Source organism: Streptomyces sp. NPDC056296 (genome assembly GCF_042268605.1).
Classification (GTDB): domain Bacteria; phylum Actinomycetota; class Actinomycetes; order Streptomycetales; family Streptomycetaceae; genus Streptomyces.
In genome coordinates this window covers 16,491-58,748 of record NZ_JBHJRX010000027.1, presented here as the reverse complement: position 1 = coordinate 58,748, position 42,258 = coordinate 16,491, and the positions used below count along the sequence as shown (strand labels likewise).

28 protein-coding genes and 1 pseudogene are annotated in these 42,258 nt (G+C 70.9%); 20 read left to right on the top strand and 9 right to left on the bottom strand.

The annotated features are described in order from the left end of the window. Positions 1-133: 133 nt before the first annotated feature. The 4 genes and pseudogenes from ACFCZF_RS20930 to ACFCZF_RS20915 form a co-directional block, all read left to right on the top strand. Positions 134-325 (top strand): annotated as a pseudogene (locus tag ACFCZF_RS20930) (3-hydroxyacyl-CoA dehydrogenase family protein); the annotation flags it as partial. Positions 326-347: 22 nt separating this feature from the next. Then, complete coding sequence (locus ACFCZF_RS20925; protein WP_376672920.1) at positions 348-1,346, top strand: aldo/keto reductase; 999 nt, start codon at positions 348-350, stop codon at positions 1,344-1,346. Then, the gene (locus ACFCZF_RS20920) at positions 1,343-1,942 is read left to right on the top strand and encodes a TetR family transcriptional regulator (protein WP_376672962.1); all 600 of its coding nucleotides are present in this window, start codon (positions 1,343-1,345) and stop codon (positions 1,940-1,942) included. Before ACFCZF_RS20925 ends, ACFCZF_RS20920 begins: the two co-directional genes overlap by 4 nt. A gap of 28 nt (positions 1,943-1,970) precedes the next feature. Beyond that, positions 1,971-2,282 (top strand): DUF2316 family protein, encoded by a 312-nt coding sequence (locus ACFCZF_RS20915; RefSeq protein WP_376672919.1) that lies wholly within the window; start codon positions 1,971-1,973, stop codon positions 2,280-2,282. Positions 2,283-2,333: 51 nt separating this feature from the next. On the opposite strand, the gene ACFCZF_RS20910 is transcribed toward ACFCZF_RS20915, so the two are convergent. From ACFCZF_RS20910 to ACFCZF_RS20895, 4 genes are all read right to left on the bottom strand, one after another. Continuing rightward, positions 2,334-3,275 (bottom strand): hypothetical protein, encoded by a 942-nt coding sequence (locus ACFCZF_RS20910; protein WP_376672918.1) that lies wholly within the window; start codon positions 3,273-3,275, stop codon positions 2,334-2,336. Positions 3,276-3,411: 136 nt separating this feature from the next. Continuing rightward, positions 3,412-4,800: an FAD-binding oxidoreductase gene (locus ACFCZF_RS20905; RefSeq protein WP_376672917.1), complete on the bottom strand. Its 1,389-nt coding sequence runs from the start codon at positions 4,798-4,800 to the stop codon at positions 3,412-3,414. 346 nt (positions 4,801-5,146) lie between these two features. Next, positions 5,147-6,301, bottom strand: a complete 1,155-nt coding sequence (alr, locus tag ACFCZF_RS20900) for an alanine racemase (RefSeq protein WP_376672916.1) — start codon at positions 6,299-6,301, stop codon at positions 5,147-5,149. A 169-nt stretch (positions 6,302-6,470) separates the two neighbouring features. Continuing rightward, the gene (locus ACFCZF_RS20895) at positions 6,471-7,703 is read right to left on the bottom strand and encodes an amidohydrolase family protein (protein WP_376672915.1); all 1,233 of its coding nucleotides are present in this window, start codon (positions 7,701-7,703) and stop codon (positions 6,471-6,473) included. 219 nt (positions 7,704-7,922) lie between these two features. Here ACFCZF_RS20895 and ACFCZF_RS20890 point away from each other — a divergent pair, with 219 nt between their 5' ends. From ACFCZF_RS20890 to ACFCZF_RS20855, 8 genes are all read left to right on the top strand, one after another. Next, positions 7,923-9,752: a helix-turn-helix domain-containing protein gene (locus ACFCZF_RS20890; protein ID WP_376672914.1), complete on the top strand. Its 1,830-nt coding sequence runs from the start codon at positions 7,923-7,925 to the stop codon at positions 9,750-9,752. 210 nt (positions 9,753-9,962) lie between these two features. Then, the gene (locus ACFCZF_RS20885; RefSeq protein ID WP_376672913.1) at positions 9,963-13,334 is read left to right on the top strand and encodes a serine hydrolase; all 3,372 of its coding nucleotides are present in this window, start codon (positions 9,963-9,965) and stop codon (positions 13,332-13,334) included. Between the two features lie 264 nt (positions 13,335-13,598). Then, on the top strand, positions 13,599-15,587 hold the full coding sequence (locus tag ACFCZF_RS20880) for a prolyl oligopeptidase family serine peptidase (protein ID WP_376672912.1): 1,989 nt from the start codon (positions 13,599-13,601) through the stop codon (positions 15,585-15,587). Between the two features lie 257 nt (positions 15,588-15,844). Next, positions 15,845-17,485 (top strand): alpha/beta hydrolase, encoded by a 1,641-nt coding sequence (locus ACFCZF_RS20875; RefSeq protein WP_376672911.1) that lies wholly within the window; start codon positions 15,845-15,847, stop codon positions 17,483-17,485. A gap of 343 nt (positions 17,486-17,828) precedes the next feature. Further along, complete coding sequence (locus ACFCZF_RS20870; RefSeq protein ID WP_376672910.1) at positions 17,829-19,424, top strand: ABC transporter substrate-binding protein; 1,596 nt, start codon at positions 17,829-17,831, stop codon at positions 19,422-19,424. Further along, positions 19,421-20,464: an ABC transporter permease gene (locus ACFCZF_RS20865; RefSeq protein WP_376672909.1), complete on the top strand. Its 1,044-nt coding sequence runs from the start codon at positions 19,421-19,423 to the stop codon at positions 20,462-20,464. The genes ACFCZF_RS20870 and ACFCZF_RS20865 overlap by 4 nt, the downstream gene beginning before the upstream one ends. After that, a complete protein-coding gene (locus ACFCZF_RS20860) occupies positions 20,464-22,422 on the top strand; it encodes a dipeptide/oligopeptide/nickel ABC transporter permease/ATP-binding protein (RefSeq protein WP_376672908.1) in 1,959 nt (652 codons plus the stop codon). The genes ACFCZF_RS20865 and ACFCZF_RS20860 overlap by 1 nt, the downstream gene beginning before the upstream one ends. Next, a complete protein-coding gene (locus tag ACFCZF_RS20855) occupies positions 22,419-23,402 on the top strand; it encodes an ABC transporter ATP-binding protein (protein WP_376672907.1) in 984 nt (327 codons plus the stop codon). The genes ACFCZF_RS20860 and ACFCZF_RS20855 overlap by 4 nt, the downstream gene beginning before the upstream one ends. Before the next feature lie 29 nt (positions 23,403-23,431). Here the strand turns inward: ACFCZF_RS20855 and ACFCZF_RS20850 are convergent, their stop codons facing one another. From ACFCZF_RS20850 to ACFCZF_RS20840, 3 genes are all read right to left on the bottom strand, one after another. Continuing rightward, positions 23,432-24,406, bottom strand: a complete 975-nt coding sequence (locus tag ACFCZF_RS20850) for an alpha/beta fold hydrolase (RefSeq protein WP_376672906.1) — start codon at positions 24,404-24,406, stop codon at positions 23,432-23,434. Between the two features lie 106 nt (positions 24,407-24,512). After that, on the bottom strand, positions 24,513-25,829 hold the full coding sequence (locus ACFCZF_RS20845) for an MFS transporter (RefSeq protein WP_376672905.1): 1,317 nt from the start codon (positions 25,827-25,829) through the stop codon (positions 24,513-24,515). Positions 25,830-26,083: 254 nt separating this feature from the next. Then, positions 26,084-26,869: a DeoR/GlpR family DNA-binding transcription regulator gene (locus tag ACFCZF_RS20840; protein WP_376672904.1), complete on the bottom strand. Its 786-nt coding sequence runs from the start codon at positions 26,867-26,869 to the stop codon at positions 26,084-26,086. Positions 26,870-26,994: 125 nt separating this feature from the next. On the opposite strand from ACFCZF_RS20840, the gene ACFCZF_RS20835 reads away from it, so the two are divergent. From ACFCZF_RS20835 to tkt, 7 genes are read left to right on the top strand one after another with little or no spacing between them, the layout of a single operon-like run. After that, entirely contained in the window at positions 26,995-27,666 is a 672-nt protein-coding gene (locus ACFCZF_RS20835; protein WP_376672903.1) for an HAD family hydrolase, read from the top strand. Beyond that, on the top strand, positions 27,663-28,715 hold the full coding sequence (locus ACFCZF_RS20830) for a 2-hydroxyacid dehydrogenase (RefSeq protein ID WP_376672902.1): 1,053 nt from the start codon (positions 27,663-27,665) through the stop codon (positions 28,713-28,715). The genes ACFCZF_RS20835 and ACFCZF_RS20830 overlap by 4 nt, the downstream gene beginning before the upstream one ends. Further along, positions 28,712-30,214, top strand: a complete 1,503-nt coding sequence (locus ACFCZF_RS20825; protein WP_376672901.1) for an FGGY family carbohydrate kinase — start codon at positions 28,712-28,714, stop codon at positions 30,212-30,214. The genes ACFCZF_RS20830 and ACFCZF_RS20825 overlap by 4 nt, the downstream gene beginning before the upstream one ends. 34 nt (positions 30,215-30,248) lie before the next feature. Then, positions 30,249-31,973 carry a dihydroxyacetone kinase family protein gene (locus ACFCZF_RS20820; RefSeq protein WP_376672900.1) on the top strand — a complete coding sequence of 575 codons (1,725 nt, stop codon included), beginning with the start codon at positions 30,249-30,251 and terminating at the stop codon, positions 31,971-31,973. A gap of 18 nt (positions 31,974-31,991) precedes the next feature. Then, the gene (locus ACFCZF_RS20815; protein ID WP_376672961.1) at positions 31,992-32,474 is read left to right on the top strand and encodes a ribose-5-phosphate isomerase; all 483 of its coding nucleotides are present in this window, start codon (positions 31,992-31,994) and stop codon (positions 32,472-32,474) included. After that, complete coding sequence (tal, locus tag ACFCZF_RS20810) at positions 32,471-33,607, top strand: transaldolase (protein ID WP_376672899.1); 1,137 nt, start codon at positions 32,471-32,473, stop codon at positions 33,605-33,607. The genes ACFCZF_RS20815 and tal overlap by 4 nt, the downstream gene beginning before the upstream one ends. Further along, a complete protein-coding gene (gene tkt, locus ACFCZF_RS20805) occupies positions 33,600-35,624 on the top strand; it encodes a transketolase (protein ID WP_376672898.1) in 2,025 nt (674 codons plus the stop codon). Before tal ends, tkt begins: the two co-directional genes overlap by 8 nt. 90 nt (positions 35,625-35,714) lie before the next feature. Here the strand turns inward: tkt and ACFCZF_RS20800 are convergent, their stop codons facing one another. Continuing rightward, positions 35,715-38,012, bottom strand: coding sequence for a SpoIIE family protein phosphatase (locus ACFCZF_RS20800; protein WP_376672897.1), 2,298 nt, complete (start codon positions 38,010-38,012; stop codon positions 35,715-35,717). 764 nt (positions 38,013-38,776) lie between these two features. Here ACFCZF_RS20800 and ACFCZF_RS20795 point away from each other — a divergent pair. Continuing rightward, complete coding sequence (locus tag ACFCZF_RS20795; RefSeq protein ID WP_376672896.1) at positions 38,777-40,411, top strand: cation acetate symporter; 1,635 nt, start codon at positions 38,777-38,779, stop codon at positions 40,409-40,411. A gap of 110 nt (positions 40,412-40,521) precedes the next feature. Here ACFCZF_RS20795 and ACFCZF_RS20790 read toward each other — a convergent pair whose 3' ends face one another. Further along, positions 40,522-42,093: a carboxylesterase/lipase family protein gene (locus tag ACFCZF_RS20790; protein WP_376672895.1), complete on the bottom strand. Its 1,572-nt coding sequence runs from the start codon at positions 42,091-42,093 to the stop codon at positions 40,522-40,524. Positions 42,094-42,258: the final 165 nt, after the last annotated feature.

The following is a 42,258-nucleotide window of genomic DNA, read 5'->3' as shown; positions in this document are numbered from 1 at the left end:
GGGGAGAGGGGGGGGGGGGGGGGGGGGGGGGGGGGGGGGGGTGGGGGTGGGGGGGGGGGGGGGGGGGGGGGTGTGGGTTCTGGGTGGGGGTGGGGGGGGGCCGCCACGCCTCCCCCCCCACGCCAACCCCCACATCGGCCTCGACACCACCCTGGCCATCGCCGAGTTGCTGTACGCCGAATACAGGGAGCCGTCGTACGCCCCTCCTCCGCAACTGTCCCGTATGGTGCAGGCCGGACACCTCGGCCGCAAGGGCGGCCAGGGCTTCGACTCCTACGCCACTTCCGATCGGATAACTACTACTTACAGTATTTGTAGCTTGTAACTTTCAGAGGTACGGTCGCAGTATGGAGATGCGACACCTGGGAACCAACGGCCCTCACGTACCGGCGGTGGGTCTGGGCTGCAGTGCGATGTCGGGTACCTACGGCCCGGCGGACGAGGCGGAGGCCGTCGCGACGGTCCGCGCCGCGATCGACGCCGGTCTGACCCTGCTCGACACGGCGGACTTCTACGGCATGGGCCACAACGAGTGGCTGATCCGGCAGGCCCTGCGTGCCGGGGACCGGGAGAAGATCACGCTGAGCGTGAAGTTCGGGCAGCTACGCGGCCCGGACGGCAGCTTCGGCGGCAGCGACGGCCGCCCCGCCGCGGTGAAGAACTTCCTGACCTACTCCCTGCAGCGCCTGGGGACCGACCACCTCGACATCTACCGCCCCGCCCGGCTGGACCCCGACGTGCCGATCGAGGAGACGGTCGGCGCCATCGCGGAGCTGGTCGAGGCCGGATACGTGGGGCACATCGGCCTGTCGGAAGTCGGCGCGGAGACGATCCGCCGGGCCCACGCCGTCCACCCCATCGCCGACGTCCAGCTCGAATACTCGCTCTTCAGCCGCAGCATCGAGGACGGCATCCTGGACACCTGCCGGGAGCTGGGCATCGGCATCACCGCCTACGGGGTGCTCTCCCACGGCCTGCTCTCGGGCAGCTACCGGCCCTCCACCGACGGCACCGACCCGCGCTCCCACCTGCCGCGCTTCAACGGAGAGAACGTGGAGGCCAACCTCGCGCTGGTCGACAACCTGCGCAAGGTCGCCGACGCGCGCGGCGTGACCGTGGCGCAGCTCGCCATCGCCTGGGTGATCGCCCAGGGCCGTGAGAGGAACGACATCGTGGCCCTGATCGGCGCCAGGAGGCCGCAGCGCGTGACTGAGGCGCTGCCCGCGGCCGAGCTGGACCTCACCGGCGAGGATCTGGCCGCGATCGAAGAAGCGGTGCCGGCCTCCGCGGTCGCCGGCGACCGCTACGCCGCGCCGCAGATGCAGCAGCTGGACAGTGAACGCTGATGCCCCGCACCGCCGTACTGGACGCCGAGACCATACTCGCGGCCACCGAGGACGTGCTGCGCCGCCACGGACCGGCCAAGGCCACCGTGGTCGACGTCGCCCGCGCCCTGGGGGTGAGTCATGCGGCTGTCTACCGGCACTTCTCCTCCAAAGCCGCACTCCGTGAGGCGGTCACCCGCCGCTGGATCGACCGCTCCTACGACCGCCTCGCGGCCATCGCCGACGACACGACACTGCCTCCGCCCGAGCGGCTGCGGACCTGGCTGACCGCACTGTTCACCGCCAAACGCGCGAAGGCGCTCGACGACCCCGAGCTCACCGCCACCTACGCGGTCCTGGCAGCCGAGCACAACAGCGTGGTCGCCGAACACGTGGCCGTACTCGTCGGCCAGGTACGCGCCATCGTCAGCGCCGGTGCCGCGACCGGTGACTTCGACGTCAAGGACCCGGGAGCGGTGGCCCAGGCCGTCTTCGACGCCACGTTGGCCTTCCACCACCCCGCCCACGCCCCCTCCTGGCAGACCGACGGCATCGACACCGCCTTCGACCACGTCTGCACCCTCCTCATCGACGGCCTGCGTGCCGCCCCCTGCTGACACCCCGCATGACCTGGGAAGGATCGAGATGTCCCTGAACGCCGATGAACGAGCCCGCACCAGCGCAGAACTGCATGCCAACCTCCGGCTCTCCGGCACGGACCCGGAAGAGGCGCGGGCCGCCCTGAGCCTCACACCCGACCGGTTCGAGACCGCTCTGAACTGCAGCGACGCCGCCAAGCCGGCGGATGTCTGGCTGCTGCGCGACCACTTTCACCAACTGGTCCAGGACCAGGGCGGTACCCCCGAGCCCTACACCGTCCTCACCGAGGAGGCCCGCTCGGCTGCCCGCCGATGGTTCCGGCTGCGGCGAGCTCCCCGCCGACCGCAGCAGAATTGAAGCACCATGCGCCGGAGCCCTTGACGGGACGTCAAGCAGCAGGGCGCGGCGTCACGAAGCCGCCGCGCCCGCCCTGCTCCTCGTTTCTGAGATCGTCTCCGCCTCCGCTCCGGCACCCGTGGACACCTGGGTCCACAGTCCGAGTCGGTCGCAGTCGGCGACGGTCGTCATCGGGTCGCTCGACGCGCAGCCGACCAGCAGCCGGCGTGTCGCCCGTGCCGCCTCGGGGCCCAGACGGCAGACCAGCTCCACGAGCTCGCTCGGATCGCAGCGGACCAGGTCTGCCGCCACCCGTTCGGCGTCGCCGCCGCAGGCCGCGCGCGCGGCGGCGACGAGCAGGTTCAGTACACCGAAGTGAGTGGGGTGTGCGGCCCGGAAGTTCCTGGTCGCCAGTTCCGCACAGCCCACCGCCTTCACCGGCAGTCGACCCGCAGCCGCACGGACCAGCGCACGGGCATAGGCGTCGGGCGGCGCGAAGGCGTGCGGGCCCGGACCCGCGCAACGGAGCCGCAGCCCGACCCTGCAGCCGGGCCGCAGGCCGTGTACCGCGTCGACGAGGCGGGGGACGTCGTCGAGCCGCGCGGGTTCTGCGAACAATCGGACCTCCGTCTCCTCGACCAGGCGCGCGATACGGGAGAGACCCGAGGCCGTGTCGGCCCTGCCGGAAAGGGCGAGCGGATACTCGACGGCCGTCAGGACGATGCGCGGGTCCGCCTGACACCGGGCCATCGCGGGCGCGAGCCCGGTGACGTCCACGTCGGCCACCACGGTCACGCGGATCAGGTCGTCGGGCGGCAGTGCCCGCCGGAGGTCGTCCAGGCGTGAGGCAGGGCACATGAGGCGATGCGTCATCTGACCGTGCCGTACGGCACGGTCGCGACGGTGCCGGGTCAGCGCCGTCGCCATCCCTCTGTCCGCCAGGGGGAGTCCGGTGGCGGAGAACAGGCAGCCGTCGTCGATGAGATCTGTGAGCAGAATGCGTCCCGCACCCATGTGATGGTCTCCGGTTCGTACTGTGGGCGCCCTTTGCGCCGTCCGAGGCCACTGCGCCGAACGGCGCCCTTCATGCCGGGCGTGTGCTTTGGTGCCTGCAACGGACCGGTGCTCGCCCGTCCCGGTCCCCGCGGTGTCAGTCCTGGGAGAAGACCTTGCCGGGGTTGAGAATCGCGTCCGGGTCGAGCGCGTTCTTCACGGCGGAGTGCATGTCGAGGACCGTGCCCCCGACCTCCTGGGCGAGACCGCGGCGTTTGAGCAGACCGACACCGTGCTCGCCGGTGACGGTGCCCCCGAGCTCCAGTGCCGCGTCGATGATGTCGTCGAAGGCCTCCTGGGCGCGGCGGCGGGCGTCGTCGTCGCCGGGCCTGGTGACGATCAGGGGGTGCAGGTTGCCGTCCCCGGCGTGCGCGATGTTCGCGATGAGAGTGTCGTGGGCGGCCGCGGCGGACTCGATGCGGGCGAGCATCTCGGGCACGCGGGCGCGGGGCACACACACGTCCTCGGTCAGTACCGGGCCGAGGCGCTCCAGCGCGGGGTAGGCCAGCCGCCTGGCCGCGAACAGGGCGTCGGCCTCCTCGGGATCGGTGGAGCGGGCGGCCCAGTCGGCTCCGCCACGCCGGAAGCACTCCACCATCGTGTCGGCGGCGGCTTCGCCCGCTGCACCGGGATCGTCGATCCGGCCCAGCAGCAGCACTTGCGCGTCGGCCGACAGGCCCATGTTCTTCCAGTCGTCGACTGCACGCAGACAGTGCCGGTCGACCAGCTCCAGTGCCGACGGCACGAGTCCGGCCCTGGTGACCTCGTGGACGGCGTGTCCGGCTGTGACCACCGAGTCGAAAGCGCCCACCACGGTCAGTTCCGCCGGACGGGTGGGCAGCAGCCGGACCGTGATCTCCGTGATGACGGCGAGAGTGCCCTCCGAGCCGACGAGCAGCCCGCACAGGTCGTAGCCGGCCACGCCTTTGGCGGTACTCCGTCCCAGGCGTACGACGCGGCCGTCCGCGAGTACTGCCTGGAGCCCGAGAACGTAGTCCCGGGTGACGCCGTACTTGACGCAGCACACGCCGCCCGCGTTGGTGGCCACGTTCCCGCCGATGGTCGACCACGGCGAGCTGGCCGGATCCGGCGGATACCACAGGCCGTGCTCCGCGCAGGCCGCCCGCAGGACGTCGTTGACCACGCCCGGCTGGACGACGGCGAGACGCTCCACGGGATCGATGGAAACGATGTCGGTCATCGCCTCGAAGGAGAGTATTACGCAACCGTCGACCGCGTTGGCGCCTCCGGACAGCCCGGTGCCCGCGCCCCGGGGCACGAGGGGGATCCGGTGCCGGCCACAGAGCCGTACGACCGTGGCGGTCTCCTCGGCGGTGCGCGGGCGTACGAGCAGCGCGGGCTTGCCATGCGGTGCCCACTCGGCCTCGTCGTGCGCGTATCCGGCCAGCAGTGCGGGGTCGGTCCGGACGCGTTCGGCGGGCAGTTCGGCGTTGAGGGCTGCGATCAGACTGGCGATGTCGGTCATGACGGTCTGCTCCTGGCGGGGGTGGCGGTGGACGACGTGAACGGGTCGGCGTGCGGGGGCCGCGGTCTTCCGTGGTGCGCGGGGGTGACCGGGGCAATCCGCGCTGCGCGCCGGGGCCGCGAGCCTCCGCCGTGTGAGGCGGCGTCCCGGGCGGGCCGTCGGCTCGGGCTGGGACCATCCGTTACTCGTGCTTCGGAAAGGTCCGGAGCGCTCTGCTCCCGGACCCGGAGGGACCGGTGACACATGCGCGGTGCCGGCTTCCGGCCCGTCGTCGTCCGACTGCTGACGGGCGCGCCCTCCACCGGCGGTCGGCGAGGCCCGGACCGAAGCGGCGTGTGCGGGTACATCAGCCCACTCCGTCCAGGTACCGGCGTGGGACGCGGGCGCCGATGCGGGTCACGATCTCGTAGGAGATCGTTCCCGCGGCCCGGGCCCATTCCTCGGCAGTCGGTCCGCCGTGCTCTCCGGCACCGAAAACCTCCACCGGGTCCCCGACCTCGACCTCGGCCGCGTCGGAGCCCAGGTCGACGACGAACTGGTCCATGGCGACACGACCTGCGACGGTCCGCCGTCTTCCGGCCACCTGGACGGGTCCGGTGGAGGAGGCGTGACGGGGGATGCCGTCGGCGTAACCGAGGGGGACGAGGGCGAGTCCGGTCTCGCCGGTGGTGCGGTAGGTGTGGCCGTAGGAGATCCCGTGGCCCTCCGACACGCGTTTGACGTGCGCGACGCGGGCGCGCAGTGTCATCACCGGCCGGAGGCCGAGCTCCGCGGGCGAGTACAGCTCCGGCACCGGGGACAGGCCGTACTGGGCGAGCCCGACCCGGACCATGTCGAAACGCGACTCGGGCAGGGTCAGCGTCGCTGCGGAGTTGGCGATGTGGCGCGAGCGTGGTCGCAGTCCGGCCTTCGAGGCAACGGCGACAGCCTCGCGGAACGCGTCGAGCTGGGCCACGATCGAGGCGTGGCCGGGCTCGTCCGCACGGGCGAGGTGGGACAGGACTCCGGTGACGGAGATCATGCCCTCCGCCTCCGCGGCCCGCGCCGCGGCCACCAGACCATGCCACTCGCGGGCCGAGGCGCCATTGCGGCCGAGCCCGGTGTCCACCTTCAGATGCACACGCGCCGGGCGGCCGGTCGCACGCACGGCGTCGAGCACGTGGGGCAGAGCCCACATGCCGCTGACGCAGATCTCGACGTCGGCGGTCACGGCTTCGCGCCAGGGGCTGCCGGGAGTCCAGAGCCAGCACAGCACGTCGGCCTGTGCCCGGCCGATTCCGGCGGCGCGCAGCGCCAGCGCTTCTTCGGGCGTGGCGGTGCCCAGCCGGCGCACGCCCGCCGCGACGGCAGCGCGGGCACACGGCACCGCGCCGTGTCCGTAGGCGTCCGCCTTGAGCACGGACATGAGTTCGGCGGAACCGGCGCGCTCGCGTAGCGCGGACAGGTTGTCACGCAGTGCTGCGAGGTCGATCAGGGCCTCGGCCCGTGGCGCGGTCTCCATCGCTCGACGGCTTCCTTCGTCTCTCGTGGGTACCGCGGGAGGGCGGTGAAAGGGGGGAGCGGAATCCATCGCGGCACACTCGCCACGGGCACGGCTGCCCGCCGTGCCCCTCGTGCCCGCTCGGCACCGGTCGGGCGGACGCGTCCTTACCGGCTGTGGAGTCCGCTGTTCAGAGGCTGCGGAGATTCTTGACGATCCGGCCGTCCTGGATGACCAGGCCGACCTTGTCTCGGTCGGCGAAGATCTCGGGGTCCTCCAGCGGATTCCCGAGAAAACCGACGAGGTCGGCCCGCTTGCCGGCCTCGATGGTGCCGGTGTCGGCGCCGATACCGAGGATGTCGGCGTTGACACTCGTGGCCGAGACGAGCGCCGCCATGGGGGACTCGATCCGGGCCCGGATGGACAACTCGGTTCCGCGTCCGCTCTGGTCCGGGCCGATCAGGTCCGAGCCGAGGCCGATCCGGACGCCGGCCCGACGGGCGGCGTGGATGGCCTCGATCTGTCCCAGCTCGGCGACGCCGACGCGTGCGGCGACGTCGGCGGTGAGACCGGACTTCGTGGCGTCGTCGAGCAGCGCGCGCACCACCGCGAGCGTCGGCACCAGCGCGACATCGTGCTCGGCCATGAGAGCGGCGGTGTCGTCGTCGATCTGCGAACCGTGTTCGACACCGCGCACCCCGGCCAGGACGGCTTGCCGGACTCCCTGGTTGTTGTGCGCGTGAACCGTCACATACGTCCCTCGCGCGTTCGCCTCCTGCACCGCGACCGCGATCTCCTCGGCCGAGAACTGGGTGTCGGTGAGACTGTCGTGGTGTGACACCACACCGCCGGTCACACACAGTTTCAGGAACCGTGCTCCCCGGCGGAAGGCCTCCCGGGCGTTCCTGCGCATCTCGTCGGGGCCGTCGCTCAGGAGCGACAGCGAACGCAGTCCCGGGATGTCGTGCCGGGACCAGTCGTGCGTCGGTTCCCACTCCGGAGCCAGGTAGCCGTGTCCGCCGGTCTGGCACAGCACGGGTCCGCAGGACAGGATGCGCGGCCCGGGGATCTTGCCGCGGGCGACCACGTTCACGAGCCCCGCGTCGATACCACCGACATCGCGGACGGTGGTGAAGCCGGCCTCCAGGGTCTGCCTGCAGTTGGCGAACATGTCGGCCGCCAACTCCGCCACGGACAGGCGCTTGCCGAAGCTGGCGTCGATGTCGCTGGAGAGCCCGAGGTGCACATGTGCGTCGATCAGTCCGGGGACGAGGGTCATGCCGCCCGAGCAGTCCACCACGTCGGCGCCGGGAGGAGGTGTCCCGCCCACCTGCGTGATGCGGCCGTTCTCGACGAGCACCGCCTGATCCGTGACCGGGTCACGTCCGGTGCCGTCGACGACCGTAGCGCCCACCAGCCACATGGCTCTCTCCGTTTCCCCAGGCCCCGACGCACCGGACGGAAGCTTCCCGTCCGGTTGTGCGATCGCAACGCCAATGCTGTCGCAGACGCTAGAAGTATCCGAGACGATGGAGCAACGTATGGACCGTACATCGACACCCCGCAATGATGTGCGCATCCTCTAGGATCCGGCATCCGGCGTCCGGCATCTGCCGCATGTCGTACCGCGAGGAGGAACGGCATGAAAGAAGACGTCGGCTGGCTCGAGCTGCTGGTGCGGGACGCGCCCGCCGAGGAATTCACCGCCCTGGGAGCGGAGCTGAGCGCGCGCGGCCGCTCCGGCCCGGAGGCCACAGCGACCGCCCTGCAACTGAAGTCCCTGCTGCAGCAGCGAGGACAGCGTGCGGGGGAGCTGAGGGCGCTCAACGACATCGCCGGCCGGCTGTCGACGTTGCACGACCCGGGGGAGGTGCTTGCCGCGATCGTCGAGCAGGCCAGGCGGTTGCTCAGGGTGGATCTGGCCTACCTCGGTCTTTCCGAGCAGGAGCCGGAGCCCGCGATGCGGGTCGCCGTGGCCAGTGGTGCGCTGACCACCGAACTGATCGGACTGCGGGTGCCTCAGTCCGCCTCTCTCGCCGGAGACGTGATACGCAACGCGTCACCCCGCTGGGTCAGCGACTACCGGACCTCGGCGGTCTTCCGGCACGACGAGACGGCCGACGCCGCCGCGGTCTCGGAGAACATGCGAGGCCTGCTGGGTGTGCCGTTGGAGGTTCGCGGCCGGGTCATCGGCGCGCTGTTCGCGTGCAAGCGATCCGAACGGCACTTCACCACGGACGAGGTCGCCCTGCTGTCCGGCCTGGCCGCGCACGCCGCTGTCGCCATCGACAACGCCCGGGGTCTCGAACGGCTCGCCGCCGCCAGGGACGAACTGGCCGGCCGCACCGCGGAACTGGAACGCACGGTCGCCTGGAACCAGCGGCTGACGCAGCTCGTCCTGCGGGGTGGTGGCGTCGACGACCTGCTCACCGAGATCGCCTCCGTCGCCGCGGCGCCCGTGCGCCTCGTCCGCCACGACGGGGGCGGCGCCCGGGACGTGCTCGATCACGCCATCGCCACGGCCGCCGCGGACGGTCCTGCCGACGAACCGATCCACACCACCCTGGACGATCGGCACCTGGTCATGCGCAGGGTGATGGCCGGCCATCGGGACTTCGGCGTTCTGGCCATGACCAGCCCCGTCGAGCCGAGCCCGGAGGATGTCCTCGTGGTCGACCAGGCCGCACCTGTCATGGCTCTGGCCCTCGTCGCCGAGGACGCCGTCGCCGAAGCCGGACGCTACGCACGGGACTCGCTGCTGGCCGAACTTCTGACCACCTCCTCCACCGACACGGCCGGCAGACGGCAGCTGGCCCGGCGTGCCGGTCTCGACCTGACGGCCCGCTACTTCATCGTGGTGGTCGATCCCGAGGACGGCCTGTCCGCGACACGTCAGCGCCTGCAGCGGTTGAGCTGGCCGTCCGGGACAGCCATGGCCGGCTGCAGGGGACAACTGGTCGTTCTTGTACCGGCCGGGCAGGGCGATGTGGTCCACCACCTCTGGCAGTCCCGTCAACTGCCCACAGCAGGGCTGGCGGGCCCCACGTCTCCCGGCCCCGAGATCGCCGAGTGCTACCGGGAGGCGGTCGAGACCATGGAGGCGCTCACCGCGCTGGGCCTGACCGGAGCGGTGCGCACGGCGGACCAGCTCGGACTGTTCCGGGTCCTGCTGAACCATGCCGGCCGACGGCAGATCGAGGCGGCGTTCGAGCGGGCGCTGGCCCGGGTCCGGGCCGAGGAGGACACCAGAGGAGTCCCTCTCCTGGAAACCCTCGAGTGCTTCCTCGCGGAGGGCAGACGCCCCCGTCCGGCCGCGCGGGCCCTCGGCATCCACGTCAACACCCTGTACCAGCGGCTCACCGTCCTCGACCGGCTGATCGGGGACCGGTGGCGTGAGCCGGAGCAGGCACTCGAACTCCAGCTGCTCCTGCGGCTGCGGCACGCCGTCACCGCGTTCGACGCGAACCCGTAGGCGCCCGGTCGCCGCGGTGGACGTTTCGCACATCGTCCGGGACTGACACCGGGCGGTACGTACGTGTACACCGTGAGGTGCGAGCTTTAGTCTCCGTCGGAAGCGCGCGCCGTCGGAGGGATCACGCGAACCGGCGCCGGCGGCCGACTCCGGCCGCCTCTCAGTACCGGGCGGTGGCACACCGCTCACCAGAACGGAGAGCGAGCACACATGCCTCGACGCCCTCGCATCACCGACCTCGCCGCGCTGGAGGTGCCGGAGACCCCGTCCGTCTCGCCCGACGGCGCCGACGTGGTGTACGTGCTGCGCAGCCACGACCGCGACGCGGACCGCACCGTGCGCGCCCTGTGGCGCGTCGGTGCCGACGGGTCGGGGGCACGCCGCCTCACCCGCGGGCCCGACGACCGCTGCCCGCAATGGTCGCCCGACGGCCGTCGTGTCGCGTTCCTCCGGAGCCAGGACGGCCCGCCGCAGCTGTGGGTCCTGAGAGCCGACGGAGGCGAACCCGAACAACTGACCGAGTTGCCTCTGGGTGCGGGCGCCCCGGTGTGGAGTCCGGACGGTTCCCGGATCGCGTTCACCGCGCCGGTCGACGACGCCGCGCACCCCGACGAGACGGCCGAACAGGCCCGGGCGCGGCGTGCGGCCGCCCCCCTGGTCACGGACCGCCTCGACTACCAGGCCGACGGCCCGGGGCTGCTGGGCACGATCCGCGGCCACCTCCACGTCCACGACCTCGGCACGGCCTCGACCCGCAGGCTGACCCACGGCTCCTGGCACGCCGGGGCCCCGGCCTGGTCCCCGGACGGTTCCCGGCTGGCCTTCCCGGCGGGCGCCGGAGCGGACGCGGATCTCACTTTCCACTCGACGGCGTACGTGCTGGACCCGGCGGAAACCGATCCGCGGCCACGTCAGGTGGGGGAGTCCGGCCGGTTCGTGTCCACCACCCGCTGGACCCCGGACGGGCAGGCACTGCTGGTCGTGGAACGTCCGGACAGCCCGGTCGGACACGCACGGCTGCTGCGGCTGTCACTGGACGGGCGGACCGCCGAGCCGGCCGCGGAACTGGACCGCAACGTCATGGCCGGCGCGCCCGGATACCCCGGAGCACCACCGCAGCCGGCCGCCGACGGACGGACGGTGCTCTTCTGCGTCCGCGACCAGGGCTCCACACATGTCTACGCCACCTCCCCCGAAGGGGGCGCACCGCGCCGTGTGCTGGGCGGCGAGGGCCGCACCGTCTCGGGGATGTCGGTCGCGAGTGACTCCCCGGTGCTCGCGGCGATCGTGGGCACCCCCACCTCCTACGGGGAGGTGGTCACGCTGGACATGGGGACGGGCGCCGAGACGGTGTGCACCCGGCACGGTGACGCGCCGGCCGGTGTGACACCGTTCGCACCGGTGTCCCGCACCTTCACCGTCTCCGACGGCACCGAGGTACACGGCTGGCTGATCTCCGACCCGGACACGACCGGTCCCGGCCCGCTGCTGCTCGACATCCACGGCGGCCCCCACAACGCGTGGAGCGGCGCCGCCGACGAAGCCCACCTGTACCAGCAGGAACTGGCCGCCCAGGGATGGCGGGTGCTCCTGCTCAACCCGCGTGGCAGCGACGGGTACGGGGAAGCGTTCTTCACCGCGCTCACCGGCGGGTGGGGGGAGAGGGACCGGGCCGACTTCCTGGAGCCGCTCGACCAGCTGGTGGCCGAGGGCGTCGCCGACCCGCGGCGGCTCGCGATCTGCGGCTACAGCTACGGCGGCTACATGACCGGCTACCTGACCAGCCGCGACACGCGATTCGCGGCGGCGGTCGCCGGCGGGATGGTGGCCGATCCGGCGAGCATGGCGGGAGCCTCCGACGTCGGACACGCGGTGGCCGTCCACGAGCTGGGCGGACACGCCTGGGACGAGCGGGACCGCTACACGGCCATGTCCCCCTACGCCCGCGTCGACCAGGTGCGTACGCCCACCCTGATCCTGCACGGGCAGGACGACCTGCGCTGCCCGGTCGACCAGGCGAAGCAGTGGCACTCCGCCCTGCGCAGCCGCGGTGTGACCAGCCGACTGGTGCTCTACCCCGGAGCCTCACACCTGTTCACCCTCCAGGGCAGGCCGTCGCACCGGCTCGACTACAACCGGCGGATCGCCGACTGGGTCCACCGTTACGCCGGCCACCCGGGGGAGGGCACGCCCGCGCCGGTCGACGCGGCCCACTGGCAGCGCCGTCTCGAACAGCTGGCCGCCCGGCACGGGGTCCCGGGTGCGTCCCTCGGAATCCTGCGACTGCACGAGGGCGGCGACGACGAGTTGGTCGAGGCCGCCTACGGCACGACCAACCGGAACACGGGTGTTCCGGTCACGGCGGACACCCTGTTCCAGATCGGCTCCATCACCAAGGTGTGGACCGCCACGCTCGCGATGCAGCTGGTGGACGAGGGCGTCCTCGACCTCGACGTCCCTGTCCGTGAGGTGCTGCCCGAGCTGCGGCTCGGTGACGAGCGCGTCACCGAAACGGTGACGATGCGGCACCTGCTGGCCCACACCAGCGGCATCGACGGTGACGTGTTCACCAGCACCGGGCGCGGCGACGACTGCCTCCGCGACTACGTCGCCCTCCTCGACGACGTCGGACAGAACCACCCCCTCGGCGCCACCTGGTCCTACTCGAACGCCGGATTCGTCCTCGCCGGCCGGGTCGTCGAGCAACTGACCGGGCGGACGTGGGACGAGGCGCTGCGCGAGCGCATCGCCCTGCCACTGGGTCTCACCCACACCGTGACCCTGCCCGAGCAGGCACTGCTGCACCGGACCGCCGTCGGCCACAGCGCACCGCCCGGCGAGGAACCCGCGCCCGTGCCCGTGTGGCAGATCCCGCGGTCGATGGGCCCCGCCGGACTCGTCACCGCCTCCGCGGCCGACGTGCTCGGCTTCGCCCGCCTCCATCTGACCGGGGGACTCGCTCCCGACGGCACCCGGGTTCTGAGCGAGGCGTCGGCGACCGCGATGCGCGACAACCAGGCCGACCTGCCCGAGCCGTACACCCTGGGCGACTCCTGGGGCCTCGGATGGATCCGTTTCGGCTGGCACGGACACCGTGTCGTCGGCCACGACGGCAACACCATCGGGCAGTCCGCGTTCCTCCGGATGCTGCCGGAGGCCGGCCTGGCCGTCGTCCTGCTGACCAACGGCGGCCACACGCGCGACCTCCACCACGACCTGTGCGCCGAGATCTTCGCGGAACTCGCCTCCCTGGACGTCCCACCGCCCCTGAGCCCGCCGTCCGCCCCGCCCACGGTCGACATCACCCCGCACACCGGCGTCTACGAGCGGGCCGGCATGCGGATCGAGGTGTCCGACCCCGGCGGCCGGCCCACGGTGACCATGACGGCGACCGGGCCACTCGCCGCCCTCGCGCCGGAGGCCACGAAGGAGCGCCCGCTGGTCCCCGCGGACGCCGGAGGGAACCTGTTCTGCTTCCGTGACCCGGGCGTTGACACATGGACCCCGGTCGTCTTCTACGCACTTCCCAGCGGAGAGCGGTACGTACACGTCGGCGCTCGCGCGACACGGAAGGTGGAATGACATGAGGCCCCATCCGTGCGTCACCGCCGAAACCGGGGCGTCGAATGCCCCGGCCGTGTCGCCGGGGACTGCCGGCACCGGACGTTCGGGCGAATGCCCGGCGCTGTCAGCCACTTCGCCCGTCGCGGCCCACGGCGCTCTCGCCCGGTCCTGAGCCTCGCCGTCCCGGTGTGACCGGCACTCCCGCACGGCGGCGACGCCCATCCCGCCCCGGACCCCCGACACCGCTTCGCCCCCTCCCGCACCGAACCACAGGAGACCGTCGTGACAGCGAACCACAGTGCTCAGCCCGACCCGGGGGCGGGCGCCACCGCCCGACGCCGGCCCATCGAACCGGACGACCTGTTTCGCCTCCGCTTCGTCACCGCCGCGGATCTCTCCCCGGACGGAAGTCTGGTCGCCTACGCCCTCACCCGCACCGACTCACAGGCGGGTGTCGACTTCACCGACCTGGTCCTGCACGAGGCGGACACCGGAAAGCAGCGGCCGCTGACCGACGACGACGCGGTCAACACCGCGCCGGCGTTCTCCCCGGACGGCAGCGAGATCGCCTTCCTGTCCAGTCGGGCCGGCCTGCCCCAGATCTTCGCCATGCCCGTCGACGGGGGAGAGGTGCGTCAGATCACCTCGATGCCCCGGGGCGTCGCGAGCGGTCCGGCGTGGTCGCCGGACGGCTCGAGGATCGCCTTCGTCGCAGGCCCGCAGGACGAACCGCGCGATCCCTCCCTGCCCTACCGGGTGAACCGCGCGGTGTGGCGGGTCGACGGGCTCGGCCCCGTCGAGGACGCGGCGCACGACCTCTACGTGATCGACGCCGGTGGAGGTGACCCCACCCGCCTCACCGCCGATCGGTCACTGAACACGGCCCCGCTGTGGACCCCCGACGGAACCGCGCTGGTCTTCACCTCCGCCTTCGGCCCCGACGCCGTGGGCATGCAGAACCGGCTCCGCCGTGTCGATCTGGACGGTACCGTCACCGATGTCGCCGATGGCGGCGTCATCGCCGCGCACGCCGTCTGCCCCGACGGCCGCATCCTGTACGTACTGACCAACGAGGACGGAAAGCTTTCCGGCACCCGGTCCGACCTCTGGGTCCACGACCCACGGTCCGGAACGCGGGAACGACGCACCACCGCACTCCCCGCCGACATCGGCGGCCAACTGCAGCCCGACATGCTCGCGTTCGCGTTCAGCGCGGGCACGGTGCTCGCCTCCGACGATTCCGACTCCGCGTACGTACGCGCTCAGCGCGGTGGCGAGGTCGGTGTGTACCGCGTCGCCCTGTCCGGACCCGAAGCCCATGAACAGGTGGCGGGCGGCGAGCGGGCCTGCGTTCCCGTGAGGCTGCGCGGCGACCGGCTGCTCTTCGCCGCCTTCGGTATGTGCGACCCCGGAGACCTGCACCTCCTGGACACATCCACCGGCGAGGAAGAACGTCTGACCCGGCTCAACTCCGACCTGCGCGACCAGCTCGCCTGGCCGACCGTCCGGCACCTGAGCTACTCCGGCCAGGACGGCACGCTCGTGGAGGGCTGGTACCTCGAACCCGACGCGGAGCACGCTCCGTACCCGACGGTGGTGAGCCTCCACGGCGGCCCTTACGCCGGGTGGGGCCACACCTTCGTCTTCGACTCCCTGATGCTCGCCGGCGCCGGTTACGGCGTCCTCCTTCCCAACCCCCGGGGCTCCACCGGTTACGGCGACGCCTTCGCCACCGCGGTTCACGCCGACTGGGGCAACCTCGACCACCAGGACGTCATGGCAGGCGTCGACCACGTGATCGACGCCGGTCTCGCCGACGCCGATCGTCTGGGCGTCTTCGGCGTCTCGGGCGGCGGCACGCTCGCCGCCTGGGCCATCGGTCACACCGACCGGTTCCACGCGGCCTTTCTGGAAGCGCCTCTGCTCGATCTCCTCAGCGTCCACGGAACCGCGGACATCGGCCCCTGGCTGGGCGAGAAGTTGATGGGCGGCCCTCCGTGGGAGCACGACGACGCCTATCACCGCTGTTCCCCTCTCACCTACGCGCACCAGTGCACGACCCCGACCCTCCTGCTCGTGCACGAGCAGGACCTGCGGTGCCGGCCCGAGCAAGCCGAGAAGTTCCACACCGTCCTCAGAGCATGCGGAACCGTCACCGAGATGCTGCGCTTCCCCGGCACACCGCACGCGGGCTCGATCCTGGGGCCGGTCACCCACCGGCGCGCCCAGAACGAGTCCCTGCTCGACTGGATGGACCGCCACCTGGCGTAGCGGTCCTCCGCGTCCTCAATCGGGGGGAGGGGCCCCGGAGATCAGCCCCGGCAAACTGCCCAGGTGTCCGTCGGACCCGCGGGCTGCCCAGGGCTGAGCTCACGTTCGTGGAGTTCGAACGGGCGTGACGCAGATCCGCCCCCGCCCCCCGCCTCAGCGGTCTCGGCACCATCCAGCAATTCACGAAGCACCCACCACAAACAGGGGAGTGACATTGCTTCGCCGAACACACCCCCAGGCGTGAGGAAGGGACAGCCATGACGCGACGCCCGACCCGGCTCAGGCACTTGGCCGCCGTGATCGCACTCACCGCGGTGGCCGGCGGGACCACCGGAATGACGGCCGACGCACAACCCGCATCCGCGACGACGCCTGCGGCCGTGCCCCAGTTGGACTGGCAGGCCTGCCAGAACGCCCCCGGCTACCAGTGCGCCACCGCGAACGTGCCGCTGGACCACGATCAACAAGAAGGCCGGCAGATAGAGATCGCCGTCATCAAACGCCCGGCGACCGACCCCGCGCACCGGATCGGCTCGTTGTTCTTCAACCCGGGCGGCCCAGGCACTCCGGGAGTGGCCACCCTGCCGGCGTTCTACCCCCAGCTACCCACCCAGGCTCGCGCCAGGTTCGACATCGTCAGCTTCGACCCACGCGGCACCGGGCAGAGCACATCCCTGCAGTGCTTCGACACCCAGCAGGACGAGGCGAATCTCCTCGCCCAGGCCCCGGCCGGCTTCCCGGTCGGCTTCCGGGAGGAGCAGACCTGGATCAACGTCTACACGGACTTCAACCAGGCGTGCGCCAGGAACGGCGGGCCGACACTCTCCCACATGTCCAGCGCGAACGTGGCGCGGGACATGAACCTGCTGCGCCAAGCGGTCGGCGACCCCAAGCTCACCTACTACGGTCCGTCGTACGGCAGTTACCTCGGTGCAACCTACGCCAACCTGTTCCCCTCCAGCGTCCGGGCGATGACGCTGGACGGCAACATCGACGCGAGGGCCTGGAACGACACCGTCGCGGGAAGTTATCTCGGAAGCTTCCTCCGGGAGGGATCGGACCTGGGCTCCTCCGCCACGCTCGACCTCTTCCTCAGCGAATGCGGACAGGTGGACACCAGCCGGTGCGCCTTCTCCGCCGGTAGCGCGAAGGCCACCAGCAGCAAGTTCGCGACTCTGCTGTCCAGGCTGCGGGCCGCCCCCGTCACCGTGAGCGGCACCCGGTTCACCTACGCCGCCACCGTCACGCAGACCGTGAGCGGTCTCTACAGCCAACAGGGGGTGACCGGGTTGGCGACCGGCTGGAATGACCTCGCCGCCCTGTTGCAACAACTGTGGTCGGCAACCTCGCAGGAGTCCGAGCGCTCCGTACCGGGGAAGGCCGCGATCACATCAACCGCGCCCCTGCCGTCGCCCCTGCCCCACACGGAGAGCGTGTCGGCCGGCCCGGCACCTGTCACCAAGTACGCGGGCCTGGAGCAGTTCTACGGCGTCATGTGCTCGGACAGCCCGAACCCCCGGTTCCCGCAGGCCTATCCGAGCCAGGCACAGACCGCCAACGCTCGGGCACCGCACGTGGGGGCCCGCTGGGCCTGGACGAACGAGCCATGCGCTCAGTGGCCGGCCACCGACCCCGACCGCTATACGGGTCCGTTCGACAGGTCGACCGCGCCCCTTCTGCTCGTAGGGGTGGAGAACGATCCCGCCACGCCGTACGAGGCTTCGCGGTCGATGGCGGGGCAGTTGGCCAACGCGCGCCTGTTGACGGTCAGTGGTGGCGGACACACGACACTGTTCAACAAGAGCGACTGCGCCGACGCCCATATCGGGAAGTATCTCGTCGACTCCACCCTGCCGCCCGTCGGAACCGTCTGCGCCCAGAACGCCGAGCCGTTCTGAGAACGCACCCAGCGGCGTACTTCGTTCTCTCCAGCGAGGATCACTGCGCTCAAAGCTGCGCGACCTCGGCGCGAAACGCTGTCCGTCCGGTGGACGCAACGACCGCCAACCCGCCAGGGAAGTGGACGGTACGCACGTTGTCCCCGTCACGTCGTCTTTCTAGGGTCCTGCACACACGGTGAACGACCGGACGGCAGGCGAACGCCGATCAGGGAGCCGAGAGCGTGCCCGTGGTGGGCCGAAGCTCCTACGACCACCGCACGAAGTACCACAGCCGAACAGTCCCCCCTGATCCCGATCCGCAGGCCCGCCCCCTGCGATCGCCGCACCATCTAGGAGAGGCATGACCAGGAACCGAATCACTCTGGCGGTCGCAGTGACCGCCGCTCTGGGGCTGACCGCGTGCACCGGGCAGGCGGGACCGAGCGGACCGGGCGGAAGCAAGGGGGAACTCGTCGACGGTCAGACGTTCACCTACGCCGTGGCGACCGACCCCGGCAGCCTGGACCCGCACAGCACGGTGCTTCGCGCGGCGCGCGGAGTCAACCGCTTCCTCTACGGGCAGTTGATCAATCTGAACGACAAGGGCGACGCGATACCGTTCCTGGCGCAGAAGTGGACCGCGGACACCACCACCGCGACGTTCACCCTCCGCCCGGGCCTCACCTGCTCGGACGGTTCCCCGCTCACCGCCACCCAGGTCGCCGACAACTTCAACCACGTCGGCGACCCCGCGAAGAAGTCGCCGCTGCTCAACGTGTTCGTCAAGCCCGGGACCAAGGCCACCGCGGACGACGCGGCCCGCACGGTGACGGTCACCAGCGGTGCACCGGACGCCTTCCTGCTGCGCAACCTCGGCACGCTGCCGATCGCCTGTGGCAAGGGGCTGACCGACCGCAAGCGACTCACGGCCGGCAAGGACGGAACGGGCATGTTCGTCATGTCCGAGTCCGCGCCCAACGACCACTACACGCTCACCCGCCGCAAAGACATCACCTGGGGTCCCGGTGACTGGGACCCCGACCAGCGGGGGCTCCCGGACAAGGTCGTGATCCGGGTGATCCCGAACGAGACGACCTCCGCCAACCTGCTGCTCTCCGGCGAGATCAACGCCGCGGCCGTCAACGGCCCGGACAAGGAGCGGCTGCTGGCGCAGAAGGTGTTCCACGACGACACCCAGATCTCGGTCGGTCAGCTCTGGTACAACCAGGCGGACGGGCGTCCGGGGCAGGATTCGGAGGTGCGCCGGGCGCTGACCCAGGCGCTGGACCTCAACCAGATCGGCCAGGTCCTCACCGGCGGCACGGGCAAGAAGTCGACCGGCATGGTCACCGTGGATCCGAAGCCCTGCACCGACGACACCGTCAGCGGCAACCTCCCCGAGCACGACACAGCGGCGGCCGCGAAGTCCCTGGAGGCCGCCGGCTGGGTGGCCGGCTCGGGCGGCGTCCGGGCCAAGGACGGGCAGAAGCTGAAACTGACCGTCCTCTACCCCACACAACTCGGTCCCACCGAGGCGGCCGCGGCTGAGCTGATCCAGAAGACCTGGGCCGAGCTCGGAGTCGACGTGACGCTGAAGGGCGTCGACAGCCCCGGGTTGAACACGGCCCTCTTCGACACCGGGGAGTGGGACGTCTCGATGGCACCGGTGGGGGCCAACCTCCCGAGCGTGGTGGTCGGGTTCGTCTCCGGCCCCGTGCCCCCCGGCGGGACGAACTTCGCGCACATCGACAACCAGAAGTACAGCGCGGCGGTCGCGAAGGCGGCCAACAAGGTCGGTGCCGAGGGCTGCCCGGAATGGGCGGAGGCGGAGAAGGCCCTCATCGACGACATCGACGCGGTGCCGTACTACAACACGGTCGAACCGACCTTCGGCGCCGGAGCCGAGTTCCGCGTCGACGACGGCCTCGACCCCGCGTCCATCCGGATGTACAAGTGAGCGAGTCGACGACGACGGCGGCCGACGCAGGGACCCGCCCACCGGCGATCGCACTCCCCGGGAGGTGGCGGGCCGGCGCCACCCGGATGTGGGGGAGCCCCTGGCGGACCTTCGTGCTGCGGCGCCTGGTGCATCTCGGGGTCTCCCTGTGGGTACTGGTCACGGCCGCGTTCGTGATGATCCACCTGGTGCCGGGCGACCCGGTACGGGCGGCGCTGGGCATGACGGCGCCCGAGGAACTGGTGAGCGCGCGCCGTGAGGCGCTCGGGCTGAACGATCCGATCCTTGTCCAGTACGTGGACTACCTGCGTGGCCTGGCCGGTGGCGATCTCGGAACCTCGCTCACCAGCAATCTGCCGGTGTCGCAGGTGATCACCGACCGGTTCCCCGCGACGGCCGTGCTCGCCGTGCTGGCACTGGGCGTGGCCGTGGCCGTCGCGCTGCCGGTCGGAGTCGGTATGGCGATCCTGACCCGTGGTGGCAGACGGCGTGGCGGCGAGCTGGCCTTCACCTCGACCAGCGTGTTCCTGGCCGCGATCCCGGAATTCCTCCTGGCGGTCGGTCTCGTGTACGTCTTCGCCGTCCAGCTGATGTGGTTCCCGGTGGCCGGAAGAAGCGGCGCGGCTTCGTACGTACTTCCCGTGGCGGCGCTGGCCGTTGGCCCCGCGGCGGTCCTCGCGCGCATCCTGCGGGTCGAGATGCTCACGGTGCTCGGCCAGGACTACATCCGTACCGCACGCGCGAAACGCCTGCCGCCGCGGCTCGTTCATCTGAGGCACGCGCTGCCGAACGCGCTGACGGCGACGCTGACCCTGGGCGGGCTGCTGCTGACGGCGATGGTGGCCGGGACGGTGCTGGTGGAGAACGTGTTCGCCTGGCCCGGACTGGGATCGACGATGGTCTCCTCGATCCTCCAGCGGGACTATCCGGTGGTCCAGGGCATCGTGCTGCTGTACGGGGTGCTGGTGCTGCTGGTGACCTTGGTGGTCGACGTACTGCTCGCGGTGCTCGATCCCCGTTCGACGATCCGGGAGAGCTGATGGAGAGGGAAACGGGACGCCGGCGGCCCGCATGGGTGGCCGTCGTACGGACACCCGCCGGTGCGGCCGCGGGCGTGCTCCTGGCCCTGCTGGTCGTACTGGCCGTCCTGGCGCCGGTCCTGTGGAGCGACAACGCCGAAGCCGTGAACAGCACCGCGATCAGCCAGAGCGCGTCGGCCGGCCACCCGCTGGGCACCGACGCGCTCGGGCGGGACATCCTGTACCGGGTACTCGTGGCGACCAGGTTGTCGCTCGGACTCGCGCTGTCGGCCACCTTGATCGGCGTGGTCCTCGGGACGCTGCTGGGCGCCGCGCCCTCCGTACTGCCCCGGCGGATCGGGCGGCTGCTCACCGGCGCCGTGAACATCGCGGTCGCCGTCCCCGGACTGCTGCTGGCGCTGTTCGTCGCGGTCGTCGTCGGAGTGGGAACCATGGGCGCGGTCCTGGCGATCGGGTTCGCCATCGCGCCGGCGTTCGCGCGCCTGGTCCACACGATGTCGGCGTCCGTGACGGGACGGGACTTCGTGGCCGCGGCCCGCGTAGCGGGGGTCGGGCGCGTGCGGCTACTGATTCGCCATGTGCTGCCGAACATCGCCGAGCCGCTGGTGGTCAACGCGACCGTCGCCGCGGGGACGGCACTGCTGTCCTTCGCAGGGCTGTCGTTCCTCGGGATCGGCGTACAGGCGCCGAGCTACGACTGGGGGCGACTGCTCGGCGAGGGACTCGACCGGATCTACCTCAACCCGGCGGCGGCCCTCGCACCCGGAGTGGCCGTGGTGATCGCCGGTCTGGCCTTCAACCTGTTCGGCGAGGTCGCCGCGGCACAACTCGGCATGCGTGCGACGTCGCACCGCGTCCCGATGCCTGGCCGGGTGACCGCGGGCAAGTCGATCGGCGAGGCGACACCGGCCGCAGCCGCCGCTCCGGAACAGCCGGTGCTGCTGGTGCGGAACCTGCGGGTGGCGTTCCCCGCCGAGTCCGGTTGGACCACGCCGGTACGGGGAGTGAGCTTCACCGTGGGAGCCGGGGAGGCCGTGGGCGTGGTCGGCGAGTCGGGTTCGGGCAAGAGCCTGACGGCACTGGCCGTGTCCCGGCTCATCGAGGCGCCCGGCGAGGTGACCGCCGACCGGCTGGAGTTCACCGGAGTGCCGCTGCTGGAGAGCCCCGAGCGTGGACTTCGCGCACTGCTGGGCACGTCACTGGCGATGGTGTTCCAGGACCCCGCCACCTCGTTCAACCCGACGCGCCGGATCGGACGCCAGCTCGCCGAGGTGTCCGAGCAGCACCAGGGCCTGTCCCGGCGGCAGGCACACCAGCGCGCCGTGGACCGGCTACGGACGGTCCGTGTCCCTGCCCCCGGGCGTCGTGCCCGGCAGTACCCGCACGAGTTCTCCGGCGGTATGAGGCAACGCGCCATGATCGCCGCGGGCATGATGGGCGACCCGCGCCTCATCGTGGCCGACGAGCCGACGACGGCGCTCGACGTGACGGTCCAGCGGCAGGTGCTGAAGCAGCTCCACCGGGTCCGTGTCGAGACCGGCGCGGCGATCCTGCTGATCAGTCACGACATCGCCGTCGTCGCCCAGACGTGCGACCGCGTCCTGGTCATGTACGCCGGTCGCGTCGTCGAGGACCTGCCGGCCGACGAGCTGCTGAACTCGGCCCGGCACCCCTACACACGAGCGTTGCTGGCCGCCACCCCCGACCTGGACGCCGACCGGGACCAGTCGCTCGCGGTCATCCCCGGCCGACCACCCCAGCCCGACGACATGCCGGCCGGATGCGCCTTCGCGGCACGCTGCGCGTTCGCGGACGACCGCTGTCGCGCGGAGGAACCCGTCCTGGTGGACACCGGTGGGGCGGGGCACGTGGCCTGCTGGCACCCGGTCGCCGTCTCCGCGGGCACCCAAGCACCCGGTGAGCGCACCCCAGCACACACCGGTCCGGAGGAAGTGTGAAAGAGCTACGGTTCGAAGAACTCAGCGTCCACTACGGCGGCCGCCGCGGTGGCCTCACCGCAGTCGACGGGGTCACCCTGACCGTGCCACCCGGGCAGGTGGTCGGGCTGGTCGGCGAGTCGGGCTCGGGCAAGTCGTCCCTGGCCAAGGCGGCGGTCGGACTCTCTCCGGTCAGCGCCGGCCGGGTGCTGCTGGACGGCGCCGACGTACGCCGCCTGCCGAAGGGCCACAGGCCGTTGCAGATGGTCTTCCAGGACCCGTACTCCTCACTCGACCCGCGCATGACCGTCGGCGAGTCGATCGCCGAGGCCATGCCACGCGACGCGTACCGGCGCGCGTCGGAGCGACGCGAGGAGGTGGCCCGCCTGCTCGGCCTGGTGAATCTCGATCCGGCGCTCGGCGGACTGCGGCCGTCCCGGATGTCCGGAGGCCAACGTCAACGGGTCGGCCTGGCCCGTGCCCTGGCGGGCCGACCGGACGTGGTCATCGCCGACGAGATCACCTCGGCGCTCGACGTGTCAGTGCAGGGCACGGTGCTCAACCTCGTGAAAGACCTCCAGCGACGGCTGAACCTGTCGATGCTCTTCATCTCGCACAATCTCGCGGTGGTGCGCTACGTCAGTGACGTCGTCGCGGTCATGTACCTCGGCCGGATCGTCGAGGCCGGGCCGGTGGCGCAGGTTCTGGGCGATCCGCAGCACCCGTACACCCGGGACCTGCTCGCTGCCTCGCCCTCGCTGCACGACAGTGACCTGCTCGCCGACGACCCCGCGGCCACGGGCGACGCGGAGCCGGCAGATCCGCACGACCCCCCGGCCGGCTGCCGGTACCACCCCCGTTGTCCGCTCGGGCCGGCGGTCCACCCAGGGCGCACCATCTGCGGCACGACCGATCCCGGTGACGACGCCGACCGGGGGGTGCACCAGGTCGCCTGTCACTTCCCGGGGGCCGGTATCGACCCCCGTCAACCGCGGGAGTGAAACCGGGCAGTCACCCGACGGAGAGGGGCTCAGTTCTCGGGCAACTCCGCGGCCCAGCCGGTGACCGTCCTCGCGAACAGCTCCGGGTCGGCGCCGTGCATGGAGTGCGGCATGTCCGGAAACGAACGGTAGGTGAATGTCTGCCCCGCCGACTCGATCAGCTCCCGGGCTCGCTTGACCTGTACGTCGGCGATCGCACCGAGCAGGTGGCCGGTGTCCGGATCGATGCGGTGGAAGTGGTGGGTCAGCAGCACGGGGACCCGCACGTTGGCCAGCATGGTCGCATGATCGCAGTTGGCCGCGACGCGACCGGCGACGAAGGACCGCCCCCACTCCGGGTCGTACTCCCGAAGGTTCTGCGGCGGCCCGTCGCCGGTCGTGTTCTCGTCGTCGGGTACCGCCATGGCGGCCAGGCTCTGCAGCAGCACCGGCGGGATTTCGCTCGGGAACGCCTTCTGCATCCCGTTCCAGTCGCCGATCGACCACTGGTCCCCGAGCCACTTGCTCCACGCGGCGAAGACCGGGCCCATAGCCTGATGGATGGACGGACCGCAGGCAGGGCTGCTTTCCGACGCGAACAGCGGCGGGTCCTCGTAGACGGCACCGAGAACCTGACCCGGCTTGGCGTAGGCCGACAGCCAAGCGGCCAGGACACCACCCGACGAGAGACCGCTCACGAGCGTCGGGCGCTTGATGACGAGGTCGATGAACCGCACGAGATCGTTGCCGAAGGTGTCGAGGGTGTATCGCCCGGGCGTCCACGTCGACCGGCCCTGACCACGCAGATCGACGGCGTAGGCCCGGAAGTGCTCGGCGAGCAGCGGCAGGGCGCGCTCGTAGCCCCACCATGACTCGGTCTGCCCCGGGATGAGCAGCAGAGCCGGCAGCTCCGGGTCACCGGCCACGGCATAGTTGATGCGCACCTCGCCGAGGTCGACCGTGCGCTCCTCGAACGCGTGCGGCACGAACGTGCCGGCCCTCTCGTCGGCTTCCAGTCTTGGCATGGTGGTGGTCTCCAATCAACGATCAGCGAGCTGTTGTGCGGGGTGTGCTCGGTGATTCGGGACGATGTCAGGTTCTGCCGGGTCGGTACGTCTGTGTGAACAGCGCTCAAGTCGTGGTCGTGCGACCAGGGTGCTCGAGCGGAGGGCTTTCCTCTGCCAGGGCCAGGGGTTCCTGTGCGGTGTCCGGGCGGGTGCGGCGGGGCCGGGTCTCCTTGACGAACATCCCGGCCACCAGACTCAGACCGCCCAGACCGGCGCAGAACCACATGGCGGCGCTGAGTCCGAAGCCGTCGGCGAGCGCGCCGGCGACGGCGGGTGCCAGGCCTCCGCCCAGGATCTCGCTCAGGGCGATGAGCACGGCGAAGGTTGTCGCTGCCAGTGGCGCGGGGACCGACTCGCCAGGGATGGCGTACACGGCGATGACCAACGCGCCGGCCGCGAGCAGCTGCAGAAGGACGCTGAACAGCAGTGGGACGGCGTGGTCGTGCAGCAGGAGAATCGCGATCGGCACCAGCGCGGTGCAGAGGGAGGCCAGCAGGAACACCGGCTTGCGGCCGAGCCGGTCGGACCACGACGGAGCGATGACGCATCCGAGGGCGCCGCCGAGGCCGAACAGGCTCAGAACGGTCGCGATCGTCCCCGACGACAGCACGCTGTTCTGCGCGAGGTACAGCGGCGCGAAGCTCGTGAACGCCAGGGTGAAACCGATCAGTGCTACTGCTGCGACGCCGCAGAGCAGGACGTTGCGGGACACCAGCACGCGCCCCACGTCACGCCACGCCGGCTTCTCGGGCGCGTCCGCAGTACTGCGGGACTCCTTCATGAAGATCGCGACGAGTAGTGCGATGACGAGCCCGGGCGCGGCGCTCAGGGGGAACACGGCACGCCAGCCGAGGGACTCCGAAAGCGACACGACGAGGATCGGAGGCAGGGCACTACCGATGATCGCCGTTCCGGCGATCACTATGCCGAGATTCCGCCCGCGCCGGTGCTCCGAGGAGGCCGCCGCGACCGCGGACTGGATCAGGGGGAGTACGGGACCCTCGAGGGCTCCGATGATTCCGCGTATGACGAGCAGTTGGGTGAAGTTCTGTGCCAGACCGACGGCGCCGGCGGCCAGCGAGAACAGCACCAGGCTGGTCACGATGATCGTCTTCTTGCGACCGCCCAGCAGGCGGTCGGAGAACAGCGAGAACACGATGCTGGAGACCGCCCAGCACAGGGCGGTGATCGACATCGTCCAACCGAGCTGTGTGTTGTCCAGCTGCAGGTCGGGTCCGATGTACGGGAAGGCGTAGGCGATGCCGAACCGGTCGAGGAACGCGATGCCCGCCGCGAAGAACATGATGGTGACGAGGGTGTTCTCCCGTGACCGTGCAGCCTGGGCCGATGGTCTCTTGGGCGCGACTCCGGGCGTGCTCACTGCGCCTCCCCTGGTGTGGCGCCCGGTCGGGCCACATCGATCTTCGGCGTGGCTACTGGCATCGGGCGCTCCTGCGCATGCCGTTGTCGAGGGTTACCCACGGGTGCCTCCTTGCATCGGTGTCCCGACGGCCGTGAGGGCCGCCGTTGAGGCTCGGGGTGAACCTCGTCGCACCTACAGAGTCGACCTCCGCCGATCGAAATATCAAGAGTCTAGTTAGAATTCACTTGCCAAATGTTGTTCTGCGGTCCCGGTCAGGCCCTGTCGACGAGTCGCACGTCGGTCAGCTTGCCCATGGCGGACAGCAGCTCTTCCTCCACAGGGCCGGTCAGCAGGACGTGGTCGAAGGAGTCGACACCGGCGAGGCGATGCAGGGCGCTGCGGCCGACCTTGCTGTTGTCCATCAGGAGGACGCTGCGCGCGCCGGCCTCCCGCATGCCCCGTTTGACCGCGACCATCTCCTGTTCCTGGTGGTAGGTCATGTTGGCGGTCATCGCCGAGGTGGACAGCACGGTGAGGTCCACCGAGAAGCCGGCGATCATCTCCAGTGCGGGCAGGCCGATCCAGGAGTCGTGCGTTCGGGAGTACTCCCCGCCGACGCACATCAGCCGGATGTCCTCCGCGTCCCGCAGCTCCTCCGTGATCAGTCGGTAGTTGGTGACCACGGTCAGCGGTCCCACCTGGGGCAGCAGCCGGGCCAGGGCCAGGGCGCTGGTCGAGTCGTCGAGCATCAGCGACATGCCCGGCGCGACGAACGAAAGGGCCTCCTTGGCCAGGGCGTTCTTCGCCTCCGTGTGCGCGTGCAGCCGGTAGTCGGAGCTGGACTCGAAGACCGTCGACGGCTGCGCGGAAACACCGCCGTGATACCTGCGCAGTATGCCCCGCTCGGCCAGTTCGGCGATGTCCCGGTGGATGGTCATCAGGCTGACGCCGGTGAGTTCGCTCAACTCGGCAGCGCTCGCGTCGCCGCGGTCGAGGACGTGGTCGACGATCTGCCTCTGTCGCTGCTGGCGGTTGGCGCGTGGTCCCTGGGGTGTCATGTGTCCATCCTGCCCCGTACGAGCCGGTCCCACTTCATTCGCAGTGCTCTTTCCTCACATGTTCCCGTGACAAGTAACGTCGTCAATGTTAATTTGAGCGGACCGCGATGTTAGGAGTGTCGGCAGTGGCCGAAGCAGTGGTGTTCGACATGGATGGCGTGCTCGTGGAGAGCGAGCACCTGTGGGAGGAGTTCTGGGCCGCGTTCGCGGCTGAGCGTGGCGCACAGTGGGGCCCCGAGCAGACGAAACGCTGCCAGGGCATGAGCGCCCCGGAGTGGGCCGCCTTCCTGACCGGGTTCGCCGGTGGCGGCGACAGCTCCGAGGCCACCGAACGTGCCGTCGTCGACGGCATGGTCCGGGCCCTGGAGGAGGGGCGTATCGACCTGCTGACCGGGGCCCGTGCCATGGTGGCCGACGCCGCCGCCTGCGCGCCGATCGCGCTCGCCTCCTCGGCTCCGCGCCGGGTCATCGACGGGGTACTGGTGCACCATGGCATCGACCACCACTTCAAGGTCACGGTCTCCAGCGCAGAAGTGGCCCGCGGCAAGCCCAGCCCTGACGTGTACCTGGCCGCCGCCGAGAGGCTGGGCGTGTCCGCCGACAGCTGCCTGGCTGTCGAGGACTCCAGCAACGGACTGCGGGCCGCCGCCGCCGCGGGGATGACAGTGGTGGCCATCCCCAACCCGCAGTACCCGCCGGCCGCCGACGCGCTGGCCGCCGCCGTCTTCGCCGCCGCCGATCACGACGCCGTACGCCGCTACCTGCTCAGCCGACTGAGGGAGGGTGACCGGGCATGACCACGGTCCTCGCAGCGGGTGACGAGTTCGTCGCCCCGCAACTGTTCGTCGACGCGCTCAGGGACGCCGCCCCCGGCACCGATCTCGCCTTCCGCACCCTGCGCTCGCCCTGGCCGGTCGAGCCCTTCGGCCCGGTCGGCGGTGTCGACGAAGCCAGCGGCAGCGAAGAGGGCGTGCTCAAGGCGCTCGGCGACGCCGAGATCGCCCTCACGCAGATGGCGCCGTTCACCGCGAAAGTCTTCGAGCAGGCGCCTGCGCTGAGGCTGATCGGCGTCTGCCGGGGTGGTCCCGTCAACGTGGACCTCGCCGCCGCCACGAAGGCCGGGGTCGTCGTCTCCTACGCCCCCGGCCGCAACGCCGCCGCGGCTGCCGAGTTCGCCATCGGCCTGATGCTCGCGGCGCTGCGCCGCATCCCCGCCTCGGACGCCGAGCTGAGGAAGGGCGTCTGGCGCGGCGACTACTACGCCTACGACAACGCCGGAATCGAACTCGACGGGACGACGGTCGGCCTGGTCGGCTACGGCGCGATCGGTTCCATCGTGGCACGCGTCCTGAACGCCTTCGGCTCGCACGTGCTGGTCGCCGACCCCTACACCGACCCGGCCAGGGCCGCCGCCGACGGGGTCGAACTCGTCCCTCTCGAGGAACTCCTGCGCCGCAGCAGCGTGGTCAGCCTGCACGCCCGGCTCACGCCGGAGACCCGGCACCTGCTGAACGCCGACAACCTGCGACTCCTGCCCGAGGGCGCGGTCCTGGTCAATTCGGCGCGCGGCGGCCTGCTGGACTACGAGCCGCTCCCGGCCCTGCTGGCCGACGGCCGTCTCGGCGCGCTCGCCCTGGACGTCTACGACATCGAGCCTCCTCCGGCCGACTGGCCGCTGCACCACGCCCCCAACGTGATCACCACCCCGCATCTGGCCGGTGCCACCCGGCAGACCGCTCACCGCGCCGCCGCCATCAGCGCCGGAGAGGTGGCCCGCTTCCTGCGGGGCGAGCCGCTGAGGTTCGTCGCCAACCCCGAAGTACTGCCAGGGGGTGCCCCGCAATGATCATCGGAGTCGATGTCGGGAGCTCCGTGACCAAAGCCCAGCTCATCGGCCGGGACGGGCACGCGACCCCCGCCCACGAGGCACGCAGCACCGTCTACACGCTTCCGGGCAACCGCGTCGAGCAGGACCTGGACGAGGTCATCGACGCCGTGGTCACGGTGGTGCGGGAAGCGGTCGCCGACGCTCGTGGGCTCGGCGAGCCCGTCGAGGCGCTTGCCCTGACCGGCCAGGGCGACGGCCTGTGGCTGCGCGACGCGGAGGGCCGGGGCGTCGGCCGCGCGATCTCCTGGATGGACGGCCGCGCCGCCGCCGTCCTGGAGGGCTGGACGATGGACGGCACCACCCGCCACGTCCATCAGCGCACCGGCGTCGGGATGTTCCCGGGATTGGCGGCGCCCCTGCTCGCCTACTTGAGCAAGCACGAGCCGGAGCGCCTGGCCCGAGCCGCCGTCGCCGGATACTGCGTGGACGCCATCGTCCAGCGCTTCACCGGTGAGATCACCGTTGACGCCTCCGACGCCTCCCAGCCATTTCTCGACGTCGCCACCCGTACGTACGACGAGCGGGCCCTCGACCTCTGCGGCCTGGGCCCGTACCGGCGCCTGCTCGCCGAGCCCGCGCCACCCGGCACCCTGTTCGCGCTACTGCCTCAGATCGCCTCCCAGCTCGGGCTGCCGGCGGGACTGCCCGTCTCCGCCGGCCCGTTCGACATCCCCGCGTGCGGCTTCGGCTCCGGACTCGCCGAGCCGGGAGACGGCAATCTGATCATCGGGACCACGCTGGCGAGCCAGGTCCTCACCGACGATCCCACCGCGGGTGTCGGGGAGGAGCCCGCGGGGATGCTGCTCGCCACCCCCTACGAGCGGCGCTATCTGCGCGTCATGCCCGCCATGACCGGCACCGCGGGGCTCGACTGGCTGCTGAGGCTGCTGGGCGTGCGGATCGCCGAACTCGACGCCCTGCTGGCCACCTCGCCGCTGGGCGCGGGCGGGGTCACCGCGCTGCCGTTCCTGTCCGCCGGCGGGGAGCGCGCCCCGTTCGTCGATCCGCGCGCCCGCGGTCGCCTGGACGGCCTGTCCCCGCTCACCTCCCGCGCCGACCTCGTCCGTGCCCTGTGCGAGGCCGTCGCCTACTCGGCCCGGCACTGCATGGAAACGCTCGGCGTCAGCGGAGCCGTCACCGCCTGCGGAGGCGGGGCCCGCTCCGGCGAGTGGGTCCGCATCTTCGCCGGGGTTCTCGGCACCGACCTGCACGTCTGCGACGACGCCACCGGTATCCGCGGCGCCGCCCAGGTCGCCTGGGAAGCCTTGGGCGAGCCCGTCGACGCCGACCGGTGGCGCGTCCACCGCCGCACCGTCACCGCCGACCCCGCCGCGATCGAGTTCTACGCCCACGGATACTCCGACTACCGCCGCGCCCTGTCCACCGCTCGCGAGGCATGGTCCGGCAACGCGGCGCGCGGGGAGACCTCCCGGACGGATTCCGGGGGAGTCTCGTGATGGCATCCGGCCCGCGCACCTTCAGGAGCCCCCGATGACCCGTCTGTTCAACAACCCCGCCCGCTTCGCCGACGACATGGCCGCCGGCTTCGCCGCCGCGCACCCCGAGTACGTCTCCGCCGTTCCCGGTGGCGTCGTACGAGCCACACGCCCGCGTCCCGGCAAGGTCGCCGTCCTGACCGGTGGCGGCAGCGGCCACTATCCCGCGTTCTGCGGGGTGGTCGGTCCCGGCTTCGCCGACGCCTCGGTGATCGGCAACGTCTTCACCTCCCCCTCCGCCGCCCAGGCCCACTCCGTGGCCGTCTCGGCCGACGCGGGTGGTGGGGTCCTCTTCCTCTTCGGCAACTACGCCGGTGACGTGATGAACTTCGGCCTGGCGGCGCAGCGGCTGACGGCCGAGGGCATCCCGGCCCAGTGCCTCGCCGTCACCGACGACATCGCCTCCGCCCCGGCCGCGGAGGCGGCGAGGCGGCGCGGCATCGCGGGTGCTTTCGTGGTCTTCAAGACCGCCGCGGCAGCCGCCGAGGAGGGCGCCCCTCTCGACGAGGTCGTCCGCGTCGCCGAACACGCCAACGCCCGAACCCGCACCCTCGGCGTCGCCTTCGCCGGCTGCACTCTGCCCGGACAGCGTGAACCCCTGTTCACGCTTCCGGAGGGCACGCTCGCTCTGGGCCTCGGCATCCACGGAGAACCAGGGGTGAGCGAGGACGAGTTGACGACGGCCGAAGACCTGGCCCGCACCCTTGTCGAGGGTGTGCTGGCCGAACGCCCGGCGAGCACGGGCCCTCGTGCGGCCGTCCTGCTCAACGGCCTCGGCGCCACCAAGCACGAGGAGCTGTACCTCCTGTGGGCCGACGTCTCACGCCTGCTGGCCGAGGCCGGACTGGAACTCGTGCGCCCCGAGGTCGGTGAACTGGTCACCAGCCTCGACATGGCGGGCTGCTCGCTGAGCGTCACGTGGCTCGACGACGAGCTGGAGCGCCTGTGGCTCGCGCCCGCCGACACCCCTGCGTACCGCCGAGGCTCGGTGCTGCAGGAGGAACCGGCCCCGAAGGCACGTAGCCCCCGCACCGTCCGCCGTGCCTCCGCAGCCCCCACCCTCCCCATCGCCACCGGCGGCGCCGTGGACGCCGCGGACGCCGCCGTACGGGCGCTGCGCTCCGCCCACACCGTCCTGCACGAGCAGGAGCAACTCCTGGGCCGCCTCGACGCGGTCGCCGGCGACGGCGACCACGGGCGCGGCATGTGCAAGGGCGTGGCAGCGACCCTCGCCGCCGCCGAACTGGCGCACAGCCGACAGGCGGCCCCGGATGCGCTGCTCGCCGCCGCCGGCGACGCATGGGCGGCGGAGGCGGGCGGCACCTCCGGAGCCCTCTGGGGTGCGGCCCTGCGTGCGCTCGGCGCCGCGCTGCCCGCCGACCGGGCCCCGGAACCGAAGGAGCTGGCGGCCTCGGCCGAGGCCGCGCTGACCGCCGTCACCTCACTCGGCGGGGCGCAGCCGGGCGACAAGACCCTCGTAGACGCCCTGCAGCCGTTCGTCGCCTCGTTCACCGAGCGCATCACCTCCGGCCACCCGGTGTCCCGGGCCTTCGCCGACGCGGCCGCGGACGCACGGACCGCCGCCGAGTCCACCGCATCCCTGCGCCCCCGGCTCGGCCGAGCCCGCCCGCTGGCCGAGCGCAGCCTCGGCACGCCGGACCCCGGCGCCGTGTCCCTCGCCATGGTGCTCGCTGCCGTGGCCGACCTCCCGAACGACTGAGGAACAACCATGAACGACATGACGACCACGCCGACACTCCGGTCCCCACTCCGCCTGGTCCTGGGCAGCGACGACGCCGGACGGGACTACAAGGAAGCCCTCAAGAGCGACCTCGCCGCCGACCCCCGGGTCGCCGGGATCACGGACGTGGGTGTCGGCACCGGCGAGCACACCGCCTACCCCCACGTCGCCGTCGACGCCGCCCGCCTGATCGCCGAGGGCAGCGCCGACCGCGCCCTGCTGATCTGCGGCACCGGCCTCGGCGTGGCCATCAGCGCCAACAAGGTCCCGGGCGTCCGCGCCGTCACCGCCCACGACAGCTACTCCGTGCGCCGATCGGTGCTCAGCAACAACGCCCAGGTCCTCTGCTTCGGCCAGCGCGTCATCGGCCTGGAGCTGGCGCGCACCCTCGTGGACGAATGGCTCGACCAGCGCTTCGACGAGCACTCGCCCTCCGCCGAGAAGGTCGCCGTCATAGGCACCTACGAGGAGACGAAGTGAGCGCATCCCTGACCACGCCGCAGCACGAGACGATCCAGCTCCTCGCCAAGGCCGGCACGTCCGTGTGGCTCGACGATCTCAGCCGCGCCGCCCTCGACAGCGGCGAACTGTCGGACCTGGCCGAACGCGGCCTGATAGCGGGAGTCACCACCAACCCCACCATCTTCCACCAGGCCATCACCGGCAGCGACGGCTACGCCGCCCAACTCGCCGCTCTGGCCCGCCTGGATGTCCCGCCCGACGCCGCACTGCGCCAGCTCACCTGCACCGACGTGCGCCGCGCCGCGGACGTGCTCAGGCCACTGCACGGCACCGAGGGCAACGGCATGGTCTCCATCGAGGTCTCACCCCACCTCGCCCACGACGCCACGCGGACGCTGGACGAGGTCCGGCTCCTGCAGTGGCTGGTGGACCGTCCCAACGTCATGATCAAGATTCCGGCGACCGACGCGGGACTGGCGGCCGTCACCGAGGCCCTTGCCGAGGGCATCAGCGTCAACGTCACCCTCATCTTCGGCCTGCGGCGCTACCGGCAGGTGATGGAGGCGCACCTGGCCGGGCTGGAACGCGCCGCCGCGGCCGGGCGCGACCTCGCGTCCGTCGCCTCCGTGGCGTCGTTCTTCGTCTCCCGCGTGGACGCGGCGGTCGACGCCCGGCTGCCCATCGGGCACCCGCTGCGCGGCCAGGCGGCGCTGGCGAACGCCCGCCTGGCCTACGAGCTGTACGAACAGACGCTGGACAGCGCCCGCTGGCGCGCCCTGGCCCGGCGAGGCGCCCTGCCGCAACGCCCGCTGTGGGCATCGACCGGCGTGAAGGACCCCGCCTACGAGGACACCCGCTACGTCACCGGCCTGGTCGCCCCGGACACGGTGAACACCATGCCCCGCGCCACCCTCGACGCCGTACTGGACCACGGTGAAGTGCACGGAGACACGGTACGCACGGGCTACGACGAGGCACGCGACGTGCTTCGCGCCCTTGCCGCCGATGGCATCGATCTCGCCGCCGTCGCGGGCGAGCTGGAGACCGACGGCGTCGCCCGCTTCCAGGACTCCTGGCAGCAACTCACCAGGGACATACGCGTCGCGCTGTCCACCACCGCACCGACCGGAGAGCGACCACGAAGTGTCTGACCAGCTCTGCATCACCACCCTCCGCACGCTGGCCATCGACGCCGTCCAGGCAGCGGCCTCCGGTCACCCCGGCGCACCCATGGGGCTCGCACCGACAGCCCACATCCTCTGGCACCGCTTCCTGCGCTACGACCCCGCCGACACCACCTGGCCGGGTCGCGACCGCTTCGTGCTGTCGGGAGGACACGGCTCCGCCCTGCTCTACGCGCTCCTGCACCTGGCCAAGGTCACCGGCCCGGACGGGCGCGAAGCCGTCACTCTCGACGACCTGAAGAACTTCCGGCAACCCGACTCACGCTGCCCCGGCCACCCGGAGTACGGGCACACTCCAGGCGTCGAAGCCACCACCGGCCCTCTGGGCACCGGCCTGGCTACCGCCGTCGGCATGGCGATGGCCGCCCGTCGGCTCGCCACCCGCTACGACCGCGAGCTCTTCGACTACGACACCTACGCCCTGTGCGGTGACGGCGACCTCATGGAGGGCGTCGCCGCCGAAGCGGCCTCCCTGGCCGGCCACCTGGGCCTGTCCAATCTCTGCTGGATCTACGACTCCAACCGGATCAGCATCGAGGGCGCTACCGACCTCACCTTCACCGAAGACGTGGCCGCCCGCTTCCGCGCCTACGGCTGGCACGTCATCGAGGTACCCGACGGCAACGATCTCACAGCGCTGACCACGGCGTTCGAAGGTTTCCGTACCGAAGCCGCCCGCCCGACGCTGATCGTCGTCACCACCCGCATCGGTTACGGCGCCCCCACCAAGGAGGGCACCGCCGCCGCCCACGGCGAACCCCTCGGCGACACCGAGGCGGCCGCCGCGAAGCGCGCCTACGGCTGGCCCGAGGACGCCCGCTTCCTGGTGCCGGACACCGCCTACACACACATGGCCGCGGGCATCGCTCAACGCGGCGCCGCTCGGCGGCGGCGCTGGGAGGACCGCTTCGAACAGTACGCGGCCGAGCATCCCGACCGTGCCGCGGAACTCCTCCTGATGCGTGAAGGAGCGCTCCCCGACGGCTGGGATGACGGTCTTCCCTCATTCCCCGCCGATCCGGCGGGACTGGCCACCCGCGCCGCGGCAGGGCTGGCGCTGAACGCGGCAGCCGCCCGCATCCCGTGGCTGCTGGGCGGCTCCGCCGACCTGGCACCTTCCACAAAGACCCAGCTGACAGGTGAGGCCGACTTCCCCGAAGGCCGCAATCTGCACTACGGCGTCCGCGAGTTCGCTGCTGCCGCCGTCACCAACGGCCTCGCCCTGTGCGGACTGCGCCCGTACTGGTCCACCTTCCTGGTCTTCTCCGACTTCGCCCGCGGCGCCCTGCGCCTCTCCGCCCTGATGCGCCTGCCCACCGTCCATGTCTTCACCCACGACTCCCTCGCCGTGGGCGAGGACGGCCCGACCCACCAGCCGATCGAACACCTCGCCACCCTCCGTGCCATGCCGGGCCTGGTCACCATCCGACCGGCAGATGCCAACGAAGCCACCGAGGCGTGGCGCGTCGCCCTCACCCGCACCGACGGCCCCACCGCCCTGGCACTGACGCGCCAGGCACTCCCCACGCTGGACAGGAAGAGCTATGCCCCCGCCTCCGGCCTGGCCCTCGGCGGCTACGTACTCGCCGACCCGGTCGACCGGAACCCGGACATACTGCTGATCGCCACGGGCAGCGAAGTCCACCTGGCTCTTGAGGCCCACCACAAGCTCGCCGCCGAAGGCATAGCTGCCCGCGTCGTCAGTCTGCCGTCCTGGGAACTGTTCGAGCGACAGCCGAAGGAGTACCAGGACGCCGTCCTTCCGCCGGCCATCACCGCCCGCGTGGCGGTGGAGCTGGGCGCCACACTCGGCTGGGACCGGTACGTGGGGCGTCGCGGCACCATCATCGGCATCGACGATTTCGGTGCCTCCGGACCGATGACCGAGCTCCTGTCGCGCTTCGGCTTCACCACCGACGCCGTCGTCCAAGCCGCCCGCGAACAACTCGACGACCTGTCGAGGACCTCCGTGCCGGTGCCATAGAGCTCCCCGACACGGGTTCGACCGCCTCGGGGCCGAGATCACCGAGATCGAGTCCCACGGCAGTCGGGACGGGGCACGCGCGACTTGCGGTCATGGGGAGAGCGACTGCTCGGCCCAGATCGTCTTGCCGGTCGCTCCGTACCGGCTGCCCCAGCGTTGGCTCAATTGAGCGACGAGAAAGAGCCCTCGGCCTCCCTCGTCGGTGTCACGGGCGCGGCGGAGCCGAGGCTGGGTGTTGCTGGGGTCGCTGACCTCGCAGGTCAGTACCGCGTCACGGATGAGCCGCAGCCCGACGGGGCCGCCGGCATAGCGAATGGCATTGGTCACCAGTTCGCTGACGACGAGTTCGGTGGTGAACGCGATGTCGTCCAGCCCCCAGTCGCCGAGCTTGCGCTGGACCGCCGCTCGCGCCTCGGCGACGGCCGCGGGATCGGCCGGGAACTCCCAGTGGGAGACGGCACCCGGTTCGAGCGGCTTGACGCGGGAGAGCAAGAGGGCGGTGTCATCCGCGGCGGCCGCCTGTTGGCTGATCAGGCCGCGGGCGGCTTCGCCCAGGGGCGTGCCCGAAAGCTGGTACTCCGCGAGCCGGGCGCCCAGATGCGCGATGGCCTGGTCGACGTCGACCTCGGCTTCCCGGTACCCCAGCAGTCCGTCCGTGTACAGGGCCAGCATGGAGCCCGGCTCCAGAGGGATGGTGGCCGTTTCGAACGGCAGCCCGCCCACGCCGAGGGGAGGCCCGGGTCGCAGCGGTATCGGAGAGGTGTCTCCGCTCGGAGTCACAAGGAGCGGGGGTGGGTGTCCGGCGCTGGCCAGGGTGCACTGCTCGGTTATCGGGTCGTACACGGCGAGCAGGCAAGTGGCGCCGATCATGTCGCGGTGCTCCGGGTCGGCTTCGGCGGCGAGACGTGTGACGAGTTCGTCGAGGCGGGTCAGAATCTCGTCGGGTGCCAGTTCAAGATCTGCCAGCGTCTGCACCGCGGTGCGCAGCCGTCCCATCGTGGCGGCGGAGTGCAGGCCGTGGCCCGTCACGTCGCCGACGACCATCGCGACCCGCAGGGAAGGCAGGGGAATCGCGTCGAACCAGTCGCCGCCGATGTCGGCTCCCCCGCCGGCGGGCTGGTAGACGCCGGCGGTGTCCACGGTGGTAGTCGTGATGGAGCCTTTGGGGAGCAGGCGTCGCTGAAGTACCACTGAGGCGCGGTGCTCGCGCAGGTAGCGTCGGGCGTTGTCCACGCTGAGCGCGGCGTGCGCGGCGATCTCCGACAGCAGGCCCGCGTCCTCTTCGGTGAAGGGAGCCACGCCTTCGGTGCGCCAGACAGCGATGACGCCCAGCACCATGCCGCGTCCCACCATCGGCGCTATGGCGAGTGAACGGCCGCTGTCCGGAATGATCAGGGGGATGACGGACGGGTCGGCCAGTGCTTGCTCCAGCGCGGCACGGTCGGTGATGACGGTCCGCCCTTCCAGAAGCCGGCGTATGCCCTGTGTCGTGGGGAGACGCGGAATCCTGTCTCCGGGCTGCAGAAGGGCGGAAGGCCACGCGCCGCCGGCCGACCGCACTGCGGCCCGCCGCAGGTGAAGGTCACCTTCTCCGCTGTGGGACTTGGGCGGCTCGTCGCCTTCGAGGACTGCTTCGGCGAGGTCGACGGATGCCATGGTGCCGAAGTCGGGTACGAGTAGCTCGGCTATGTCCTCGGCGGTCTGCGTCACGTCCAGGGAATGCCCGACGTTGACCGCGGCGGCGTGGTGCAGGCGAAGCCGCCGGTTGGCGAGCCACTGCGCTGTCGCGTCGGTCAGAAGGACGGCGACGCCCAGTGGACTGCTCATCCTGTCCGTGAGCCGTACGGCGGACACGGACAACGACCACTCGGCGTCCGGCTCAGTGAGAGAGCGAACGTGCTGCTCGTGTGCTGCCTGGGGTAGGCCGGTTCGCAGCACCGTCCGCAGTGCGGCTTCCGCAGCGGCGGCGTCCTCCGGGTTCATCGCCTCCTTGAGGCTGCTTCCGGCCGGCAGGAAGTGTTTCCACGCGTTGGCGTTGGCCTGCACGACGAGCAGGTCGTTGTCTCGTACAACGAATCCGATCTGGTCCTGTGCCAGGAGCGCGCGGTAGAGGGAAGTGCCCAGTTCCACCTCGTGCGCGAGTTCGGTGGCGGTGATGAGGACGAGCCGGTACGGCAGTCCCTGTAGCGGGACGGCGAGAAAGTTGACATCGACGGGCTCTCCCGATCCGTGCCACATGGGCGCGGCGGCTCCTCGCGAGATCTGCCCCGTCGGCGGGGCGGCGAGCAGGGACTCGAATGGACGGCCCAGGACGTCGTCGCCTGTGCGGTCCAGTAGCTCCGAGGCGGCCTGGGACCAACCGACCACAGTCTCCTCGGCATCGATCACGGCGGCGGAAACGTCTGCCGGGATGCCAACAAGGTGATGCGGGGAGAAGGGCGCCATCCCGGGTCCTCTCGGCCTGATCGGCATTTCGTAACCCTGGCTACAAGCCTACTTAATCAACGTATGTGCCGCTTTTCAGGCGCTCTGATGGTCCGGCGTGGGCCGTGCGAGCCGAAGGAAGCGCAACGATTCTGTCGCGGCACTGGCGCTCACCGGACAGAATCACCATGATGATTATGGCTTAATCGCGGCTGTTGTCGCGACTCGAGTCAACGGCATTGTCCGTGTCCGCTCCTCACCTCACGGCACGCGCGCATGCCGTTCTCCCCAGCCGCCCCGGACCGCCGCAGGCCAACCCCTCCTCGGCGGCGACGCGCCGTCCAGCCCCCTGACGTGCGCGGGGCGACGACGTCGTTCTGCCTTCGAGGAGAGTCAATGAAATCCGCTCATCGAAGAACGCACCGGCCACCATGGCCGAGTGCTGAACAACAAGCCGCGCCGGAGCCGCCCGGGGCCGAGTGGCGCCTGGGCCGGCGCTTTCTGCGAATGCAACTCATCGTCTGGGCGGTGGTCCTGAGTCTTCCCATGCTGTCGGCGTCCTGGTCGGCCAAGATCGTTCTTGGTCAACTGCCCCTCAGCATGGTTCTTTTCGGCGTGCAGGGCCTGGTACTGGTTTTCACAGCATGGCGATTCGACCGTGACAGGTGCCGAATTCAGGCACCGGTCAGCACCGTACCTGCTGCGCAGAGCGGCCCTGGAAGTGACCGATGAACGCCATGACCGACGTCCGTATGGCGGCCGGCGGGTTCGGTGACGCCGCTCCGCTGGTGGCCTTTCTGGTCGTGGTGAGCGTGACGCTCCTGCTGTGCCTGCTCTTCGGCGCCGACTCCAACGGTCCCGAGGACATGTACAGCGCGCGCCACTCTCTGAAGCCCTGGCGCAACTCGCTGGCGCTGACCGGCGATTCGATCTCCGTACTCACCCTGCTCACCACCACCGGGCTGGTGGCAGTCGCCGGTTATGACGGCACGGCCCTGGCGGCCGCCACCGTGGGTGCGCTCGCTGTGCTGCTCGTCCTGGCACAACCGCTGCGGACCATGGGCCGGTACACACTCGGAGACACCCTGGACGCCAGGTTCGGCCGCACAGCGGTGCGCGTGGCGGCGACGGTGGCCACACTGAGCTTCTGCATACCTTTGACCGTGGTGCAGTTGACGGCCGCCGGCCGCGCGACGGCAGCACTCGTCGGCCTGACCGGAACAGGACCGGCGCAACTGTGCACGGTGTTCATCGGTGTCATGATGATCTGCGCCGCCGCGCTGACCGGCATGCGCGGCAACACCATGCTCCAGGCCGTCAAGACCGTTGTGCTGTTCTCCTGCATGGGACTGTTGACCCTCGTCCTGATGTCCAAAATCGGCTGGAGCCTGGACCGGCTGCTCACCGACGCGGCGCAGAGCAGCGCCGATCCTGAGAGCTACTACGCGCCGGGGCAGTTCCGCGGAACCGGCCTGACAGAGCGTGTCGACCTGATCTCCATGCAGGTCACCGTCGTTCTCGGTGCTGCGGTGGCCCCACACATGATCATGCGGGTGAAGGCTGCCGAGCACGGTGCCGCGGCACGCCGCTCGGTCACCTACGCCATCGGCATGGTCGGCGCCTTCTGCGTACTGGCCGTCGTCCTCGGGTTGGGCGCCGCCGCCCTTGCCGGTGATCGGGCGAGACAGGGGTTCGATCCCCAGTCGGCCGCATCGCTGCTGCAGCTCGTGGAGAAACTGTCCGACGAGTGGGGCGGCGGGCTGCTCGTCGCCATGACCATCTCCGCCATCTTCCTCACCAGTCTGACCGTGGTCGCCGCCCTTGCGCTCAGCGCAGGGGCCGCGCTGGTGCACGACCTGTGCGGGCAGCGGTTCCGGAGCGGTGGCGCCGGACTCGACGGCGAAGTGAGGGCCATGCGCTGGGCGACGCCGCTCGTAGGCGTGCTGGCAGTTGCTGCGTCGGTGGCGGCCCAGAGCTGGAACATCCAGTTCCTCGCCCAGTTCGCGGTCACCGTGGCTGCCTCCGCGATCCTGCCGCCGCTGGTGTACTCCTTGTTCTGGAAGCGCTGTACCCACGAGGGTCTCGTGTGGAGCGTCTATACCGGGCTGGGGTCGTCAGTGGTGCTCCAGCTCTTCGGACCCGCTGTCTCGGGAACGCCCGGTTCTCTGTTCCCCGCGGCGGACTTCGCCTGGTTCCCCCTCACGACCACCGGCTTGGTGTCCGTACCGGCGGGATTCGCGGCGGGCTGGATGGTCAGCCGGTTCTTCTCCGGCGAGGGCGATCCCGCGCCGGCCGACCCCAGGTCAGCGTTGGCCGGCTCGTCCGTTGACGACGAGTACGGATACGACGCCCGCGGCGTCTGACCCGGACAGCCGCTGATACACGGAGCGGGCCCTGTGCGTGCCCCCGATCGGGGGACACGCACAGGGCCCGTGTCGGTGAAGTGTGCCTGTGAACCGAACCCGGAGCCGGGTCAGTGGGCTGTGGTGCGCCAGGTCGCCGGGAAGCGCCCGTCGGTTCGGAAGGAGGCGAGGAAGGCGAGGCGTTCGGTGGCTGCTTCGGGGACTGCCGCGGGCTTGGTGTCGAGGTTCAGAATCGCGGAGCCGGGGCCCCGGTAGCGCGGCCAAGCCGGAAGGTCGGCACCGTTCGGATCCCCGGTGCGGGCGAAGTTCGTCCAGTAGGTCATGACGCTGGCGGCGAAGGCGCGGTCCGCCGCGCCCGCGGCAGGTGCCCCGGGGGCGAAGAACTGAGGCAGCAGGTTGCCGAAGACGAAGGGCACATCGGCGACGTGGGCCGGCACCGGGGAGTAAGGAGAGGTGTAGGTGAACGTGTACCCGTAGGCAGCAGGGTTTCGGGTGCGTTGGTGCAGGACGAGCATGTCCCAGGTCTGCTGGGTGATGACCATGTCGCCGATCAACTGCTCGGCGGACGCCTTGGCCTGGGTGGGGGAGGCGGCGGGATACAGCTGTCTGAACTCGTCCATGCGCCGTGTTCCGAACAGTCCGCTGGCAGCGGCGTAGAACTCCTCCGGGGTGGCGTGCGGTAGAGCGAGGGGGTTGAAGAGGGGGTAGTTCTCGGCGCTCGTGTATCCGGCGAGGAGGGGGACGTCGCGCTGTGCGCCGCGCGCGAAGACCGCTGCCGGTGTGTCGGTCAGGACCCGTCCGTCGATGTTCGGGCCGAAGGGCGTCGTACCGGGGGCGGTGGTGGCCGCGTTCAGTCGGTCGGCGGGGACCCCTCGCAGGTCGGCGAGGGTGGGCGCGTCGAGCCGGGATGACAGGGACGCGCCCTGCTCGACGGCTTCGGTGTGGGTCGGGAGGGAGCCGCGCTGGCTGTCCCAGAAGGCGCCGCTCTGCGCGATGGCCTTGGCGAAGAGACCGTGCGTGCGGGGTGAGGCCATCAGCATGCCGACGGAGTGCGCGCCGGCGGATTCGCCGAACAGGGTGACGTTGCGGGGATCGCCGCCGAAGGCGCGGATGTTCTGCTGGACCCAGTGCAGCGCCGCGATCTGGTCCTGCAGTCCGTAGCCGCCGGAGCTGCCGGCTTCCTCATCGAGGTCGGTACGGGCCAGGAAGCCGAAGGCACCGAGCCGGTAGTTGAGGGTGACGACGACCACGTCCCGGGCGGCGAGGGCGGACCCGTCGTACTTGGGGTCGCAGCCGCAGCCGAACTGGAAGCCGCCGCCGTGCAGCCAGACCATGACGGGCTTGGGCTTGCCCTGGCGGGCCGGCGTCCACACGTTGAGTGAGAGGCAGTCCTCGCTCATGGGTGGGGGAGCCGCCCCGTGGGCTCTGCTGCCGTAACAGGCGGGTCCGTACTCGGTGGCCTGGCGGGTGCCTTTCCAGCGCTGGGCCGGCTGTGGCGGCTGCCAGCGCAGCGGCCCGACCGGCGGAGCCGCGTACGGGATGCCCTTGAAGGCCCTCACTCCGTCTGCGTCCGGGCTGGTGCCCTGGAGCCGGCCGGAGGCGGTGGCGACCGTGTCGCCGGGTGGGGCGGCGTTCGACGCCGGAGTGACGGCGAGCAGAGGCAGGAGGAGCAGGGCTGTCAACGATGTGCGTAGCGTGTGGAGTGGTGCGCGTGAGTGCATGGCGGCTCCCGATGAGGGCGTGGCTAGGTCCGGGGGGGGCCCCGGGGTGCCCCGACCCCCCCCGCGGGGGGGGGGGGGGTTGCCCAAAAACGACGTGCCAACCCGTCCCGGCGGGAAGGGGCTTTG

Excerpts from the sequence above, each read along its gene's own strand:
- ACFCZF_RS20925 (WP_376672920.1), top strand. The coding sequence starts at position 348 with ATGGAGATGCGACACCTGGGAACCAACGGCCCTCACGTACCGGCGGTG.
- ACFCZF_RS20915 (WP_376672919.1), top strand. The coding sequence starts at position 1,971 with ATGTCCCTGAACGCCGATGAACGAGCCCGCACCAGCGCAGAACTGCAT.
- ACFCZF_RS20910 (WP_376672918.1), bottom strand. The coding sequence starts at position 3,275 with ATGGGTGCGGGACGCATTCTGCTCACAGATCTCATCGACGACGGCTGC.
- ACFCZF_RS20905 (WP_376672917.1), bottom strand. The coding sequence starts at position 4,800 with ATGACCGACATCGCCAGTCTGATCGCAGCCCTCAACGCCGAACTGCCC.
- alr (WP_376672916.1), bottom strand. The coding sequence starts at position 6,301 with ATGGAGACCGCGCCACGGGCCGAGGCCCTGATCGACCTCGCAGCACTG.
- ACFCZF_RS20895 (WP_376672915.1), bottom strand. The coding sequence starts at position 7,703 with ATGTGGCTGGTGGGCGCTACGGTCGTCGACGGCACCGGACGTGACCCG.
- ACFCZF_RS20890 (WP_376672914.1), top strand. The coding sequence starts at position 7,923 with ATGAAAGAAGACGTCGGCTGGCTCGAGCTGCTGGTGCGGGACGCGCCC.
- ACFCZF_RS20885 (WP_376672913.1), top strand. The coding sequence starts at position 9,963 with ATGCCTCGACGCCCTCGCATCACCGACCTCGCCGCGCTGGAGGTGCCG.
- ACFCZF_RS20875 (WP_376672911.1), top strand. The coding sequence starts at position 15,845 with ATGACGCGACGCCCGACCCGGCTCAGGCACTTGGCCGCCGTGATCGCA.
- ACFCZF_RS20870 (WP_376672910.1), top strand. The coding sequence starts at position 17,829 with ATGACCAGGAACCGAATCACTCTGGCGGTCGCAGTGACCGCCGCTCTG.
- ACFCZF_RS20860 (WP_376672908.1), top strand. The coding sequence starts at position 20,464 with ATGGAGAGGGAAACGGGACGCCGGCGGCCCGCATGGGTGGCCGTCGTA.
- ACFCZF_RS20850 (WP_376672906.1), bottom strand. The coding sequence starts at position 24,406 with ATGCCAAGACTGGAAGCCGACGAGAGGGCCGGCACGTTCGTGCCGCAC.
- ACFCZF_RS20840 (WP_376672904.1), bottom strand. The coding sequence starts at position 26,869 with ATGACACCCCAGGGACCACGCGCCAACCGCCAGCAGCGACAGAGGCAG.
- ACFCZF_RS20830 (WP_376672902.1), top strand. The coding sequence starts at position 27,663 with ATGACCACGGTCCTCGCAGCGGGTGACGAGTTCGTCGCCCCGCAACTG.
- ACFCZF_RS20825 (WP_376672901.1), top strand. The coding sequence starts at position 28,712 with ATGATCATCGGAGTCGATGTCGGGAGCTCCGTGACCAAAGCCCAGCTC.
- ACFCZF_RS20820 (WP_376672900.1), top strand. The coding sequence starts at position 30,249 with ATGACCCGTCTGTTCAACAACCCCGCCCGCTTCGCCGACGACATGGCC.
- ACFCZF_RS20815 (WP_376672961.1), top strand. The coding sequence starts at position 31,992 with ATGACGACCACGCCGACACTCCGGTCCCCACTCCGCCTGGTCCTGGGC.
- ACFCZF_RS20795 (WP_376672896.1), top strand. The coding sequence starts at position 38,777 with ATGAACGCCATGACCGACGTCCGTATGGCGGCCGGCGGGTTCGGTGAC.